The organism is Zobellia uliginosa, from assembly GCF_900156625.1.
GTDB classification, from domain to species: Bacteria; Bacteroidota; Bacteroidia; order Flavobacteriales; family Flavobacteriaceae; genus Zobellia; species Zobellia uliginosa.
In genome coordinates this window covers 57,672-115,342 of sequence record NZ_FTOB01000009.1, presented here as the reverse complement: position 1 = coordinate 115,342, position 57,671 = coordinate 57,672, and the positions used below count along the sequence as shown (strand labels likewise).

Sequence of the window (57,671 nt, the reverse complement as noted above, 5' to 3'; positions counted from 1 at the left end):
TTACGTAAGGCTTTTAAGAAATTTTTTAACAGGGGCTCCGAAGGGGCTGCGAACCGTACATAGGTCGGTCTTTGAATTTGTCCTTGTGATGGCATTCGTGTGTTATCCGTGGGGATATAGCTCAAATGAAGTTATGCGCTTTGTGATTCCGTTTAATTCCGAATCAAATGAGGCCAAATTTGACCGTTCGTATTTGTTAGAAAAAATAGCCCTTTCATTATCAATAATTGAACAAGGGAATTCTATAGGCGGTCGCCTATGGGGGCTATTCTTTAATTAAAGGTTTTCCGGAACTCCAAGGGAGACATTTCCGTTTTGTTCTTAAACAGTTTGTTGAAGGAGCTTGGGTATTCAAAGCCCAAATTATACGCAATCTCGTTAATGGGCAAAGGGGTCGTTGAAAGCTGTTCTTTTGCTTTTTCGATCAGTTGGTTATGGATATGCTGCTGGGTGCTCATTCCGGTCAAAGACTTCAACATACTGCTCAGGTAACTTGGGGAAAGGTGGAGTTCTTGCGAAATATACTCCACCGTCGGTAGACCGAGTTCCATTAAGTTTTCTTGATCGAAATACGCTTGCAAGAGCTGTTCTACCTGTCCTAAAAGTTGATGGTTCGGGGTGTTACGCGTGATAAATTGGCGTTCGTAAAACCGTTCGGCATAGTTGAGCAAGAGCTCCAATTGCGATACGATAATTTTCTGGCTGAATTTATCGATCGGGGAGCGATATTCTTTTTCTATACGCTTAAAGATATCGACCATCATCTCTTCTTCCTCTTCGGACAAGAACAAAGATTCGTTAATGTCGTATCCAAAGAACGCATAAGATTTCATGGTTTGGGCCAAGGAGGTATTCCACAAAAAATCAGGATGCACCAAGAGTAGCCAACCCGTAGGTTTTGATTCTCCCTTTAAATTGATATTCGGATTCCTTTCCATGCCCATCACTTGGTCCGGGGCCAAAAAGGTCATTATGCCCTCGTTAAAATCGTACTCCTTTTGTCCGTAAAACAGTTTGTAGGGCACATTTCGCTTTAAACCGATGGTGTAGTATTTCTGCACCAATTTCAGTCCCTTTAGGTCTTCGGGAAATCTTACCTGGCCAAAATCGATCAGACTTATCAAAGGATGTCTGGGAGCGGGAAGATGCGCAAAACGGTGAAAGTCCTGAATTTTCGGAATGTTTTTGAGATGGCCCATATTCGTATTTTACGCGATCATCGAGATTAAATGCTCCGAGGCTTGCCCCGAGCTAGTTTACGGCAAGTTATATTTTTTTTGATACTGTCTCGTGGAATATCCTTCCGATAAGCAAAGACAAGCCCTAAAATACTAAAGGTATTCCACTTAAAACGCTTTGCACGGAAGCTTTCTTCGACTAGGCCATGCCGCCGTTGACCCCTATATTCTGGGCATTGATCCATTTGGCTTCGTCACTCGCTAAAAAAGCTACGACCTGGGCGATATCCTTGGTTTCGGCAATGCGTTGAAAGGGGGAAAGTGCGGCCAAGCGGTCTACGGTCTCCTTTGTTTTTCCTTGCATAAACAACTCGGTATTTGTCGGTCCCGGAGAAACCGAATTTACATTGATCCCACGACTACCTATTTCTTTGGAAAAAATACGTGTAAGTTGCTCTACGGCCGATTTTGTAGCGACGTATGTACCGTAGGTTGGCAGCATCAACCGGTTTACCGAGGTAGAGACATTGATGATGCTTCCGTTTTCCGAAAGTTTTGTAGCGGCCTCGCGGAGTGTATTGAAAACGCCCTTTACATTGGTGTCAAACTGAAGTTCGAAAGCTTCGTCAGTGGTGTCTTTTATCAATTGATTGACCATAATTCCGGCATTGTTCACCAAAATATCCACCTTACCGAAATGGACAATGGTTTGGTCAAATAAACGGCTTACGTCTTCCTTAGACCTTACATCGGCCTGAATTCGTATAGCTTCGCCGCCTTCGGCGATAATCGCGTTCACCACATTGTTAGCGGCTTCTTCGTTACCGGCATAATTGACTACTACCTTTGCCTTGTTTTTAGACAAGGTTTTAGCTATTTCCGCACCGATTCCTTTAGATGACCCCGTTATTAAGGCCACCTTGCCTTCTAGATTACCCATGTTTTTCTCGTTTAAGGTTCATACGACAAAGTTGGGGTATTGGGGTGACTTAAACTTGTCCAAATCGGGTTTTTACTTGTCCTTATTTGCTATGGTTTCGGTTGGTATTTCGGGCCGATGCTTGGCTCATATATCAAACCAAGACGAGAGGCTGAGAGCTTCCGGTCTTAGGTCTATACTTTTCTTCCTTGGATTAAAAGTGATGATCGTATTGATTTTTCTTTTAGGTGCAAGAACTTTTTTCGCTCTTTGTCGTTTTTGAAATTATCAAAGTCTTCTTGGCTGTCGAATTCCACCAAATGAATTTCGTAAGGTGTTTCTATATTTTTTTCGATGACCGAATTTTTATCGGGTCGAATTCTTAGCATAAGACGGCCCTTATATTTTAAAATGGAGGGAATCGCCAAAGCTTCGAACTGATTGAAAATAGCTTCCTGCCCCTCAATAAGGTATATCAGTTGGGTGATGTAAATCATAGGTTTTTGGACTTATTCGGTGGTGTGGACTTCCATTAGTTGGTTGAAGGATCGGACAAATTTTTTCAGTTCACCTTCTGTTTTCGTGTCCAAAATATGACCTTCTCTGTCGATTTTCCCTTTTATGCCCTGAATGAGAAGCGTGGTTTCGTCGGTAAATTTACTTTGTACGGTTTCCATAATCAATTTCAATTCCTCGTGTCCTTTTTTTCCACTTGCCGAAGCAGTTATGAGTCCCACCGGTTTATCGGAAAAAACCGTGGTAGATACGCACCATTCGATTACATTTTTCAGTCCGCTCGGAATACTGAAAACATATTCGGGCGTACAGATTATAATTCCCTCTGAATCGGAAATGCGCTTTCGAAGCACCATGATTTTTTCAGGTACATTTTTATCGGTCAGGTCGGTTTTAAAATGGGGCATTTCGCTTAGGTCGTCCAATAGCTCCAAATCAAAATGTGACCGGCCTAATTCGGCTATTGTTTTTAGGATGGAAAGATTGGCCGAGTTTGGGCTTGCACTTCCGCAAATTGCCAATATTTTTTTCTTTTCGGCCATAGCTTAGTTTCTTGTTGATTCAACTTGGGTCATAAAGGTAGCCACTTTCCTGTTATATTGTGAAGTGCCAAAACAGGAATTAGGGGTGTAACCCAAGGAATTCCAAGGAATCGGTGAAAACGTCCCCCTTTGATGATAGGCAAGCGTGCAGGTACGACCATGCTTATGGTACGAAGGTTTAGAGATAGCCCAGATATTCTATCTTGTCTAGGTTTTTATGGGTTCTTTGTTCGTATAATTCGTAAATAAGACCGTCTTTTAATCCGACTTTAGGGACAAGGATTTGGTCGCTTCCCATTTCCTTTAAGACCCGTAAATATATTTCCGAAGCCGGAACAATAACATCGGCCCTGTCGGGATTCATTTTGAGGATGGACATCCGCTGTTCATAAGTGAACTCGCTAACATAGGCCCGCAAGGCTTTGAGCTCGGCAAAGGATATGGCCATGTTGGAGGCCTTATTGGCCAATCCGTACAAGCGGTTAATATTTCCGCCCGTGCCTATTCCAACAATATTCTTTGATTTTTGAAAGCTTGTGGAGTGGATCCATTCTTTCATGTCGGCAAAAACTTCCGCCCGTTCTTTTGCGGTCAATTGCCTGACCGATCCTATTTTGAACGACCGGCTCTGTAACAGCTGCCCGCCTTCAAGTAAGTTGAGTTCCGTACTTCCGCCACCGACATCGATATGCACATATTTTCTGTTTTTCAGTGTCGGTTTAATGGCCTTGTTCAGAATGCTGGCTTCCTTTTTTCCGGTGATGACGTTGATTTTCATGCCTACCTCTTTGTTGATGTGATCGCTCACTTCCGTACCATTACGGGCTTCCCTCATGGCCGACGTAGCTACGGCATAGTAATCTTCTACTTCGTACAGGTCGATAAGATGCTTAAAGGTGCTCATCAACTTAATGAATTTCTCCTTGGTGGGCTGCGATATTTCTCCTTGGGAAAACACATCATGGCCCAATCGCAAGGGAAAGCGCAATAGCTGTAGGTTTTTAAAACTGACTAAATCTTCGTCTTCGTATACTTTGACTACTTGAAGTCGTATGGCATTTGATCCAATGTCTATTGATGCTAGTTTCATTTACGGTACATTTAATTATAAGACGCTGCCCCTAAGGTGTCTTAGGTTTCTTTTTAAAATTGCACAGGGAACCCATCGAAGGGGAGTCTTTGACCGATACGGGTACATGGGCCTAAAGGAGGGTTTTAATAGGCCGTACAAGTTGTAATGTCTTTCGATATGGAGACTTGCTGTAACTGACAATCGTTGTTTTTTATTTGCGGTGCGACTTTATGGTTTGGGATGGATTAGGGTTTCATTTCCATTAGGGTCGAAAACCTTAATCTCTTTTTCTTTTCCCGAGAGTCCAATGCTTCGGGTAGATTGTGATAGATAACCGGAACCCCAATAAAATTCGTGCCGTCTTGTTTTTCCATTGTCAAGCCGTATTTTGGCGAAAACACTGGTGGCCGGTACCTTCAATACTTTGCGGCAAATCCCAAGGACGAAAATTCAATGACCTTAATGTCATTTGAAATGTTCAATTCGTATTTTCCATCAAAATCAGTGATGGCACCTTTGGTTCCGGCGACTACGTTGACTCCAGGCAAGGGGGTGCCCGTTTCTCCGTCCGTTACCGTACCGCCAATGACGGTTTGTGCATTTGATTACTAATTTATAAAAATGAAAACAATAAAAGTGATAAAATAATAATACAGGACTTCTTTTTGTTGTTTTGTCGATAGCCGAGATTCGCTCTAGGCCCTATTGTTGTTGCGATTGTCGGCGTCTTGTTGAGGAAATGACAAAATTGATTTTGGGAATTTTAGAAAGCTATAACGGGATTTTAATCCTTGTCCCGTAGTTTTTTTCTCTGTTTTTTGAACTCCCTACCCTTAAAGCCTTCAAAGGCTTTGACTGGTTTTTCCGGAATAAATGACGGTTCCTAGATCTTATTCTAAACGAACAACGTAACGTACGGAAGACTTGACCTGAAAAGGAAATCAAGGGACTCAAAAGCACAAAGCAAAAAAAGGCCTACATTAGCCGAAACCAATAAGATTGCCATGAGTGAATTACAAGATTTTCAAAAACGGGTCATTTCAAATGCGGCCCATGTCAAAGGCTTGTCAGTAGGCGACAAGGCTCCCGATTTTTCCTTGCCGAACGCCATAGGTAAGAACGTCTCGCTTACCGAAATGTTAAAATCAGGAATTGTAATCATCAAGTTTTACCGTGGGGAATGGTGTCCGATTTGTAACCTAGACCTAAGGGAGGTACAAAAGAATTTGGCGGAAATTAAATCGTATGGAGCTTCATTTTTGGCAATAAGTCCGCAAAGTCCAGATAACGCCCTTACCGCAAAAGAAAAGAACAGTTTGGATTATGAGGTGCTTAGTGATGCGGATCAGAAGATGATCAAGGCCTATAAGCTTCAGTTCGATCCAGGAGATGATTACCACGGAAGACGTGATTTGACCCTTTTGAACGGTGATGGATCTAAAACCCTTCCTGTACCCGCCACTTTTATAATCAATACCGACCAAACCATTGAGGCGGCCCATGTTGAGGCCAACTACACCGAAAGAATGGGAGTAGCAGAAATACTGGGGGCACTAAAAGTTTTGACCGATAGGGCCTGATCTGTAGGTTTTGTTTCCCTGTCTATGGGAATCGTTTTGGCGTTAACTCCTAAAGGCCCGATGAGTTGGGGATTCACTCTCCAATAAAGGCCTTGAATTTTTCAGGGGTTGCATTGTGGTCACCCACTAGAAAATAATAGAACATTCCACAATCTGAACTATCGGCATCGCCACCGCTGTGGGCCTGTATCCGTTTATACATCCATTGTATATTCGAGTCTTCCTTGGTGGATTTTCCGATTTTCTTGGCCAAATTTTGAATAGCGGGTTTTAATGCTAGGGTAATGTCAAAAAAATACCTTGGGGTCGAAGTTCCATCGTTCTACGAGTCCGTCACAACTTATTTTTAGCTCATTTTCCGCATCGGGCCCTGCTGGGGCGTCAATAAAGTTGTTATACGAAAAGTGCACTATTTTATCCTGCAGCCCTAGTTTAGTGACGATGGCTCCAGAGGCTACGGCCGCCCCCCCAATCATCGGGGTCGCCCGTAGGCCATTTATAGGCATTGTCGGCGGCGCTGTTTCCATCAAAACTCACTGCGATCCGGTTGTTCCTTTAGTTCCATTCTTGTGAATGGAGATCTGCCGAAATGAGTAAGACAAGGATTATAAGAAGGGAAGCGTATTTAGGTATAGGGACTATTTTTAGAAATGTATGGAAATCCTTTTTTAGGATTCGATTAATACTAAATTTGAAAAGTCAATAACCGCTCTCAGTTTAAATTATGAAAAAAATCGATATCGCTAGCAAACTTCTAGGAAGCTTTGTTTTGTTTTTGGCCCCTATTTTTATAAACGGTCAAACTACCGAAAAAAATGGAGATCAATGGATCGACAAAAACGAAAGCGAGAATTATACGGCACGGCACGAGTGTTCTTTTGTACAGGCCGGGGATCGTTTTATTTTGTTTGGAGGAAGGGAATCGGCACAAACCTTGGAGTTGTACGATTTTAAGAATAACTCTTGGAAAAAGGCGGCAAACAAGGCCCCAAAGGAATTCAATCATTTTCAGGCGACTTTTTACAAGGGGTTCGTTTGGGTCATAGGAGCGTTTAAAACCAACGAATTTCCCAGGGAGATACCCGAAGAGGCCGTTTGGTTGTACCACCCTCCGACCGATCGATGGATAAAAGGTCCTGAGATACCTAAAGAACGTAGACGAGGAGGCGCTGGCTTGGTCGTTTACAATGATGTGTTTTATTTGATAGGTGGAAATACCATAGGGCATGATGGCGGTTATGTGAATTGGTTCGATGCTTATGACCCAAAAAATAATACGTGGACGGTTTTGGAAAATGCATCCCAACAGAGGGACCACTTCCATGCGGCGGTTATCGATCATACCTTATATGCCGTAGGAGGGCGGCAATCAGGAGGTGAAGGCGGGGTTTTTGCTCCCTTGATCGGTACCGTTGATACCTATGACTTTAAAACCGGCCAATGGTCTACATTGGAAAACGATTTGCCGACACCTAGGGCAGCCCCGGGAATTATGGCTTTTAAAAACGAGCTGTATGTAATGGGGGGCGAAGGGGAAAAGAAAGGACCTGCCTATAAAATTGTAGAAGCGTATAAGCCCGAGACGGGAACATGGTCGAATAAGGCCCCGATGCATTACCCCAGACATGGTACCCAGGCCATCTTGTCGGGCGAAGGTATTTATATCGCCGCGGGATCACCTAAAAGGGGAGGGGGAACCCAGCACAATATGGAGGTATACCATAAGGATGAACCTGTAGGGGAAACCTTGAAAGCTTCGGAGCTTATCGTTCCAAGCAAGGCCAAAATAGCATCGGGAGGCATTCAATCGATTACCGTTAAAAATGCCCACGGTAATACGGCAAGTTTTGTCAGTTCTATTCAACTCATAGGCGGGGCAAAGGAAAATTTTAAGATCCAATCGCAGACCGAATATTTTCTGGTCGATGCCGGCGAAGAATTCAAAATTGAGGTCAAACACCTTGGTAAGGGCGCAAAGGAAACGGCATCGATTGAAATTGTGTACAATGGCGGCATCAAAGAAACTATTGAACTGATCGTCAAATAATGCTTTCCGGAGCAAGGTGTAAAATGTAACTACTTTGCCTGCTTTTAAAAAAGCGCGTACGAGGGAATGCCCCTAACCGTTGTCCAATATATCGTTGAGGTATTCGGTAGGCGATTTTCCGTATTGCTTTTTGAATGATTTGCTAAAACTCGAGGGATTTTTAAAACCGACTTGCCAAGCAATTTCAGAAATGTTGAATTTTCTTTCCAAGAGTAGCTTCATTCCATTTTGCAATCGAATGTAGTAGATGAATTCTACGGGACTCATTTTTGAGATGTTCTTTACCTTTCGAAATAAGTTGCTTCGGCTCATCGACATTTTTTCACTTAGCTCTTCCACGCTAAAGTCCCCATTATCCAAATTCGCTGTAATGTGTTCTACTACTTTCTGTATAAAGGCCTCGTCTATAGGATTTTTTGTAAATGCCGAAGAATCTACCACCTGTTCCTTGGCCAGTTTTTGAATGAGCATTTTCCTGCTTTTTACCAGTGCGTGGATCCGGGTTTTAAGGATGTCGGGGTCAAAGGGTTTTTCCAAATAGGCATCGGCCCCGAGATGAAGTCCCCTCATCTTTTCTTCGGTCATGGTCTTGGCGGTCAGTAAGATAACGGGGATGTGTAGGGTCTTCTGATTTTCTTTAAGGCTTTGGCATAGGCCATATCCGTCCATTTTGGGCATTAGCACATCGCTAACGATTACATCAGGAGGCGTTTTTTCCACCACTTCGAGGGCTTCAAGGCCGTTACTGGCCGTTTTTATGATAAAATCGTCTTTCAGTAGCAGGCTTAGGTATTCTAGAAGCTCGTTATTGTCGTCTACTAACAGGATATGCATTTTTCCGGGTTCCCCATAGGTAGTTTCCTGGGTTTCGTCAAAAGACCGGTCGTCGCCCAGATAGGGTTCCAATGCAAGTATTTTCGGGAATGATGCGGGGTCTGTATTCGTATCCTCTAGGAGGGAAGTGACATTTCCTTTCGGTAGGAGGATGGTGAATTCCGTTGTCTGGTGGTCGCTTTTGGCGTGGATGCTTCCGTTGTGTAGTTCAACGAGTTCCTTGGCTAGCGATAAACCTATGCCCGTTCCTCCATGGGCATCGTTTCCTTTGTAATAGCGGTCAAAAATACGTACGAGGTTTTCCTTGGAAATATTGGGGCCTGAATTGCTTACGGAGATACGAATCCACGAATCGCATATTTCCTTTTGGGGGGCATCCAGTTTTTTCTGGGCCTTGATCTTGATTTGTACCACCGAACCTTCGGAACAAAACTTTAGGGCATTGGCCATTAGGTTGTTGATCGCTTTATAGAGGTGGGAGGGATCGGCCAATATGACATTGTCTTTTAAAAGGCTGTGACAATTGATGATAACTTCCTTTCCTTCAGCGAACAGTTGGAAACTTTCACTGATTTCTTGCACAAAATGAAGAATGTTGATGGGCGTCGGTTTAAGGACGAGTCCCCCTTTTTCAAGTTTCCTAAAGGTAATCAGCTCGTCGATCAAGTGTATGAGCTTGTCACTGTTTCTCTTGATGATCTTGGCTTTTTTTCGAATATCGACCGATATGGTATTGTTGGAGATGATATCCTTTATTGGCCCTGAAATCAAGGTGAGCGGGGTTCTGAACTCATGGGAAATGTTGGTAAAAAACTGTAGTTTTAAATTGTTCAGTTCTTTCATTTGTTCTTTTTCCCGCTTTTCAAGAAGCAGTTCGCTTTCCTTTCTGGCATTTGCCGTTCGGTATCGGATAAAAATGTAAATGAGTCCGTTTATGATGGCCACATAGGTCAAAATGGCCCACCAGGTCTTCCAGGGTGGGGGCAAAACGCTAATGCTGAGTTTTGTGGGTTTTGAGTTCCAAGAGCCACTGTGGTCTTTGGCCTTGACAATAAAGGTGTAGGTGCCCGGATTCAGGTTGGTATAGGTGGCCGTGTGTTCCTCGCTCTTGTTGTAGACCCAATCATTGTCGAACCCCTCTAGTTTATAGGCGTAGTCCCTACTTTTTTCGAAACTGCCATTAATATTGGCATATTCCAAAGTAAACATGTCGTTTTTATAATTTAGGGTGATGTTGTCGGTATTGAAGATTTGTTTGTCAAGTATAACATCGCCATTGATCCGTTCTTTGACCTTGACGGCTTTGTTTAAGATTCGAAAACCGGTAATGAGTACGTCGGGCGGACTTTTGGTAAAGGAAATTAGCTTGGGGTCAAAACGGATAAATCCATTGGCATGACCAAAGAAAAAGGCGGTATCGCCCTTTTTGTAAAAGCATGAGGGACTAAAGATCAAGTTGGGCAGGAAATATTCAAAATGCTTTTCTTTATCGCTGTACCGCATCAAGCCTTTGATGCTGCTGATCCAGAGGTTGTTTTCGTTGTCTATGATCAGGCCGTGTACCGATTTATCGGCGAGGCCTTCGCCCACACCGATCAATTCGCAGGTATATGTGGCACTTCCGTTTTTGGTGAGTTTGTTGAGTCCACTTTCCGTACCGATCCACAAATGGCCCTCGTTATCCTCTTCCATGGCATTGATCATAGAACCGAAAAAGTGCTCAGGTATGGCCAAGGGGGCAAAATCTCCCTCTGGGTCTTTTTTATAGATGAAGGGGCCGTCTATTCCTGCATATATGGCCCCATCAGGCGATTTGTAGAGTGATCGTACAAATCCTTTCAGCAGTGGGAGCTTACTGGCCAAGGTGTTTTTTTGCATATCGTAAGCGAAAAGTCCGCTTATAGTGCCAATGTAGGCTTTGTTATCGGCGGTGTCGAGCAAAAGACTGAACACATTTTTACCGGGTAATAGATGTTGTACGTATCCGGTTTTCAGGTCTTTTATTACAAGGCCGTCGAGAGACCCGATAAACAATTTTTGATCCAAAGACGCTATAGAACGCCCCATATTGGCCTCGGGGCCCATATTCAGTCCCAATTTTTTAATGGTTCCATCTTCATTTGTGATACCCGATGTTCCCTTTGAGGATGTGGTATACCATAGGTCGCCTTCCGGTATGGCCGTGATGCCCCTTACTTCGTCTTTGTTCGTACTTTTGGTAAAACTGAAATTTGAAAAATTCCGGTTTCGGTTGAGCAAGGTGCTTAATCCGAGATTGCTACCGATCCATAAGTTGTTACCTGCATCAAAGTTTAGCTTGAATATTCGATCGTTGCTAAGACTGTAATCGTTTAGGTAATGTTGCTGATAAAAAATAATCGGGCCATCGTTTCCATTAGGGTTTTGTCTTTCTATTTTACCTAATCCCTGCGTGGTTCCCAACCAAATATCACCCGAATTGTCCATGGTGAGGTCGTAAATTTCAAGATTCGGGGAAACCCCATCGCCAAGAAATAGTTTTTGAAAGGCACTTCCCCCGTGAGCGGTTAGTGAATCGGTTTTTGAACGATAGATACCATCACCGCCACTGGCAACCCATAGTTCGTCTTGTACAAAAAGTATGTCCCATATTCTATCGTTATAGGCGTTGGGTTTTACATCAAAGGGGAAATAGGTTTGTGATAGGTTTTTTTCATCAAAGCGTACGATACCTGTTTCACAACTCACCCATATATGTCCCTTTTCGTCAGGAGCGATGACATTTACGGCATTGTTGAGCGGGTAATCTTTAAACTGATGTACTTTGCCGGTTTTGATTTCCAATAGGCTGAGCCCCTTTTTCGTGCCGATCCATAGACGTTGTTTTTGGTCGATATAAAGGGATTTGATTTCCTTATGGGGCAAAAAATCGGAGGTTTTGAAATTTAGAATGGAGTCTTTGTTGCGTTCGATCTTACTTAGGCCTTCGGTAGAGCCTATCCAAATATTCTCTTTCTCATCTTCGGCTATGGCATATACCCAATTTCCCGCAATACCGTTACCCTGTACATTTTTTGAAAATTGCTTAAAGTTATACCCATCGTATCGGCATAGGCCGTTCATCGTGCCTATCCAAATAAATCCTTTTTTGTCTTGGTAGATACTTCTCACCCTGTTATCGGGAAGTCCGTCCTTGGCAAAAAAACGATTAAAGGCCAATCCTTTTTGTATGGCACTTTCTCCTTCTGTTTTTTGGGAAAAGTTAGGTGTCGGCATGAATAAGACCGCTAGCACTACGAGTAGCATTTTGATTGGGTGATAGTAGTGTTTGGTGGTCATGGTTTCGTCTGTTTTTGAAAATGTACCGGTCTGCCTTGATTTCTTTATGTATATTTTTCGGTCGTAAGGCCTTATATAAACCTACCACAATGGGCCAATACGTACTAAAATTACAATCGTTCTTTCTGATCTTATCCTTAATGCTCCGTTTTAAGGTTTAGGGGGAAACACGTCCATTCAACGGTGATGTATTGGGGTGAACGGGGTGTTTTAATAGTACAATAGGGTGATAATCAGAATAGTACTCAAAATTAGTATTGAAATATATAGCAATATATAGGTTACGTACTGGATTTTCTTTTTATTTCGCTTTTTCTTTTTTGGCACCTGTGGCATATGTTCTGTTTTAATGGACGGGGAAAAGAATTTTTTCTCTAGTCCAAAAAACTGAATTCCCATCGATAAGGGCATGCCCCAAGTTTCATTTACATGTCTCCATCACCCATTTTCTTCAAATTCAACTAGAATAGCCGCTTGCAACATATAGAAAAGCTTTTGGCACTTCCGGGCATGTGTATGAGTTAATGTATTCTGACTTTTGGGTATCAGTATTTAGGAATATAATAACTACAACCAAAAAATTATGAAAAAATGTAAAAAGCAAACTCTAGGGCTGAAATTGGTTTATTTCTTGATGATTTTATCAGGGAGTATCTTTTCCGCTCAAGCACAACAAACGGTTTCCGGAACGGTTACTGATAATGAAGGGGAGCTACTTCCTGGAGTAAATGTGGTGGTCAAGGGAACCAATAGAGGGGTGGTCGCCGATTTTGATGGTAACTATAATATTAAGGTTGATAGAGGGGAAGTGCTATTGTTCTCCTTTGTTGGTTTTGAGGCCAAGGAAGAACTTGTCGGAGGAAATACGATTATTAATGTTGTGTTGCAAGAATCTTCCGAGAATTTAGATGAGGTCGTTGTTGTTGCCTATGGTACCAAGAAAAAACGTGATGTAATAGGGTCGATCGCGAAGGTAGACGGTGCCAAGATTGCACAGACGGCAACAGGTTCGATAACAACTGCCTTGGCAGGTAGGGCGTCTGGGGTACAGGTTACGAACGGACAGGTTACCTTGAGAGGTATCAGCTCCATAAATTCAGGAAACTCGCCCCTTTGGATAGTTGATGGTGTTGGCGGAGGTCAAGGCGATATCAATCCAAATGACGTTGAATCTATTGAAGTGTTGAAAGATGCGGCCGCTACGGCAGTGTATGGTTCAAGGGCTTCCAACGGGGTAATCATAGTGACCACTAAAAGGGGAAAAAGGGGTAACCCGCGTTTTAACCTCAACTATCATTCAGGATTATCTCAATTTACAAATACCGATCTAGGGTATGCCGGTACAGATAGGTTATTTGATATTATGGAGATTGGTAGCCAAAACTACGATGGTACCAGCTGGGATTTTCAGCAGAGCGTAATGTCCCAAAATCCATGGGCAACGGGTAATGAAACAATTACCAATGAAGAGGCTCGAAGTACAAATACCAATTGGAACGATCTGTTGACACGGGTCGGAAGTTACCATGATGTCAATTTTTCGGCCTCTAGTGGTACCGAAAATTCAAATCTTTATGCGACGGTCAATTACAGAAGCTATGATGGAAATTATATAAATGAGGGTGGTGAAAACGTATCGGGCCGTTTAAATGTGGAGTTTGTAAAAGGAAGCCTTACCTACGGCCTAAGGATTTTTGGAAAGTATAACAAGAGTAGTAATAGTGGGGCAGGCTTTGTACACGGTCTTACTTGGCTGCCCGTCTATAGCGATACCAACGCATCTGGTTATTGGAATGCCGAGACCGGGGCTCATCCGTTAGCAAATTCAGATCCTAAATTCAGGTCTAATAATAGCCGTAATTTTGGGGTTAATTCCGTGGTTTTTGCCAAGTGGAAGATGCCGTTTGTAAAAGGCTTGACATTGTCGGCAAATTATCAGCCCAATATAAGTATGGGCAAGAGCGATTCGTACAAAGCGGGAGCCATTACACAAAATTTTGCGACCCAAGGCAATACGGGTAATGGAAGCGCTACTCAGAGTTATGGATATGTTTTTAATTCACTCGTAAATTACAACCATACTTTCGGCGAAGATCACAATATTGATTTTGTGGGCGGATTTGAACAGGGAGCATCAAAAAGCACATGGACCGGGGTTCAGGGCACCAACCTTTTAGGGGTGTTCCATGAAGTAAGAAAATCGACCGATCCCATTACCGGTTCCGATTACTTGAGCTCGGAAGGCTACCGTAGAAACTTCTTTTCGCGTTTAGACTATAAATTTAAAGATCGATATTTGCTTGGAGCCAGTGTGAGTAGGGAAGGTTCGGCTAAGTTCGTAAAGGAAAACCGATGGGGGACTTTCTATTCCGGGTCGGCCGGCTGGATTATCTCGGATGAGAATTTCTTGTCATCGGCAGATTGGATTTCGCTTTTAAAGTTAAGGGGAAGTATCGGACAGACCGGTAATTCAAGTATTCCTTATGTAACGGAAACCAATTATTCTACCAATACCTCTATTAGAAATTATGGAGGGGTAGGAAATACTTACATCACTAATTTCGCTAACAAATTGGCATCATGGGAAACTTCTACCATGAGTGATTTTGGTGTAGACTTCGGATTCCTTAAAAATAGGGTCAACGGTTCCATTGCCTACTATAAACAAGATGTGGAGGATATGCTATTGGCAACACCACTACCTTATTCTTCTGGTTTGGCTAGCGGAAATGGTGGTACGGCAAGAGGAGGTTCTTTTGTGGAGAACATTGGAGACATGGTCAATAAGGGAATTGAATTGGATGTTTCATGGGTAGCCGTGAACAATGATAAATTTTCATGGACCGTGGGCGGTAATGTCGCCTTTAACGAAAATGAAGTTGTAGCTCTTAACCCTGAAGCGGATAAAACAGGAAAGGGGATAATTAAATATGCCGCTAATAGATACTATACGCTTACGAGATCAGGGGCGGCAATAGGTCAATATTATCTACCGGAATCTGCGGGAGTGGATCCTCAAACTGGGGTTTCAATGATTTATGAGGTTGATAGGGAAGTTTATGAAGAAACAGGTGCTACCGTCAAAACAGGTAGGTTGATCCCGGCAACGACCAATAATAAGGGGAATAACAGGATGATTCAAGAGAATAAAACGGCCTTACCGACTTATTATGGTGGTTTTTTCAATGATTTTAAATATAAGAACTTTGATCTTTCCGTATTATTTTCTTTCCAAGGGGGGAACTACATCTACAATGATGACCTATACAAAGGTTTAGGGACAGGAAGCGCTCCGGTATTGGCTGATGCCTATACCAAATCTTGGGAGAAACCGGGTGATATTGCTGAATATCCGCAGTTGGTGTATGGGAATCGATATCCATATAATGATGAGGGTGAATATGTAGAAGGAGGTAAATTTCTGTACGATGGGGCTGAGTCCAAATTTCTTCAAAGAGGGGATTATATAAAGTTGAAAGAGCTGGTTCTGGGATATTCTATTCCTGCTTCCGTTATAGACCGCTTGGGAGTTTCAAAATGCCGTCTATATTTCAATGCCACAAACCTACTTACTATTACTGATTATACAGGTTTTGACCCCGAGCTTCAGCGTTATGGCGGTGATGGTGTTCTTAATGGAATGACATCTCGTTCTTCCGGACCACAGAGAAGAACGTTCTCCCTCGGTATCAACCTTAATTTCTAATCAAAAAAAAGACGAACGATGAAAAATAGATATAGTACCTTAATAGTTTTATCGCTATTGGCTTTGGTTTTTGTACAGTGCAATGACGATGAATTTTTTGAGTTGGAGCGCCCTCAACTGTTTCCTTGGAACAGTGTGGATGAGTTTGAGCTTTCCGTTGTGGATTCTTACTACGGATTTTTTCTTAACTCAGGTTGGACAGCCCCTTATGGTTATTCGGCATATCGCGATTTTGTAATAAGTGATATTTCTACCCATACCGACCATCAACCTTTGGAGCATGCCGCGATCAATCAATACGACCGTGATTTTACGGCAGTATCCAATTCAGAGGGCGATGCCGAATTTGCCCAACTATACAGGGTTTTGAACCAAATATTACCAGGTTTGAAATTTATCGAGGAGAAAGAGCAAGAAGGTACCGATGCCTTTTCTGCCATGACTCCCGAAGATCGAGATCAGCTGCAACAGCAAAAGGGGGAGTTGTATTTCATGAGAGCTTGGACCAATTATCATTTGGCCAAGGGCTTTATGCCTACCTACGTACCGGGAGGGGATAATTCGGGAAGATATATTCCATTAAAACAGAATTTTGACGAAACGGCCGATGCATTGCGGAGTTCACAATTGGGCAGCGTTCAAGAATTTTATGATTTGATGCTTTCCGATTTGCAAAAGGCAAAAGAGCTGCTTCCTGAACAACACGCTAAAGCGGGGCGAGCTAATAAGTATGCGGCAGCGACCTTACTGTATCGCATAAAATTTGCCATGGGAGATCATGCCGGGGCCTTAGATGAATGCGATTTTGTCATTACCGATGCGGTAGATACCAAAGGGTATTATGACCTTTCCCAAGATCCTGAAACGGCCTGGACAAGAAATTTTGGCGACGCCAAGGCGAATGAGGTGATTTGGGAGGTGGCTTTTCGTCCTGAATCAAGTGATAACGATATTCCCTTTGCCCGAATGACTAAAATTGGCTATTACAGGGCCAATGGAGGTGGTAGAGGAGATGGCACCCTTGATGAGAACGGTAATGTAAATGGTTGGATACAGAGTTGGGCCGGAACCATGGCACTGTCTTATTACGCCTTGGGGCGAATGGGATGGATGGATATGACGACCAATACTCCTACACCCGAAGCCTTGGCCGATAAAAGGTTCAATCAACTTTATTATTTCCTAAAGGCAGGAGCTGATAGAAATGCTGCAGTGGATACCGTGGGTATGTCGGTACCGGAAAGAGTGGCCTATATGACTTCTTTTGACGGTAATCCCAAGGTAACAAAGAACCATATTTGGATCGATAAGTATTATCGGGCCGAAGATGGAAGGTATGCCCAACTGCCTTTGATGCGATTGGCTGAGCTTTATCTGTCACGAGCCATGCTTCGTCTTTCTGTAAACAACGATGTAATCGGTGCTACCGCCGATGTTAATGTGGTGCGACAAAGGGCAGGACTGACGGATCTGGCTTCGGTTACGCCACAATCGGTAGAGGAGGAACGATTAAGGGAGCTTGCCGGTGAAGGTGGTGATCGCATGTTATATATGAAGGGTTTTAAAAAGGAAATTGACGGTAATAAATTCAACGAAGCCGGAGTTGCTATTCCTGCCATTGCTTTTCCTTATGAGGGAATGTATACCCCCGTTCCTTTGGGAGAAACCGATTATAACGATAATTACAACAATTAATAAACAAGTAGGGCTAAAAGTTCTATATATTGCCCTTGATTTGGCAGGTTTTTAACTGCCATCTTCAACCTTGCGATTTTTTGAGGCACCAGAGGTCCCTTCCGGTATGACGCTGTATCTTAAATATAGCCATCATATGGGAAGGGAGGTCGGTGGGGTTTTTTACATAAGGAGTTTCAGTGCAGAGGGTAGAGCAAGTAAAACAAAGAACAGTACCATTTTTGAACCTACTGTTTAATACAATTACCGACGATTTTCTTTCCAAAACCTACCACTAAACCTATATCGTCGATACTACTGTTTTTTCTTTCAAAGACAGTAATCACGGGGAATGGGCGTAAACAATCACTCCTTTAAAATCCTCTGTAAATACCAAAATGGGGGCAACACCCTTATCTTAATTTTTTATGAATCCCAAAGGGCATTGTACCTGATATGGGGCATTTATATAAAGGGTTGGGCAAGAGGGAACTTCATACAGAACGAAATAGAAAGCATAAAGGGGGGCGCCAAGCTCCTTTCTACTTGCAATATTTTTATGAAGTCCCATTATATAGGCCTTAAAACCCTGTTGTGCAACCTTAGCGCAAGAGATTGCACCTTGGGGACCGATAAAAAAAAGGAGGGTGGCCTTATTTTGTTCTCGGCAGGGTCTCTTTCCCAGGGGACGGAAAAGCCGTATTGAAAAATAAAATTTTGAGTCGAATATAAAACTTGAATCTAGTTATGAATAAAAGAATAACCGTAGCACTTTGCTTTATAGGGCTGTTGGCCTATAACGAAAGTGAGGGGCAGGTCTCCGGTAGGGGACAAGAAAATTTGCTGAAAAAGAAGGAGCTTCCGGGCGAATATTCCGCGGAACAAATTCTTAATGGGGAATATCAATGGCCCGCTTCCCCTGAAATTACGATGGAGGCCCTTGATTCTCCTTTCTTTGTAAAGGATGCCTTCGGAACCGTACCTGAACCTGGGGTGCATCCCAGAATTTTATTTTCCCCGGAGGATTTGGAGGATATTAGAAACCGGTCTAAGAATACGAAGACCGGAAGGCTCGCCTTAAAAAATCTAAGGGCGTACCAAGATATATCGATCCGTAAGGAACATACGGCCAGTTACAATGTCTATCAAGCCTTATTGGCCGGAAATATAAAGAAAGCTAAGGGTTTACTTGATAATTACCCCAAAGCTGGGGAAGGCGATGGGGTGAGTTGGCACCACCGTCCGCAGTTTCTTTATGTCCTTTTATTGGAAACATTTGACTGCCTATTGCGAGACGACACGGAAAAAGGGGCTGAACTGGCCACGGTGATAACCAACCTCGGGAAAATCTATCAAAAGAATTTGGATCAAATGGACCGAGCCTTTAAAAGCGCGTCGGAAATTCTATCCCAAGGAGGGGATGATGGCAATGCTTTAAAATTCAATTCACAACTCAACAGTGATGTGTGGCGTAGCGGTCGAAAAGACGCCATTGGAGGAGAGCCTTATTTTGCCTTTTTATATGATTTCGCCTATAACTGGATGAATAAAAGACAGCAGAAGAGCTGTAGAAACCTTTTGAATACTTACACCAAAGGAAAGACGGCCATGGGCTCACATATGCCCCATCATTTCCGTAATTGGAATTGGATTGCCGTAGGATCAGGACTATTACTGACCTCTTTGGCTACCGAAGGGGAAGAGGGTAACGATGCTCGTGTCTACGAACACCAGAAAGAAGTTCAGACCGATTACCAAAAATACGGATGGTCAGAAATGGGGATGAGCAAAGAGGCTATTGGATACACTCAATTTGGACTACGTTGGCATGGACCTGCGCTTGTGGCCATGGCTAGAAGAGGGCATAATCTATGGAATCAGAAACGTTGGTATAATTCCTTGAAATGGTATGCCAATTCGGTACAACCGGGAGGTGCACGTTTTATTAGCCATGGAGATGGGGGGGAGGCCGGACCTACCCTGCAGACCCTTCTCGCCTGGAAGCGCAGTTATCCCCAAGATCCTTTGGTAAATTATGTTTTACAAGAAACCCTAGCCTATCAAAATGGCGGCGGCGATAAGTTGGACGGAGGAAGAGGCTATGTCATGTATCAAATTATTTTTGCTGATGACCCCTTGCCGACCGATTTTGAAGCAGGAAAGCGATTAGGACTCCCCAATACGTATTTTGATCCCGAACGCAAGTCCTTGATTACCCGTTCGAATTGGGGTGACGATGAGGTACAGCTACAATTGGAATGCCGCGATGATCAAATAGGGCCAAGCCATCAACACGCCGATCGTGGGAATTTTACCTTTTCTGGAGCCGGAAGGGCGTGGGCGATCGATCGTTTTAGGGGTATAGAATCACGACATCACAATTGTGTGATCATCGACGGTAAGGGACAAGGTTATGTGCCGCCCCCGGGAGAATGGTTAGGCCTTGTAGATAACGACGACGCTACGTTTGGGGTTTTGAACGCCAAGTATGCGTACGATTGGTATTGGCAGGGTACCTTGAGCGGGTTTGCCGATAAAGACCAACCAAGACGCCGTTTTAAACGATGGGAATACTTGACCGGGGAAACCGATAAGTGGCTGGCCAAACACCCAAATTTTGACTGGAAGGCGAATATCGACCGCTCACCGGTGGTCGAAGCCTACTACAACGGCTTTGAAAGTGGCGATCCCAGAATGTGGGATGAATATGCCCGTCCGGTTCGTGTAAAGCACAATCCCGTTGAAAAAGCGTTTCGTTCGGCAGGACTCGTGCGAGGGGCACACCCTTATGCCCTAGTGGTAGACGATATTCAAAAAGATAGCAAAGACCACACCTATGAATGGATCATGATGGTCGATAGCGATGTGGAAATGCTTAGTCTTCAAATTGACGAAATCATACTAGGCGGTGATACGAAAAGGACCGAAGGGGCCTGGGGTACCTTGAAATTCGAACCGAAAGAGGGAGACGCCCAATTATTGGTCAAGGTTTTGGATCGTACCGTTCCCGAAGATATATTCAAGAATCCCCAGATACGGTTGGAAACCTTTGAATACAAAGATGCAAGAGATTGGCCCGATGGTAGAAGTTTTGGTATGGCCAAGCGCTTGGTCATTCCTTCCTATGGGGTGAACCCTAATTTCAAGATGCTGCTTTTTCCTTACTATCATGGAGAGGAAAAACCACTGATAAAATGGAACGAATCTAAGACCGAAGTCTCCATAGAATGGCAAGACCAGAAAGATAGGGTCATTTTTAAGGAGAACGAAAAGGGGCGTACCACCTACAAGGTAATCCGTAATGGAAAAGTAATCGCAGAAATCTAAAAAGGCTTGTGCGAAGCGAAACATAATTTACCGATTCATTATCTGGGCTTAGGGCCGGCCCCTGTATCGACCGGTCGTATTGTACGATTGTAAAACCAATAAACCGACCCTGGGAACAAAGACCAAACCAAATGAAAAAAACGTTCGAAACATTCCTTTTAGCAGCTTGTCTATTCGTTATGGCACTTTTACCGACAAAGGCACAGGGCCAAGTAGACCGTTCATATGACCATCTTGATAAAGAGAGGGCCAAAGACCAACTGAAGCATTTCTTTACGCCCAAGCGCTTGGCTTACTTTTCAAAACAGGGAGAGTGGAAAGGAAAGGAAGAGTGGGGCTTTACCCGTTCCTTGGAACCACTGGCTTATTGTCAAGCGGCCTTGGCCTCGGGAAATAAAAAGGCCATTGCCCAAGCCAATCGCTACCTCGAAAATTTTCCCGATTACTATCAAGAATGGCATCGTGTCAACTTTTTACTGTCAAAATACGGCGCGCTGATCAGTGAAAAGGCCAAAGTAAAGCTCGAAGGCCACTTAAAAAGCATTGCCGATGGATTTTTGGAAGACCATTGGAACTTTGTAGGGACCAATGATAACTTCCCCTGTATGGCTACCTGTGGCAATATTTTGTACGGCGAGCGTACCGGTAATACGATACAGGTCGAGAAAGGCCGGGAACGTTTGCAAATGTTCAAGAGGCAACTTACCCGTAGTGGGGTAAACACGGAATACAGTTCGCAGGCTTATTGCTTTTTGCAGATAGAGCCCATAGCTATGATCGCCGAGATGGCCCAAGATAGCACGATTAAAAAATTGGCCCTCGAAATAGAGGAGCGTCTTTGGATCGATGTATTGGCACATTACCACCTCCCTACGGCCAAAATGGTGGGGCCTTGGTCGAGGGCATATCAATGGGATATGAGAGGGGTCGGACTTCCGTTCGCTATGTTCGATTTTGTATTGGGCGACCTTACTCCTTACTTCCGTCTTGACGATTATTTCCTTCCCAGTGAAGAATGGATAAAGGTGAGGGCGGCTTCCTGTTATGGAAATGAGTACCATTGTCCGAAATATCTTGTCGATTGGGTAAAGAACCGACAATATCCATTTCATTTCCTTGCTACCGCAGATGGATGTGCCAGCTATGACGATAGGGGAATGGAGAAGTTGGGGCTCAATGCCGATGCCATGGACCCCTTTGTCGATTACGATTTGGAACCTTACGGGGCATGGAACAGTCGCATAGAAACCTATATGACCGAAAAGTATACCATCGGTTCCGCTTCTATACCTTACCATTCTGGCGAGCAGACCGAAAGCTTTCTGGTTACCTATCCTAAAAAGAACATCGTCGAGAGCCCTAAAAATACGGCAACCATCTTTTCGCGCTTTATTGTCAATGGGCAGGAAAAATTATCGGGAGCGACCGATGGATATGGAGATCGGGGAATTCTATACAGTGAAAGGGGAAGACGCCTGGTTACCCAACATAAAAATACTGCCGTGGTTCTCTATCGTCCAAAACGATATAAACGGGAACAAGTAAGCAGCCTGAGTGTAGGGATTTATATTCCCAATGATCAATGGGGAGATGGGGCCAATACTATCGATGAAATATGGGTCGGTGATGACAAAATCCCGGGAAAAGACTTTACGGCCAAAGGCCATAAGACCATTTATGTGAAAGATGGGGAGGTGTATATGGCGTTTGTGCCACTGGTGCCCGTAAACTATGGTTCGGAATACGACCTTCGGATTCAAGAGAGGGAAGGTTATACGGTTATAGAATTCTTTAATTATCAAGGGGAGCCGATCGACTTTACACGGAATCAGTTCGCTTTAATAGGGAATGGTTTTGTATGTGAAGTGGCTTCTACGGAGGAGTATTCATCTTTTGAACAGTTCAGGAAAAAGATAGGTGGGGCAAAGGTGGAAGATAATTATAGGGCGTATCAACATTATAGGAAGAATCCCCATAGATATGTGAAGTATGACCGGGGAGATCTTTTTATAGAAACGGAATACAGCCCTATAGACGAAGGGGTACGTTATCAGACGGTCAATGGAAAAAACGTGATAAAACCGGTACTGGAGACCGATGGCTTGGAGATAGGGAGAATCCCCTTTTTAGGATATTGATATAAACTTTACTACAGAATTTTAACCGAATGCATATGTGTACTAAAAAATTGACTTTATTAGCTTTCTGCTTGACCCTTTTTATCGGGAAGGGGCTTGCCCAAGATTATATTCCGAAAGACGAACAAGATTTTTATAAGGGAAGCCACGGACCGGATGCGGATTATATTTTGGAGGGCGGATTAATAAAAGATTTGCCTCCCATGCCCAAGGTCGATTTTGATTTTAAGGGTGAAGGTTTTGATTCGGAAAAACTGAGCGAGGTACCCGAGCCCGGGGTACACCCAAGGGTAATCATGAGTCCGTCGGATGTTGACCGAATGAAGAAGATGGTAGCTATGGGAGACCAGGCTCCGAAATTCTTCAAACTGCAGTTGGAAGATCTGCGCAAGAATGTAGAATGGGAAGTGCCCGAAAATTTTGAGTACTATGCCAATCCTTTCGGTGCGGACGGTAATATTGCCAAATGGGCCCTCTTGGCCTTATTGACCGATGATCAAGATCTAGGAAGGCGCGCAGCGGAGGCAACTGTGGCGCATGCCCTGTATTTGGAACCTCGTATCGATATCCTAAACCACGAGAAAACCGCGGAAAGCTTTAAAGATGTATCCTACGACTTTGTTAGGACCGATTTAAAATTTGGCCCCTATACCTATGCCCAAGCCTATTATTCCGGAGGACGAAAAAGAGTAGAGGAGCTAAAGGAAAAATACGGCATGGAATACTTCTTTTCCAACACCCCCGGAGGTTATTTTACCTTGGGATGGGAATACGACTACGGGTATAACTTTATGACCGAGGAAGAGCGTAGCATTGTACGTAGGGTCATTGCTAAGGCCACCTATGGAAAATACGACACGGGAATGGCCATTCCCGGACAGATGTACATCAATAACCATATGTCGTCCCAGGCCAACTGGATTCCCTTGGCACTTGCCATTGAGGGGGAAAAAGGATATGATGAAAGAATCTTGCCCATAGCTACGTGGAGCTTGCAGAATAAATTGAATTACGACCTCTCTTCCAGGGGTACCACCTATGAGAATACTAAAGGTTTTATACCCATGTTGGCCGTATGGGCGGCTGGTAGAAGGGGCGATCGCAACTTATTAAAGCACAGCCATCTTTTGGCAAGGGCCGAATCGGAGGCCTTGAATGCCCGAAAAATATACAACCGTTATGTACATCGGCCTCGTCGACGCCCAAATGTCCCCGGATTGGAAGATATACGAACAGGTTTTGACGAACCCCGATTTTGGCGTACCTCCCCAGGGAGTGGTACAGGCGGACATTTAGAGTTTTGGCACATAATGAAATACTTTTACCCTAAAGATACCCGGGTAGATTTTGTATACAACATAAAGAACTCCATATTCAATGCCGATATGTTTGAAGGCAAGAAGGGTGAGGATTATTCGGGAAAACTTCATAAATCATGGTTTCAGTTACCGGGGATCACCCTCGTAACGGCCTCTGAAATTACATCCTACGAACAGAAGGAAGAATTAGAACAGTTTGAAGATATGCCCCGCTTTTGGTATGATGGAGAACGGGGTATGGTTACTATGGGCAATGGTTGGCACCAAGATGATATGTTGGTACATATGGAGAATAGGGTAGACCAATACTACGCCGGGCATGAGACCCCACAACATGGCGATTTTCAAATATGGTCACATGGTATTCCTTGGAGCCCGAACGTAGGGGCTTACCGAGATGCCTCATATAGGGCCTTGGTGACCGTAGACGGACTTGCAGGGGTCTATCAACCTGTCTCCGGAGATTCGATGACGGCGACCAATACCGCTGAGGCGGCCTCAAGTGTGGTGGAAATGACCACGGCTTACGGTTGGAGAAAGTACGAAAAGCTGATGGAACTGGATCATCCGGCCTTGGCACAGGTCAATCATATTATGGGACGTTTTAAGGAGTCTGCCTATAAATTAGATCGCTTCTCCGAACTCCCTTTCCAACCGAGGATAAAGGAACACTACGACGGATTTGGTCACTTGGATTACGGTCCGTGGCATGGGGAAACCCGTGGTGTGGAACGATATGGAAAATGGGCCAATGATATGGACCACGTGTTTCGTACCATGCATTTTGCACGTGGGGAAAAACCGTATTTATTGGTCATTGACGATTTGAAAAAAGACGGCAAGGCCCATCAATACGATTGGCGAATGCCCCTTATAGGCGATTCGTATGTATATGAGGTCAACCCGGCGGCACAGAACCGCCATTTAGAATTGAACACCAAGGGCGTAATAGGAACCGATATCATTATGGCCATGGCCGATAATAATGTGAATAGGGGTAGGGCCGCAACATGGGAGGCCTCATATCCCGTTATGAAACCCAATCCTAAAAAGGGGGATCCCATGCTCTTGGTAAGGGTTTTATGGAGAAACAGTAATTTTCCGTTTCCCCTGCCCAATGTTCAAAAAGCTTGGGGGTACAATATGTTGAGTATTCCTGCGAATGCCGTTGATCCAGAGTATAAGGTGATGCTCTTTCCTTTTCGATTTGGAGACAAATTGCCTACCACCGTGTGGTCGGATGACCTTACCCAACTTACGGTAAATGTTGGCGGGAATACCGATACCTACACCTTTGGGAGAACCGATAAAGAACGTACGGTCTACGCAATGGAGCGTAATGGCAAGAATGTTATGAACTCTAAAGCTACTCCGAGCAAGCCTGTTTTAATCGAGAAGGGGCAGTGGACCATAGACCACAATAATCCAGGGTATCGGCCTGCCCGTTTGTTCTTAGACGAAGAGACGGTTTCCTTTGCACCTTCCCAATTGGGTAGCGTGGTGTATTATACTACTGATGGAACCGAACCAGGTCCTACTTCAAAAGTCTATGACGGTCCCATTAAAATTGACAAGTCTTGTCTTTTAAAGGCGCGTACCTATCAAGACTCATGGGAATTTGGCGAAAAATGGAGTCCGGTTTCCGAATATGCCTTCCAAAAGGCCAGTCCTTTGATAGCTTCCGGTCAGGTACAAGGCGTTCAAGGCCTTTCTACCAAGGTCTACGAGTTGAAAACAACGATATACGATAAAAAGGGCTTCTTTCAAGGGGACAAAATATCTTTACCTGAAGTAGGAGATCACAAGCCTATCCTTACCTCTACAAGCTCCAATTTTACGGTACCATTTGTAGAACCAAGGCAATCCAGTACCCTAATGACGAAGTCTTTTTACCTTTTTGAAGGGTATTTTGAGGCCAAGGAAGATGGTGTTTACAGGTTTGAGGTAAGCTCTAACGGCCCTATCGATTTTAGCATGGGAACTGCTTCGGTCTTACGTGTAGACAAGCAATACGGACTCTCGTACAAGAGTAGGTATGGGGAGGTGGCCCTCGCCAAGGGCAAGCATAGGTTCAGGCTTTTGGTTTGTGATCCCATGTTTTGGAAAGGCGATATCGAGGAAGCTTATAAAATTAAGGTGGGTGTTAAGCGACCGGGAGAAAAACAATATACACCGGTGCAAGACCAAGAGTTGACTACCACGGCTCCCTTTGTAATACGTGGAAACGAAACCCATGTAGATCAAGTTAGGTTAAAACTGTTGACCGATCATTCCAAACTAAAGTATGCCTATACGCTAGATGGTTCCGACCCTCTTGTAGCAAAGGCAAGGGAATTACGGGAAATCGTGGTCACGGAACCCGGCTTACACTCGTTACGCGTGGCTGCTTTTAAAAACGGGTCTAGGCTTGGGGAAATTATCGGGAAGCGTATCCACGTGCTAAAGGCCCACCCTGCCGTGGAGGTAGCCTCCGTACAGGGAATAAGGATTCAAAAATATGATCGAATCGATTTACTGGGAGGCAATAATGACATTCCCGAAAATGGATTGCCTCCGTCATATTTTGAAGTGAAGGGATCAAAACCTTACGAAGATCGTTTTGTAACTACACTTTCTGCCAATGATACTCCTAGGAAGCTAATGGTCTATACCGGTCTATTTGAGGTCGTAGCCGATGGCGTCTATGAATTTATGATGCCCAATGGCAAGGATAACAGTGTGCAATTGGTCATAGATGGTGAAACCGTTTTGCATAGAAGGGTACATGCCCCTGCCATGCCCGGCAGTATTTACCTCAAAAAGGGAAAACACCGGATACAGATCAAAGTGGCACTTGGTAAGGCGGAAATCAGTGTTAAATATCCCAACGGCAATGCCGTACAAGACTTTCCGGTATCGGCTATTACCGTGCCTTTGACGCCGACCTTTAAAATTGCAGGGAAAGAACTAAGCAATAATGCCATAGAAATTTTTGAGGATACTCAGTTGTCATTGGGCGCTCCCGACAAGGGGCACAAGATTCGGTATAGCCTTAATGGAGGAAAGCTTCAATCGTACAAACGCCCCTTAAAAGTGTCAAAGTCGACGGTCGTAAAGGCTGGATTGTTCAAAAACAAGATATTGATAGGTGAATTTAGGGAAGTCCATCTAGAAAGAAACAAGATTCCGGAAAGAGGTTTGGTCGCCTATTTGGCCTCAGAGGAAATTACAAACGGACTTACCCCTGTAAACGGAGGGGGCAAGGTTTCCGCAGTCGTTGAGGGTGGCGTGATCGTCCCAGGAAAGATAGGCAAGGGTATAGGGTTGTTCAAGGAAATTTCACAGTTGGTGGTCGATAAAATGCATACGCATGAAGATGCGGCGACCGTAAGCATGTGGATAAATTTTAAAGATAAGTCAAACGTCATGTTCGTTACGGGACTACCTTATTTCTACGAAGAATACACCTTAGAGAATAGGGAGAACGCACTTCAGGCCGACTATGCCAGGAGTATCGGACTGATAAAAAAGGAAGTGAACGAAGCCGACATGGCCCCAGGCAAATGGTTTCACGTGGCAGCGACCTACGGAGAAGAAATCCGACTGTATTTTAATGGGCAAATGATCAATTCGGTACAAGTACAGAACAAATCGGCACGAAGGGGAAGCGGCCGGGCCTCAAAAATCAACCTGATGGTCAATAGGTCAGGGGCAACCAATGCTTCCATGGATGAATGTCGCATATACGATAGGGTCTTGACCGCTAAGGAAATCGAAACCATCTACAATGCCGAAAAATAGTTTTATGCGATTTTTATGTTACTTGTTGCTCGTAGTGGCTTGTTCCTGTAGAGGGGGCAAGCCCACGGATACGGTTCGGAAAACATATGGCAGTATTCCTGTACCGCCTCCAGAATCTACCATTTCCTTGACGTACGATGGCGGGAATACGTATTGGGCCCTTATCTCAAGCAAAGACAGCAAGGGAAATACGCTTATGGTACTCCCGGCGGGAAAGAAGGTTTGGGAGAAGGAGACTTTAAGCCGTGCTCCGTCAGGACATTGGCATACGGTACTGGCCGATGAACATGGGATGCTATGGCTGGCGGGCAACAAGAGCTTGTTGTATTGTGACCTTAGGGATTTAAGCCAAGGGTGGACCGAATTTACGGGCTTGGCCGAAGGCGATATTATGGCCCTGGCCATAGGGAGCAATGGTTCTGCCTTAGTAGGGCTGAACTCTGGGAACCTTATTGAGGTCGATTTGGAGAAAACCATAAAGGACGGAGCTAGTTCCTACCTCCCTAGTTCAAAAGTACACCGTATACCAAAAGGACTAAAATCGTTGGGCCTCGATAATCGGGGAGATGTGGTTTGTGTAAGTTCGGAAGGCAGCCTTAGCGTAGATTTGGGAGTATCATGGATGGAAAACTGGGAGATGGTCGCCCGTATGCCCGGGAGTAACCACGACCTAAGAGGCGATGTCTTAGACCATCGGTTTTATATGGCGGGAGGGCTCACGGCCGAGTATGGCTATCCTATGGAAAGCCATGCGTATTCCAAGCTTTTTGCCTTCGATCCCGATACGAATAATTGGGAAATCACTGCCGACCTTGGGGTTCCAAGAATATACTGTGCCACCGGCACCCTAAACGGACAGCTTTGGGTAGCGGGGGGAGACCTACTGCCCATAAAAGGGAAAAGGCACACCACCCGTATGGTCCAAAAAGTAGACCCCAACAGCGGAACTGTAGAAACAGCCCCCTCCTTAAATAACGACCTCTCCGCGCCCTTGGCCTTTAATTCTAGGGGAAGGCTCTATGTTATGGGATATACCAACTGGTTAGGGGATGCCCAAGCGCCCTTATATGTGACCAGTATAGGTGAAGGGGAAACCCAATGGCGTGCCGAACCGACAGGACCGGAAGGAAAAGGAGCTATTTACGGATGTAAGTATAAAGACCAAATTTGTATCGTGGTAGCCAACACGTATCTGGCCCTCTTTGATCCCATTACGGATCAGTGGACCACTATAGAAATGCCCCTAAAAGTACGTTCTCCCCAAGTGGCGAGTATAAATGATGAAATTTGGGTGATGGGCGGACGTGATACCGATAATCAGGCCGGTGTACAGATATACAACCTTAAGAGCCAACAGTGGAAAACGGGGCCTGACCTTCCTCGTGAATTGGCTTGGGGTGTCGGCTTTAATCTAAATGGGCAGCTCTACGTAACAGGTGGGGCTGCAGGAAAGAGTTATAACAACAGGACTTTTCGCTTGAAAAACAAGTAGGTGATCTGTTGCCATATCCATAGTTCTATGAAAGGCAACGGTTCTAAGGGAATAATGGTAAGGACCAACGGCCTCAAGACCAATAAATAAAAGAAAATAAATACTATGAGCATTTTTAAAAAACGTTTTATACTACCGGCCCTGTCCGTTTTAATGGCCATGGGCGGTAGTTGTAAAAAAGAGTTACGGGATACAGGCAAAATTTATGAAAAACCCCTTATCGTCAGGGATCCTGCCGTTAGGTCATTGACTCCCGAAGAAAGTATGGAAACCATGCATTTGCCAGGGGGCTATCGTATAGAGCTCGTAGCTAGCGAGCCAATGATCCATGAACCAGTGGCCATTGCTTGGGGACCCGACCAAGAACTCTATGTGGCAGAGATGCTGACCTATATGCAAGATATAGATGGTACCAATGAAAATGAACCATGGAGTAGGATTTCGGTATTGGAAGATCTTGATGGCGATGGGAAAATGGACAAGAGTACCGTATTCATTGATAGTTTGATTTTACCAAGGATTCTTTTGCCTTTGGATGATAGGGTCATCGTGGGACAAACCTATGACCGTAGTTTATACAGTTACCGCGATACGGATGGGGATAAGAAGGCCGACGAGAAAATACTGATCTTGAAAGATACGGTTCGGGACAACGCCAATCTAGAACATCAATCCGCCAATATGATGTGGAGTATAGACAATTGGTTGTACGTTTCACGAAATTCGTTTAGATATCGGTTTACCCGAGGTAAGATGGAGATAGATACCCTGAGGGACGCGCCTGTTGGGCAATGGGGACTTACCGAAGACGAAAATGGACAATTGTTCTATTCGAGTGCAGGGGGGGAAGTACCTGCCTTAGGATTTCAACAACACCCTACCTATGGTAATTTGGAGTTGCCCGGCAAATGGGAGGAAGGATTCGAGAAGGTATGGCCGATTATCGGCACCCCTGACGTACAGGGAGGAAATAAACGTCTTCGGGAAGATGGTACCTTGAACCACTTTACGGCAAGTTGTGGCCAATCTATATTTTTGGGCGACCAGCTTCCGGCCTATGGCGATCTCTTTATTCCGGAACCGGTGGGTAGATTGGTGCGCCGTGCCAAAGTAGAACACATAAACGGAAAGACCGTCTTGCGGAATCCTTACGGGGAAACCGAATTTTTGGCGTCCACCGATGCCAATTTTAGACCTGTAGAATCAAAGACCGGACCTGATGGCTGCCTGTATATCGTCGATATGTATAGGGGAATCATACAAGAGGGAAATTGGGTCCGTAAAGGAAGTTTTTTACGTCCCGTGGTCGAAAGAAAGGGCTTTGACAAACATATTGGCAAAGGAAGGATTTATAGAATCGTACATGAAAGTGGGAAACCTACTCGGCCGGAGAAATTGCTGGAGCGAACCAGTGGGGAATTGCTTTCGTATCTCGGTCATCCTAACGCATGGTACAGAAAAACGGCCCAGAGGTTGTTGGTCCTCCGTAGGGACACTGCCGTGGTTGACGAACTCAAGGATAGGGTGCAAGGTGAGGAAGCTTTTTATAAGTCGTGGTTCAACGATACGGATTTGGCCCTGGGCCGACTTCATGCCTTGTGGACCTTGGAAGGTATGGATGCCATAGACGAAACCCTCGTACTATCGGCTTTAGTGGATGAAGATGCAAGGGTAAGACGTGCGGCCCTCCGGATCAGTGAACGCTTTCTAGGGGAATCGAACAAAGAAGTCTTTGCCGCGGTAAGTCAACTAAAGACTGATTCCGATAAGGAGGTCCTGGTACAGCTCTTGTTAAGCCTTAGGTCAAGTCCGATAGGGGAAGCAAAGGCAGTGATGCAACAGGTCGTTTCTGAAAATACTGAAAACGAGGCTCTAACGGTTATTGGCGAAGAAGGCATCAAAGAGGTTCCTTTGGAAATAGAAACCTTGAAGAAGAAATACATTTTAGAACGTCCTGAACTTAGGAATAGTGTGGTTAAGGGATATAGTCATTTTAAAACAATTTGCGCGGCTTGCCACGGGCCAAATGGGGAGGGGATTAAGAATACGGCTCCCCCATTGGTCGGATCTTCTAGGGTAAAGGGTAGTATTGATGTACCCTTAAAAATTGTCTTGAACGGCCTTACCGGTCCGGTAGATGGTATTAAATATGCAGGTGTGATGGCAGGAATGAAAGGGAACGATGATCAATGGATTGCCGATGTCTTGACCTATGTAAGGACCGAGCTCAACGATACCAAGAGAATTACTGAAAGAGATGTGAAAAGGGTACGCGAAGAGGTAAAAGACCGCGAAGCCTATTGGACCCTTGAGGAGTTAACGGGAGGAAAGTAATATTTTTGGAAGTCGGGGGAAACTCGATTCTTAAGGTTCCGAAAGGAAATAACAAAAGGCCATTTTCTAAAAAAAAATGGCCTTTCTTCACTCAACAAACTAACTATTCAATTCATAAAACCCAATTTCTAAGGGGGTGTGGTATAGCTTCTTATTAATACCACATATAGTCTTGATAATCTTTCATTTTATGGATTTCTACCCCGGCCAGCAATACGGCGCCCAAACCATGAGGGTCGTTCAAGGGACGGGGGCGATTGTAGTAATACGATAGGTCTTGACGTATGTTGAAGCCTTCGCTAATATTGGTAATCTGTCCGTCGGCCATTATGTTTTCTGAAATCCCCTTCCATCCATTTATAGCAATGGACGAGTATATTTCGGGAATCCATTTTTCATTGACCGCTTTGGCTACCGCGTAGGTAAACATGGCGGTAGCCGATGTTTCCAAAAAGGAATCGGGTTTGTCAATAAGCTGACGCCACATGCCGTTTGCCGTTTGGTACCTAGATATGCCTATGATTTGCTCGAAAAGGGATTTCCGAACTTCTTCCCAACCAGGGTAATCTTTAGGGATATATTCCAGTAAATCGCATTTGGCAACGATCGACCAGCCATTGGCCCTTCCCCAATGTGCGACCCCTTTTTCGCCTATTTGGGTACAGTACGAATGCCAGTATAGCCCTTTGGAATCGTCAAATAGCAATTCGTGGAACCCGAGGGCATTTGTAATGGCATCGTCCCAAAACGAAGTGTCACCGCTCATTTTGCCCATACGTACCAAAAAGGGAACGCTCATATATACGTCATCGGCCCATACGGTGGTATAGCCTTTGTAATTTCTGCAGAACACACCGTTTTCTAACCGGTCTTGTCCCGATGAAACCCAAGCTTTTACTTTTTGGAGCCTATCGAGCCAATGGTCGTTCTTTCGTATCTGATATGCCTCAATGAGACTGCCGTCCATGGCCCCGCAATCATCGAGCCTGTCGAGCCTAAAAAATTGATGGAAATTGGGGGCATATTGCTCGGGGTCGAAATCGGCGAATTGTTTTTCAAAAAAATCAAGGTTTTCAAAGATGAAATCAAAATTACGCAGCACATAATCTTCGTATTTTTGGTCTTGAAGAAGGTGGGCCATTTTGAACAGTGCAATATGGGTTACCCCGTTCCAGTATTTCCAGTCTTCGTAACCGCTCTTAAGCCAAACCTCCTTGGTGGGAGCCACCGTTTTTAGATCGCCTAGGGTTTCTCCCGAAGCCTTGTCAACGAACTGATAGGTGGTGTCTTCTAGTATCCTGTCTGCAACGAGCCGTATTAGGCGCTCTACTTCTTTTTTATCGTGTAAAAAACTCATTTTTTGGTTTTAGGGTTATTGTAGCTCACTGATCGGATAAGGAACTATGGGGTCGTCATCGCCTGCCATTCCCCATATAAAACTGTAGGGGGAGGTTCCTGCCGCACAGTGGATGCTCCAAGGCGGGGAAATGACCGCTTGCTCATTTGCTACCCATAGTATTCGGGTCTCTTGGGGTTGGCCCATGATGTGCGCCGCAGCCTTTCCTTCGGGAATATCAAAATAGAAATAGGCTTCCATCCGGAGTTCATGTACGTGGGCCGGCATAGTGTTCCATGCATTGCCAAGTTCAGGAGAGGTAATCCCCATCATTAATTGACAGGTTTCAACGGTATGGGGAACAATGTGTTGGTATAATCTTCGTTTGTTCGATTCTTCTGTAGTCCCCAGTTCAAGAACAGGGGCGTCGGCAAATGATATTAGTTTTGAGGGAAGCGCTTTATGGGCGATACAGGCATTCAAATAAAACTTGGCCGGCTTGCTGGCTTCTTCACTTTCAAAAGATACATCCTTAACGTCACTGCCCAAGTATAGGGCGTCTTTATGTTCAAGTTCATAGATCTGACCGTCGGCGATAACCTTGCCCTTCTGGCCAAGGTTGATGATTCCCATCTCCTTCTTTTGCAAAAAGTATTCGGTGGCGAAAAAGGGAATGGACTCCAATTGTAACTTTTCGTGAACTGGCATGGCCCCGCCCATGATGAATCGGTCATAGTGGGAGTAGGTGAGGTTTACTTCGTCTTCGGTAAAGATGTCGTTTACCAAAAAATCCTTTCTCAATCGTTGGGTGTCATACGTTTTGGCATCGTCGGGATGTGTGGCGTATCGTATTTTAAAATTACTCTTCATATATAGTTTATTTTATGGGTATCGATGGAAATAAGGCAAATTGCCCAATACTATCCATATCGCGATATGGAGATGTTCAACAAGATTGGCCGAGGGTTGAAAACGGTGGTGTTTGATCCAATTTTCAACCGGTGGCCCGTTATTTTTTAAAGGTTAATGTGATATGTCCTTGTTGAGGTACCGTTACGGGTTTGGCTTTCAGTAGGTAATTGGTTTCCAAGAACAATTGTCTTTCCTTAAGGTCTTCTTCCCAAATCTTGACCTTCGCCTCCATTTGGGTTGGGTTTTTTACCTTCACTTTTATGTATTTGGGCGTATCCTTAAGTATCTCAACGGTGAGATTGTCAAAAGAAATTACCTCAGATTTGGCCGCACAGACATAAATACCTGGAATTTCGGTATAAGTGAGCATCAGTGCCGTCTCGGCCCAAGTCGAGCCCACGAATATTTCCCCTATACCCTCGTTCCAGTCGGTGGTACTTAAGCGTTCGCTCATCCATCCATCAGGCGCATCCATTATCTTTCTTGAAGGAACGGAGAGGCATTGCGGAATGGCATGGGTAATATCGGATAGGAGTTCGGCATAGAAAGGCTCGCCCGTAGAACGGAACAGTTTTAAGAGGGCCAAGCCGCTATGGGTGCAAATACCGGGCGACCCATGGGTGTTTTGTGTATTGGCCCACACTCCTCCGATAGAATGGTTGCCCAACTTGCCAAAGGTAGATTCTTCGGGAAAATCGTAATTATAGGCAATGACCCAAGATGAGAATTGCTTGGCGGCTTCCTCGGCAGCGACTTCCCATTGTGGGTCGCCAGAGGCTTCATAGAGGCTGTAGTAAGACTCTATTAAAGCATAGGCGGACTCGCTATCGAAATTCTGTAAGGCATCGCCCGGACCACCGCATGAAATGCCTTTTTCCGTAAAATTGCTATAGAAATACTGGCCCATTTCCTTAGCGCTGTCCAAATAGTTCGGGGCCTTGAAATAGTCGGCGGCAAGCACCAGTCCGGCAGGCAATATTCCGGCAGAGGAAGAGCCGCCTACCTGGATGGTACCGGTTTTGGCGTCTACAAATTGGCCTATTTGCCCATAGGTTTGCCATATGTCGACAAAGGCATCGCAGGCGGTTCGAATTCCCTTCTCCCATTCTGGGTCGACAGGAATTCCCTTGGTTTTCATAAGCTTGAATTGTTCGAGCACAAAAAATATGGCATCGGCACTTTTTCGGGTCAACAGCCAATCTTTGGTATGGTATTTACGCTTGTCTCCACCAAACCAATCTTTGCCTCCTTCACAAAACCCATAAAAAAGTCCCGAGGGAGAAGTACTGTTGGGAAAGAACCAATCGAAATTTTTGATTACCCGTTCACGCGTGTCCCTCTTATCCGAAAAGAGTAGGGGATAGGTCGAAATCATTCCTCCCGTCCAACCGGTTTGAAAATCCTGCAGGAAGTTTTCACGTAGGCCTACTGAAAAGTATCCATGGTCGTCAATGGGTACCCAATTGTCCCTTTTGAACTTTTTTTCTATGGTCTCAAAGGCATAGGAAAGAGGTATGACATTGTTGTAGGCCTTATCAGTATTGAGTTCTTTCCTGACCATGGCAAATTTATCGAACAGGTCTTGAACGTTCTGGGCCTCAAATGAATAGGATTTAAAGTGGAAGGTAAGGATATCACCGGCCTTGAAATCGGCCCCACGGTCATTGGAAGGGGCCAGGTTGTCATTGGCGAAATATTGGTGCTTTTCCCTGACCAGGGGAGAGCTTATCGAAAATTCGGCATGCTCGCGGTTTCTTGATTCTACTATGCCAAGGCCGAAATCCCCTAAGGCATTGCCTTGTTCGCTCAATAAAATGTAGCCTTTATTCTGTATGGAATCAAAATAGGAAATGGAAGGCGAGGTGGTGGCCCCGCTTCTGAGCTGCACTTCCGAAACGCCTTCATATTTGTTGAGACGAGGAACGTCAGTAATGATAATGGGTACCTCTTGGGCAATGTCCCTGGGATCCATGAGTTTGGGCGAATATCGGATTCTTCGGTAATCGTATTTATTCCCGTTGTAAAGGGCTCCGGGCATCAGTACATAATTAGAGTCGTGCCAATCGTCGATCTGAAAGACAAGACCGATACTACTTTGTGATACTTGACCGGAAATACAACTTAAACTGACCTTAAGGTCTATGGTTCCCGATTCTTTGTCGATTCCTACCGTATCTATTTTACGTATCCAGCTCGATTCTTGAAAATTGAGCGGGCCGTTTTCGGCTAGGGAAAAGTCTTTTTGGGCGACCCTTTGATTGTATTTCTGATGGTCGTATTGTTTGAACCGTATTTGTGGAACAAGGGTTTCCGTCTGGGAATAACCGTTAAGACTGATGAGGAGCAAAATAAGAATACTAAGAATTCTGATCATGGGTATACGCATTGGTTTATAAATATGAATAGGGAAGAACCGTCGAAAATGGGGCGTTCCCTATTTTGGGGCGGCTGCTTCTTACAGTAGATCACTTCACTAAAAGGCTGGCATAAAATTATCGGTTTGCCCGGCATATGCTTAGGGCGAAATGTCTCATATCATGTTTCCGAGGTTGCAGTGTGCCGTTTTGTTGACGGTATAATAGTAGTTGTAAGGCGGATTATTTTCAATGAGGAAGCTTGCGGGTACACCTGGGTATGTAATTTTTGAATGCTAGGGTGGTTTTTCTGGAAAAACCATGGGTAGCGGAGCTTTCCGAGGGTCCCAATTTTCGTTGAGACCGTGATTCAATATGCCCTTTTTAAAAGGAAATATGTTTTCTCCGAAGGGTATTGGCTTATCTCCAATAGCTTCTGCAACATCTCCAATCCATCACGATTTAGGGATGGCCTTAATTGCATGGAAATTAATGGCGATTCGCCAAAATAAAAGACATATGTTCGGATTAAGTACTATCGACCTCGTAGTAATTGTGGTCTATTTTGTGGTAATCATAGGGATTGGTATCAGGTCTATGTTAAGAATTAAGAATCAGGAAGATTTCTTTCTAGGAGGAAGAAAGTTTGGAAAGATCGTGCAGATTTTTGCCACCTTTGGCCAGGCCACAAGTTCCGATACCGGACCGTCTGTAGGAACGGCTACATTTAATAATGGAGCGGCAGGCGTTTGGGCCAATTTGTTGATGCTTTTTAGTACGCCCCTGTTCTGGTTTATAGGGCCTTGGTATAGAAGGATGAGGTGTACTACCTTGGCCGATTTTTACACCGAAAGGTTTACGAGCAAAGGATTGGGTAGAATGTATGCCATTATTTCGAGTATTGGCTTGGGTATATTGCTTTCCCTAGGGTTTATAACCATTATCAAGACCGTATCGGTAATGACCCCGAAAACATATGAGGAATTTACCCTCGGGGAAAAAGAAGAGTACGGACAGGCCGAACGCATGCGTGTACTCGAAGCGAAGGATTTTACCACCTTAGACGCCCCGGAACTGAAAGAACTGACTTATTTACGGCAGTTGCAACCCGAAAAATCGTTTTCCCACATCAATAAGTATTGGTTGGTATTCATCATCGTGGTCATTGTGGCCGGCTATTCTATGATGGGAGGGCTCGAAGCGGCATTCTTAAGTGACCTTATTCAAGGGGTGTTTATCATATTTCTCTCTATAATGCTCGTTCCCTTTGCTATTATGGCCATCAATGATAAATACGGAGATACCGGTGTGATGGGGGCTTTGACCCGTATGCACGACAACCTCCCCGAGAGCTTTTTTGAAATTTTTGGTTCTCCGTATTCATTGGATTTTACATGGTATTATATAGCGGCCTTATCGATTATGGCCATCATAAACACCTGTGCGCAGGCCAACACCTTTGTTACCCCTAGTGCCGCCAAAGATGAGTATTCGGCAAGGGTAGGATTGACCTTTGGGTCTTACCTCAAAAGGATTACCACAGTACTATGGGGTTTTACGGCCCTACTTATAGTGTTCTTATATGCCGATGAGATTACCGATCCCGATAAAATATGGGGCTATGCTTCCTTTAAATTGTTGGGCTCCGTTAATATGGGACTCGTAGGGTTAATGATCGCTAGTTTAATGGCGGCACTGATGTCTACCGCCGCTACGCTCATGATCACAACTTCAGGTTTGCTGACCAATAATGTATATCGACCTTACTTTCCGAATAAAAGTGAACGACACTATGTAGCCATAGGCCGGATATTGGGCAGTTTGGTTATTGTTGCCGCGGCGGGCATTACCCTTTTAAACGACAACTTGTTTCAAATCATGAAATTGTGGTGGGAATTTGGGGTAATATTTTCCGCAGGGTTTTGGATGGGGGTTTTATGGCGTAAGACCAGTCGTCTTTCTGTCAAGGTCTCCATTATTTCTACATTTTTGGTGTTTTTTGGAATACCGATACTTATTAATTTGATAAATCCCGACATTAAGGAAGATCCTTACTTTTTAAAGACTACCTCCGAAAAATTCGAGATACGTACCTATTTCGCAAAGGAATCGGACGTAGAAAGCAGAAAGCGGGAAATAGCGGCTTGGGAAACCGATCACATTGGCGATAGGCCTGAAGAACTAATAGTAGGGCAGGAGTTTGTCAAAAAGTTTAAACTACCTAGTAAGTCTATCTTTTGGAGTACGGGCATAAAAATTGATAAAAAGGGTAAGCCTGTGGGTACGGGTATGATCAATCCCGAGCTCTTACTTCTTGATAAAATGGGCTTCGCCCTAGAAAATAATTCTTACTCCTTGAACGAAACCTTGAGAATTCTGATTCGAATGAGTTTTCCCTTTATCTTAATCATTTTGATCAGCTCTATTTTCCCTCGAAAAGAAGATGAGGAGTATAACATAAAAAGGTTCTATGCGAAAATGAAAACCCCCGTGGGGGAAACCAAGGAGGAGGATGAAATGAAATTGGAGTGGTCTTATGCCCATATGAAGGACTGCAATGCAACCAAATTGTTCGGGCCCGATTCCAATTGGGAATTTACCCGATGGGACCGTACCGATGGGATAGGCTTTATTGCGGCCTGCGGTTTTGTTCTGGTGGTTTTGGCCTTGTTGTACTTCTTGGTGAACTTGGGAGGTTAAGCTAATTCGTATTATAGGAGAAGGCCTAAACGGGGCGGTAAAGGAATACAGGCCCTGATTTCATAGGTAACTAGAATAATATAAAGAAAAAAACATAAGCATATGTCAAAAGAATTGTTTGACCTGACCGGCAAAATAGCTTTGGTCACAGGAAGTACGCACGGATTGGGAATGGCTATGGCCAAAGGCCTTGGACTGTCGGGGGCGACTATTGTAGTGAATGGGAATTCTTCCCAACAGAAGATCGATGATGCGGTAGCATATTATAAAAATGCCGGTATACGGGCCTTCGGATTTAAATTTGATGTCACCGATGAGGTAGCGGTGAAAGATGCCATAGAACGCATTGGGCAAGAGGTCGGTAATATTGATATTTTGGTCAATAATGCGGGCATTATAAAAAGAACACCTTTGGAAGCAATGGAAGTGGTCGACTTCAAACAGGTCATCGATGTGGATCTTGTGAGTCCTTTTATTGTATCAAAGTATGTGGTAAAGGAAATGATTGCCCGAAAGCAGGGAAAGATCATCAATATCTGTTCAATGATGAGCGAATTGGGAAGAAACACCGTGGGTGCCTATGCGGCGGCCAAGGGGGGACTTCAAATGCTGACAAAGAATATGGCTACGGAATGGGCCAAGCACAATATACAGGTAAACGGGATAGGACCGGGTTATTTCGCAACTGCTCAGACAGCCCCTATTCGTGTAGACGGACATCCTTTCAATGATTTTATATTGAACCGAACCCCTGCGGCAAAATGGGGAAACCCCGAAGATCTTTCAGGAGCGGCTATATTTCTGGCCTCCCAGGCCAGTGATTTTGTAAATGGACACATCTTATATGTAGATGGGGGTATTTTGGCTACGATAGGAAAACCGATAGGTGAAATTTGAAATGACCAAAGGTTAATAGAGACCTAAGTCGTTAAAAAAGCAAAAACCGTTTTGAGAGAAATAGCTTCCTTGAAACGGTTTTTTTGTTGGGAACAATAAATGTCTCTATCCGGCCAGGCTTGATTATCGCTTTGAGGTATTTGAGGAAAAATCCTTCGGTCCTCCATAATTTTTTCCTCATTAAGAATTCCATCGATTGAAGAAGAAATCTGCCGTCCATGGCAAATTTTTCACTATTAATTAGTCGAAAAGTGGGTTTCCGAAGTGCACTTTTATCCTAAAAAAATGTACTTTATCGGTTTTGGCCCATAACATTTCAGAGCCCTAATTTTTTTCTTCCTGCGTAAGCCTCTTGTGTACAATGCCTTTCCATCTATAAACAATGCGTTGTTAATAAAAGACTGAAAAAACAAATTTCATAACCATGAATCGAGGGAGATATGTTACGACCTTTGTACTTCTTATTTAGAGCATTCTAACATACAAATCATGGAAATCACACATCTTATTAAGCGGGATTTTACCAAAAAACCCTTTCAATTACATAAAATAACGGATGCTGTTCTAAAAGCTATGAGGGCAGTAGACCATGGCGGCCCAGATGATGCGGAGCGAATAGCCAACAATGTTCATGTCTCACTTCTAGAGCGAAAGGCGCTAGATGAGAATTATGTACCTACGGTAGAAGAGGTACAGGATTTTGTGGAAAATAGACTCATGGAAGGCGGGTTTTTCGATGTGGCCAAGGGATATATACTATATCGTAACGAGCAGGCCCAAAAGAGGAAACTCAACATTTTTGAAAAGCGTATTAATCTAAAACCGTACGAATATCCACAGTTGTACGAGTACGTACCCGCTATTCGTCATTCGTATTGGATTCATACCGAATTTAATTTCACCAGTGATATTCAAGATTTCAAGACTAGGCTGACGGAGTCCGAAAGAAGCGCAATTAAGAATACCATGTTGGCCATCTCACAGATCGAAGTGGCGGTAAAGAGTTTTTGGGGCGATATCTATCATAAGATGCCCAAACCTGAAATAGGCTCGGTAGGGTCGACCTTTGCGGAAAGCGAAGTACGTCATGCGGATGCTTATTCACATTTGCTCGAGATTTTGGGACTCAACCCCGAGTTCAAGAATTTAAAGAAAAAGCCGGTCATAATGAAGCGGGTACAGTATTTGGAAACGGCACTTAAGAATGCGAAAAGTGAGGACAATAAAGAATATGCAGAATCGATCTTATTGTTCTCCTTGTTTATCGAGCACGTTTCCCTTTTCTCCCAATTTTTGATAATCATGGCCTTCAACAAACATAAAAACATGTTGAAAGGTATTTCAAATGTGGTAGAGGCAACATCAAAAGAAGAACAGATTCACGGCGACTTCGGTATTGATATCATTAAAATTATCAAGGACGAAAACCCAGATTGGTTCAATGAGGATTATAACAACATGATTCAGCAAATGTGCCGCGAGGCGTTTACGGCTGAAAGCCAAATCGTGGATTGGATCTTTGAAAAGGGCGAACTCGATTTCTTGCCCAAAGATGTGGTCAATGAATTTATCAAGAACCGTTTCAATAATTCATTGACCAGTATCGGAATCGACAGCATATTCGACGTAGACGAAAAACTATTGGCGGAAACCGAATGGTTCGACGATGAGATCATAGGTACCAAACACGGCGATTTCTTCGTGAAGCGCTCGATCAACTATAGCAAAAGAACACAAAGTATAACCAGTGAAGACCTTTTTTAAATGAATGAATTAAACACTACCCAGCAAGACAAAACAACAACTTCTGAGGGCGATCAGCTTATACTCGCTAGAAAGCAAGCCCTTAGAGATCATAAAAAGGAGTCGGACACAGGTTTTGAATGGCTTACCGAACACAGTCGTAACTTTTTGAATTCAGGTTATTTGACCGAAGGAGTAACTCCCGAACAACGTATTCGTGAGATTGCCGATAGAGCGGAGAAATTATTGCAAATGCCTGGGTTTTCCGATAAATTTTACGCGTATATGTCTGAAGGGTTTTTCTCTTTGGCATCTCCCGTATGGTCAAATTTCGGAAAGGAAAGAGGCTTGCCTATTAGCTGTTTCGGATCACATGTTGACGATGATATGGGGAATATTCTTTTTACCCAATCGGAAGTTGGAATGATGTCGAAGCTCGGTGGGGGTACCTCCGGTTATTTTGGTAAGATCAGACATCGTGGTGCCGAGGTTAAGAATAATGGACAGGCTTCTGGTGCCGTACACATTATGCAGCTTTTTGAATCAATGGTCGATGTCGTAAGTCAAGGGTCTATACGTCGTGGTCGCTTTTCTCCATACTTGCCAATCGAACACCCGGATATTATGGAGTTTTTGGAAATTGGTACCGAAGGAAACCCTATTCAAGAACTTACCCACGGGGTAACCGTAACCAATGCCTGGATGCAGGAAATGATCGATGGCGATGTAGAAAAACGTTCTATTTGGGCCAAAGTCTTGCAAAGAAGGGGAGAGATGGGATATCCGTACATATTCTTTAGCGATAACGCCAATAACGGTGCGTCGGATGTTTACCGAGATAAGGACTTACCTATCTATGCCAGTAACCTTTGTACCGAAATCATGTTGCCTTCAAACGACAACTGGTCGTTCGTATGTGTCTTGTCTTCATTGAACGTACTTCATTATGAGAAGTGGAAAGATACCGATGCCGTAGAGACCATGGTGTTTTTCTTGGATGCCGTTATTACGGAATTTATTGAAAAATTGGAAAGGTATCGCGACTCCGATAGCCGTGAAGACCGACAGACCTTTCTCTTTATGGAACGTGCCTACAATTTTGCCAAAGACAACCGTGCCCTTGGTTTAGGTGTCTTAGGATGGCATTCGCTGTTGCAGTCCAAGAGATTGGCCTTCAATAGTCAAGAAGCATATAACTTGAACAGTGAAATATTCAAGAAAATAAAAGAAAAATCGTACCAAGCTTCGGAGGCTTTGGCCGATAAATTTGGTGAACCGGCCATTCTTAAGGGCTATGGTAGAAGAAATGCCACTCTTAATGCCATTGCCCCGACCACTTCTTCGGCTTTTATCTTGGGTCAAGTCTCGCAAGGTATCGAGCCTATCTGGTCGAATATTTACGTCAAGGATATCGCTAAGGTCAAAACGACGATTAAAAACCCTTTCCTATTGGAATTGTTGGAGGAAAAGGGAATGAATACCACCGAAATATGGCGTAGTATTCGTGAGCGGGACGGGTCTGTACAGCACTTGGACTTTTTATCGGAAGAGGAAAAGGATGTGTTTAAAACGTATTCGGAAATAGATCAATTGGATATCATATACCAAGCGGCCAACCGTCAAAACCATATTGACCAAGGACAATCGGTGAATATAATCGTCCATCCCGATATGCCCGTAAAGGAAATCAATAAGATCCACGTTACGGCATGGAAACTTGGGTTAAAATCACTCTACTATCAACATAGTATGAATGCGGCCCAAAAATTCAAGCAGAAAAAAGAATGTGCGAGCTGCGAAGCATAGAACAATAAAATGGGCAGTGCGTTAGTATAGGCCTTTTCGAACCGCCATTGGCAGTTCGTCAATAAAGGCGGGCCAAGATTATCCTTAAGGCGAAGTAGTTCGGTTTTTTTTAAGGGAGTAAGGGCAACATAGCAAACGCAAATGTTTTAAAAAGATAAAGGTCGGCCATCAAAGCCGACCTTTATTGTGTTACATCCCTTAGGTAGCTTGATTATAGCGGCCCGAAAATACCGATTCATCTAAGGAACATTAATGCTTGTTCCGTTTTACAATTGTGAATGGATGAAGTCTACATACTCTTCCATAAGGGTGTCATAGAGCATGTCTAAGCGGTGATGAAAATCCTTGGTCATCGGAAAGAGAAAATCTTTAAATCCGATCTGCAATTGCATTTGCCCGTTGATCTGCCCGTATAAAAAGTCGTAATCATAGCACGCCTCATCCTTCGATTCCAATGGTTGGGCGGCAAAATATAACATTCCCATTTTGTTTTTGCGATAGGAATATCGCACATCAAATGCAATGGAAGGATAGTGTTTTGTGTATTCAATAAGTGGAGAACCGTCTATAGGCATGTATTTTGGTTTTGGCTTGGTTTTATCTTGAGAACTTGGCAGAAAGTACCATAAATCGAGAAAAAGAAATAGAATATTCGTCTAACGTGCCATATCTAAGATGTAAGTCGGTTCTTGGTGAAATGGATCTACATGTAGGGAAAGTAGACAGTTCTTGGAAGAAAAATGAGGACGGAAAATCAGGTGGATCGGGCCAATAAAAAAACTAATGGATCTTTACGGAAGAATTCCTTCCAGAACCTTCATGGTTAATTATAATTTTATGAATTTAGCCATATACTAAAAAGGGGAAGTCCGCGCCATGACTAAAGCTGGTAGTAACCCCAATATTAACGCATTTTTAAACCGTTTTCCCTGTCTTACTTTAATTTATTTTCCTCTCTGTCAAAATCAATACGCATCAAAAACCTGCTATATACAAGCCTGTTGGCCTTGTCGACTATAGCTTCTTGCTTGGCACAGGGTTTTGATTATAAGATCAGTGTACTCAACAATGAACTCAGCATCACGGACAATGTGGCCTCTTCTTTTTACAAGGATAAAAAAGGATTTTTGTGGATCGGCAAAATGGATGGCCTGTATCAATATAACGGCTATGATTATGAGGTCTTCCCGAATACTTTTAATGGTAAAACAGGACTGAGCAACCCTTGGGTAACAACCCTTAACGGAATACATGACTATTTGGTGGTAGGCACCAAAAATGGGCTAAATCTCTTTAATAAGACCAATCGCAGCTTTGCCTACATTTTTCCGTCGGAAAGCAATCCGAAACGAAGTAGTTATATAACGAGTGTAGATATTGGTTTCAATAAAAAGGGAATGTATGTGGGCACGACAAACGGACTCTTTTGGGTTCTTCTTGACCCCAGTGGTTCTTACGCGATTCAAGAAATCGATTTTAAGGGATATAGCACTACGGCCGACGACCATCCCGAAGTACACCAAATCATTGCCATATCGGAAGGGGCAATACTGCGTACTTCAAAAGGGCTTTTCCTTTTAAGGATAAACTCCCATGTGGCCGAACCTATGTATGTAGGCCTTGACAAGGGGAAAGGCTCCCTTGAAAACTTAGAGACCTTGCATCTTACCAATTCTGGGGAGTTGCTGATCTTTTCAGGGGGGGAGACCTATTTTTCCGATTTGAAGGTTAGCGCGGAAGACGATCGACTATCGATTAAGGCCCAGGCCATTTACGATAAGTACGAAAATTGGCCACGCCCGGTTCAGGTCAACAATTTTTTGGAAGACATAAAGGGAAATATTTGGATAGGTACCGAGGGAGAAGGCTTGTTCGTGTACAATAAACAAAATGCAAATTGGAGAAATTACCGGCATAAGATCAATCGGGCCAATGTATTGAAAAACGATTATATCAGAACACTCTATGAAGATCCTTCAGGAATGATCGTAGTCGGTACCGATGCCGGCGTTAATACCGTGATTACCTTGGACGGTAGGTTTCGCACGATCAATAAAATCGATAAGGAAGGACAGGCAGGGGCCGATATTGTCAATGTTCACGGAATTCTTGAAGATGCCGACCATAATTTATGGCTAGGAACCCGGGGAAAGGGGCTTTTTGTACTGAATTCGGAAGACCAAATACAGGTTGACTCCGATACGAATGGTGCATTGGGACATGTGAGGTCAATAATTCAGGATAGGAAGGGAGCCATATGGATCGGTACACAAGGTGGAATCTTTATCGTAGATAAGTTCGTAGGGGGCGAGCAAGATCTAAAAGCACATTTTTACCATAACAAGGCGAGTCTTCTGCCCGGTAAGCGTGTTTACTCCATTTTAGAGGATAAAGATGGGAACAAATGGATCAGTACGGCAAGCGGATTATACGTATATGATGTAGCAGGAAAGCTCAGACAGATTACCAATACCTCCATCGGAACTTCCCTAGACAATAAAATTATCTATTCCTTATTGCTAGACAGTAATGGAAGCATCTGGTTCGGGACACTGAACGGAAGGGTGGCCTATTTGGAGTATAAAGACTATAGTATTCAAATTTCAAAATACGGCAATTTGGGCAAGCCGTTGAATTTTAAGATTATCAGGATAGACAAGGCCTATAAGAAATACTTTGAGAACTATGAATCCTATAATCTATGCGAGGTTGCCGACAATAAAATTATGGTGGGGACCAATTTTGGAATTTGTGAAATCGATTTTTCAAAAAAGGAAATAAAACCCTTCTTCCCATTGAACAGTTCGTCAGATGTGTTGAACCTAGGTAGGGGTTATGTATATGGTTTATTGTACGATAAAGCCAAGAATACCCTTTGGGCGAGTTCCAATAACGGAATATTTACCTATAATTTCGATACTTCCAAACTGGAACGTTATGGTGTAAAAGATGGTCTGCAATCTTTAGAATTCAATGGCAACTCGGTATATGCGGGCAAGTCGGGGAACTTCTATTTCGGTGGGGCAAATGGCTTGAATAGTTACGATTCTTCGATCGATATCAGTAAAAACGACTATAGGCCGAACCTTGTTTTGACCCGTTTGATCGTCAATGGTAAACCGATCAAGGTAAATGATGGAAGTGAAATACTGTCCGAAGAAATATCCTATGCCAAGGGCATTCGACTGGGAGCGAAACAAAATACGGTAGGACTCGAATTTGCGGCCTTGCATTTGCCGTATTCCAGTAATAACACCTATAAGTGTAAATTGATCGGGGTCGATAACGACTGGCGTTTTTTAGGTAACGAAAGGTCCATTAACTATGCGAATCTTCCCCAGGGCGATTATAGGTTTCATCTTTTGGGTACCAATAATGATGGGGTTTGGAATACCGAGGAACTTGTTTTTGAAATACAGGTACTACCGGCCTGGTATGCCACATGGTGGATGAAACTCTTTTGGTACTTGCTTGCCGCCGGGATCGTTATGGCTTTCGTATTTGTCCTAGTGAAGAACAGAGACAGTAGGAACGAAGTGAAAATACAGGAAATTGAACGGAAAAAACTTTCGGAAATATACGAATCAAAGCTAATATTCTTTACCAATATTTCCCATGAACTTCGAACGCCCCTATCGCTGATATCCGACCCTATTCAAAGTTTGATCCAACAAAAAAGGGCTAGCCAAGACAGTGAATTGCTAGGTATTGTGAGAACCAATGTGGAACGGTTGCGAAGGTTGGTCGACCAAATCATGGATTTTAGAAAATACGAATACGGGAAATTGGAATTGGATATAAGTGAAGGGGATATCGTCGAGAGTGTTCGGGTCATTAGCCATTCGTTTCTACATGTTTCTAAGATAAAGAATGTTAAGTATAAGGTGAAACTGCCAAAAGAGCCCTTGTTGATGTTCTACGATCACGATAAGGTAGAGAAGATTTTGTACAACTTATTGTCAAATGCGTTCAAGGCCGTACAACATGGGGGGCAGGTAAAGGTGTCCATAGGGGCTTTAAGTACTAAGAAGAAAAGGTTTGGAGGGAAAAAGTATAAGCTCATCTGTGGTGAAAAGGATTACCCCGATCCCGATAACCATATTTTTTTGAAGGTAGACGACAATGGGGTAGGGATTTCGGAAGAACACGTACGTGATGTTTTTGATCGCTTTTATCAAGATGACACAACAAATTCGGGAACGGGAATAGGCCTGTATATGGTCAAACAGCTGTCGGAAATGCACTTTGGCTCTGTCTTGTTGAAATCAAAAAAGAATAAGGGGGCGTCTTTTGTGGTACTCCTGCCCAAGAACAAAGATTTGTACAAAGTATCGAACAAGGTATTGCCCTCGATCGTTCCCCCTACGTCCGGCGCCGATATATTTCAGGCGCCCGTTCAGGAAGAGGCGTTGGCCGTTGGCGAGCTTAAAGACTATAGTGTGGCCATTGTTGAAGATAACGACGAACTCCGTATGTACTTAAAACGGATCCTACAGCATAATTTTAACGTATATACGGCCATCAATGGCGTGGAGGGAGTCGATTTGATCAGGGAAATAACCCCGGATGTGGTGGTTAGTGATATCTTGATGCCCGAGATGAACGGACTTGATCTGTGCAAAAAGATAAAAGGTGATTTCGAAACGAGCCATATCCCAATAATTATGCTTACCGCCCGGGCCTTCGATCAGCAAATAGTAGAAGGTATAAACTCAGGGGCTGATGCCTATTTGACCAAACCGTTTAACAAGGATATCTTGATCGCCAAGATCAACAACCTGATCAAAAGCCGAGAAAAGCTTCGTTTGATGTTTCAAAATGCCAAAATCTTAGAGCCGTCGGAAGTGACCGTGACGTCAATAGATGAAAAGCTTTTGTGGAAATTGAAGCAAACGATCGAAGAGAATATACAAGATCAAAACCTGACCTTGGAAAAACTGGCTACGGAGGTCGGTGTCAGTCGGGCCCAATTGTTTAGGAAGGTGAAGGCTTTGACCGGACTTACCCCTAATAATTTTATTAAATCAATTCGCCTAAAGTATGCGGTTCTGCTTCTTGAGGAAGGAAAATTCCAGATCTCGGAAATAGCCTTTCTTTCCGGTTTCAAAGAGGCCAGTTATTTTTCCAGATGCTTCAAAGAGGCCTACGGATGTAGCCCCAAAGAGTACAAAAAAGGCAAATAATACCTTCCCTCTAAAATCCCTTTTCCATTCTTGTAAAATCATGGTATACCGTGTTCGACCTTTCGAATGCCCTTGTTTTATGGGGGTCTGATACTATTTTACAAGTATTTGATACGTAGGTATAAGTTTTAAGGCCGGTCATTCCGATAATTTTACCGGAAGCAAATCGATTCTTTTGGGAAGGTGTTTGCGAAGCCCGTTCAAACGGGTTTTTGAACCTAGCTAACTTAAAATTTTAAATCTATGATGAAACAAATTAGGGGCATGTTCCCTAAAGCCAAGGTTGTCGGCTTTTTAATCTGCTGTGTTGCTTTTGCGTATAACGCGAATGCAAACTACAAATCGCCATTCCCTACGGATGCGAAAGACAAAGAAATAACGGGTAACGTTGTAGATGACCAGGGTATACCTTTACCTGGAGCGTCAATCGTGATCAAAGGTACCATGAAGGGTACCTCTGCCGATTTTGACGGAAATTTTACACTTCAAGTACCTGAGGGAGATGCGGTATTGGTAATATCATACTTAGGGTATAAGACCCAAGAGGTCAGTGTAGGTACATCATCGCATATTATGGTGCAAATGGAGCCTGAGGCCAATTCTCTTGAAGGGGTAATGGTCGTTGGGTACGGAAAGCAAAAGGTTAAAGATCTTACCGGAAGTGTCGGTTTTGTCAATGAAAGTGTTTTAAAGGAAAGTTCGGTTCCTACGGTTTCACAAGCGCTTCAGGGTAAAGTTGCCGGGGTGCAGATTACCGCCGATTCCGGTGAGCCGGGAGGAGGCATTGCCGTTAGGATTAGGGGTACGGGTACATTTGGTAACAACGACCCCTTATACGTTATTGACGGATTCCCAACTAAATCGGGAATCAGTTCGGTAAACCCATCGGATATCGCTTCGATTTCCATACTTAAGGATGCCGCGGCATCGGCCATTTACGGCGCACGGGCGGCCAATGGGGTAATCATAATTACGACCAAGAAAGGGAAGGCCGGTGTATCTAAGATCAATATTGAGAGCTATTACGGTTTTCAACAAGCGGCCAACCAGATCGATGTATTGAATTCACACGATTATGTGATGATCACTAAAGAGGCGTACAGAAACTCAGGCCTACCTGACGATGAGTTTTGGGGAGACCCCAGTGAGTACGGACCGGGTACGGCCAATCCAACCGATACCAATTGGCAAGATGAGGTATTCAGAAATGCGCCTATCCAAAACCACCAGTTTACCTTTTCGGGAGGATCTGAAAAATCAGACTACCTATTTTCATTAGGGTATTACGGCCTAGAGGGTATTGTTGTGGGAAGTGGATTTGAAAGAATCTCGGCCCGTATCAATGGTAGTACCAAGTTTTCCGATAAGTTCAAGGTGGGCACCAATCTGTCCTTGACTACCAATACACAAGACGTAGTGCCCGATGACCATTCTTGGACGAGTGTTCTTTTTGGCGCATTACGGGAAAGACCTATGGTGCCCGTAAAGGATGCCAATGGCGATTGGGGAGGAAACATCGGTCCTGCGGAATATGTTGGTGATGGTGGTAACCCATTGCGTTTGGCCTTGTTGAACTACGATAGCAGAAAAAGCTATAGGGTGCTCGGAAATTCGTATTTAGAGTATAAGCCTTTTAAAGATTTTACTTTTAAAAGTTCCTTTGGATATGATTTTCTATACTCTAAAGGAAAGGATTTCGACCCTACATATACCGAGGGTAGTTCACAAGCCATCCAAAACCAACTCTCCGAAACCTCTTCGATCTATACCACTTGGGTATGGGAGAATACGCTGAACTATACATTCGATTTGGGAGAAGACCACCATTTTGATGTTTTGGCGGGTATTACTAAGGAAGAAAATAGGTATGAAACCTTAAATGCCAGTAGAAAAGACTTTCCCAATAACCAAAAATACATCTGGTACCTAGATGCAGGAACTGGAACAAGGGACAACAGTGGCGGAACTTCGGAATATGCCCTAATGTCTTATTTGGGTAGACTTAATTATAATTTTAAAAACCGATATCTTTTTCAAGCCAATGTAAGGCGAGATGGCTCTTCCCGATTTGGTGAGTCTAACCGCTTCGGTACTTTTCCTTCCGTATCTGCCGGATGGATCATGAGTGAAGAAGGTTTCTACGATAATACAAAGACGTTCAACTACGTAAAGCTACGTGCCAGTTACGGTAAATTGGGGAACCAAGATATTTATAGCAACTACCCGTGGGCCAATAACCTAGATTTGGTGTACTACCCTTTTGGTACCTCACAGGCAACCGTGCCGGGTTATGCGCCTAATGCCGCATCCAATCCCGATGTTACCTGGGAGACTACGATTCAGAGCAACTTCGGACTTGACCTAAAATTGTTCGATAGTAGTGTTTCATTGACGGCCGATTATTTTATCAAGGATACCGAAGACATGTTGTTGACCTTGCCGGCACCGGCTACCTCGGGTTACTCAACAACGGCCTATACCAATGTTGGTAAGATCAGGAACAGCGGTATTGAATTGGCCCTAGATTATCAATCGCCTTCCGATAAAGCATTTACGTACAATATCGGTGGTAACTTTACAAAGATCAGGAACGAAGTAAAAGACCTGGGAAGTGTCGATTATATTTGGAGCGATCAAGCGTATTTGGGGGAACGCTGGACCCGTACCGAAGTGGGCAAGCCTATTAGTCAATTTTTCGGATATGTAGCGGACGGACTTTTTCAAAACGATTCCGATGTTGCCGCGCATGGCATGCAACCCGATGCCAAACCAGGTGATATTCGCTTTGTAGATGTAAACGAAGATGGTGTTCTTGACGATAAAGACCGTACCTATATCGGTGATCCCAATCCCGATTTTACTTTCTCGGCATATGCACAGACCAATTACAAAAATGTAGACTTTAGCGTACGTCTTTACGGTTCTTACGGGAATGATATTTACAACGGTATGATTCGTCAGATAGAGACGGCCTCGGAACCTTATAACAAGTGGAGCAATATCTTGAACCGATGGACGGGTGAAGGAACTTCCAATTCTGTACCAAGGGTGACCCGTGACGATGTAAACCAAAATACAAGAAGTTCTTCTCGTATGATCGAAGATGGTTCTTTTATAAGAATCAAAAACGTACAGTTGGGCTATTCTTTGCCGAAAAGTGTTTTGGAAAAATTGAAAGTAGACCGCCTGCGCTTTTATGTCAGTGCCGAGAACCTACATACGTTCACCTCATACCGTGGCTATGACCCAGAGATGTACCAGACCAAGGGGTCTAGAACAGACCTTGGTGTCGATAGGGCCAAATACCCTGTTGCGAGTTCTTTGGTACTGGGCGTAAACTTATCCTTATAATTCAAATAAACGAAACCATGAAGAAATACATATATATCACTTTACTGGCTTTAGGCACATACGCTTGTGACGATTCTTTTTTAGATAAGGAACCCTTGGGTTCGCTGAGCGTAGGTACTTTTTATACCAATGAAGAAGAGGCCACACAGGCCGTTAATGCCATTTACGACGGAATTCAGAGCTATACCCTCTATGGAGCCATGTCTATTGTAGAAGATGTACAATCGGACGATGCGGAAAAAGGAGGGGGGGGACCTTCGGATCAACCGGGTATGGATCAAGTGCAAAAGTTTATTGCATCGGCCGATAACCACATTTTCGTAGACAAATGGAAGGCTTATTTTGTACCTGTATTCAGGGCCAACCTGGCGATTCAAAAAATTCAGGAAATGACCGAAGAGAGCATTGATGCCGATGTTAAAAAAACATTGGTAGCCGAAGCCAAGTTTCTTAGGGCCTTGTGTTATTTTGATTTAGTGATTCGCTACGGCGATTTACCCATTGTCACCGAACCGAACAGTCCTGAAGATTATGAAATTTCAAGAAGTCCGGAAACCGAGGTTTGGGCATTCATCGAAGGCGATCTTACAGCGGCCATGGAAGGGCTGAAAACACCTGATGGTCTGTCTGATAACGATTTGGGTAGGGCTACCGTAGGAGCGGCGAAGGCCTTGTTGGCCAAGTCTTATATCTTCCAGAAAAAGTGGAAGGAAGCAGACCCCTTGCTTACAAGTGTGATCAACGATTATGGCTATGATCTTTCCGATGATTTTTCCGCCATTTTCGGCATCGGAAACGAAACCAACAAAGAAGTGATTTTTCAAGTAAACTTCCAGACAGGTGGAGCCAGTGACCGTGAAGGATATAACCGTAACGGATGGATGTCTCCTAGGTCTTCCGACATTGATTGGGGTGGAATCGGTTTTATGTTGCCGACCCAAGATTTGGTAGACGAATTTGAACCGGGCGATATCCGATTGGAAGCTTCCGTTCTAAAAGATGGCGATTTGTTTAGTGGGGATGTCTATAAAGGAGAATGGTCACCTACGGGTTACAACTGTAGAAAAGGCTTGGTTGCCTTTGACGATTACACGGCGGGAACCCCATATTTTGTCGATAACAATTACGTAGTCATACGTCTAGGGGATATACTTCTCTTAAAAGCGGAAACCTTGAACGAACTCGATCGTACGGGTGAGGCCGTCAATTTTATCAATCCTATTCGAAAACGGGCCAATGTACCGTTGATTGATGCGGGTATTGCTAAAGAGCAAATGCGCGAGGCTATTTACCACGAAAGAAGGGTAGAATTGTGTTTTGAGCAAAAACGATATTTTGACCTGGTTCGTTGGGGCACGGCTGCAGAAGTAATGACCGACAAAGGCTACGCTTTTATAGCGGGCAAGAACGAATTGTGGCCGATACCTCAAAGTGAGATCGATATCAACCCGAATTTGGCACCCAATAACCCGAACTGGTAGTTTGGCAATAGATAGAATTGAGTTAGTTGTGAGTTGAACGAGAACGCTTTTGCTGGTCCGTGGGGCTACCGTTAAGGAAATGCACCGTGGACTGGGGCGTTCTTTTCAATTGAATCGATAACAAAGGGAAGAGACCTGTTACATAAAAATATGCCCAGTTATGAAAGGGGCGAATAAATCATTAGATAGATGAAAAAAGCATTTCTACTTTGTATGACCATAGGGATGATGGCGGGTTGTAAGCAAAACAAATCACCCAATAATGAAGCTATGGTAAATACGGAACTAGTAGATGATTTTTCGAATGACGAAAAACTAAAGGAGCTATATGCGCAATTGAGCAAGAGTTTTGTTGGGCAGTCTAAGAAAGTCATCCAACCGGGCGAGGGCTATTTGGAATATCCATATCTCATCCCTTCCGGATTCTATAAACAAATGTGGGATTGGGACGGTTTTTTTATGGGCAACTATTTTGTCAGTAAGGGAAAACCTGAGTATTTAAAATATTGGGCGCTCAACCTTATCAAGGGAATCGATAAGGAAGGCTATGTTTCCGGTTGTGCGACTACCAAGGGGCCCCGACCTATTTTTGGGAAATTTGCAATGAAGCCGTTCTTGTCCCAAGGAGTGTACTTGTCGTCAAAAGGGTTAAACGATTTTTCTTGGGCCCAACCTTATTACGGGCAGTTGAAAAAAGTATTGGAGTACCGCGAACGTACCCAGCAAGATGAAAAAACAGGACTGTTTTATTGGGATATCGCCATGCAAAGTGGAGCGGATAATAATCCGGCCATGAATTATTTTCAAGAAGACAAGCGTTCTTTTTTGGCCCCCGATGCCAGTACCCTGCAATATAAAGAATACCTTGCCCAAGCAGGCATTGCAAAAGTGCTCGGCAAAGAAAATGACGCCAAGGTGTACGCAGAAAAAGCAGAGGCCCTGAAGAAAGCTATCAATACCCATTTATGGTCGAAGGAAGATCAAATGTATTATACGGTCGATCGTGAAACCGGACATTTTTACAAAAGGGTGAGTTACTCTTCCTTTGTACCCCTTATGGCGGGCATAGCCCCCCAAGAAGAGGGAAGGGCCATGATTCAAAATCACTTGTTGGATCCAAAGCAAATGAAGGCAGAGTACGGCTTTAGGTCACTTTCGGCAGAAGATCCCGATTACAATAACAAAAATATAATTGTACCTTTTTCCAATTGGCAAGGGCCTGTTTGGCCGATTGCCAACTATATCTATTCAATCGGACTGAAGAAATACGGTTTTGAAAATGAAGTGGCCTGGTTGGGGGAAGCCTTGGGTACCTTGTTGCTGAAGGATATTGAAAAACACGATACAATGCACGAAAACTATAGTGCGGAAACCGGTGAGCCATTGGCACCCAGTGATGACCATGTAGATGAAAACGGAAATATAGTCGGCTTTGTAAGCTGGAACCTCTGTACCGAAAATATACTTGATGGCGTAGTCAATGACAATTGGATGTTACTTGATATCGATTAAAGGGAAATTGAATAAAACACAGATCGCAATGGGAATAAAAAAGCTAATGATTATGGTGGGCCTTTTGGTATCGCAAGGGCAAATGGCGCAGGAGCGGCAACACTGGACAATTGAAAAAACCGATGAAATACGGCTAGACGTTACCCAGAGCTATAACCATCCGTACGAAGACAATATAGAAATGTCGGGAAAAAGGGTTTCGGGTATTATCGGCTATTCCATTAACGAAAAAAGGGAGGTATCCATTTCCCGGGAAATTTTCTTCCCACAGTTACGCACCCTGCTAAAGACCAACGATGCCGACTGGAAGGCCTACCGCGCCTACCTGAAAGGGGTCTACACCGATAATATCCTACCCTCTATCGCTATGGGGAATAGGATCTATGTGCCCGGACCCGTAAAAGAGGTAAGGATCAATGGCATGTTGAAAATCGTACACGAGGCGGTAAATGGCGTTAGCCTTATCCGTACTTTCTTTCCCTCCATGGGACAACGATTGTTTGTGGAACAATGGACAATGACCAACACCGGTAGCACTCCGGTCGTGTTACATGGCGGGCAGAAGGAAGTCAAGGAAACCCTTGATGGGGCAAAAGGGGTATATACGATTCATGTCGCGTCGAACATCGAGAAGGAAACCACCTTGGCACCGGCTAAGTCGTATACCTTTTCCATTGGTATTTCGGCCACCATGAACAATGAACCCAAAGTCGAGATTTCCGGAAATGAATACTATAATGAACGTTTGGCTTTTTTAGACCAAATGAAAAATTCATTGGAACTACAAACGCCCGACCCAACATTGAACACCTTATTCGGGTTTTCTAAGATAAGGGCCTCCGAAAGTATTTTTGAATCTAAACTCGGGTTGATCCATTCTCCGGGGGGAGGGCGCTACTATGTAGGTTTTTGGGCGAATGACCAAGCTGAATATGTAGGCCCCTTTTTTCCATACTTGGGCTATGATACGGGTAATGACGCTTCATTGAACGTGTATCGCCTATTTGCAAAAGAAATCAACGACGCGTATAACAACTTACCGTATTCCTTTGAAATGGAGGGAGACGCTCCCAAAAGCACCTTAGATCGTGGCGATGCGGCCATGATAGCTTATGGCGCCGCGCAATTTGCCTTGAGTACGGGCGATAAAGAAATAGGCAAAGAACTTTGGCCATTGATAAAATGGTGTTTAGAATACAATAGAAGACAGTTGAACAGTGCAGGGGTAGTGGCATCCGAATCGGATGAAATGGAAGGAAGGATAGCCACGGGAACGGCCAATTTGTCAACTTCGAGCCTGTATTACGGAGCCTTGGGCTTAGCGGTAAGTCTCGGAAATTCCCTGAACGAGAGTAGTAGTACAACGCGTGCATACACAAAACAGGCCAAGGCACTCAAGAAGAATATCGAAAGCTATTTTGGGGCTACCATCGAAGGATTGGAAACCTATCGATATTATGATGGACATACGAAACTGAGACATTGGATATGTTTACCCTTGGTTACGGGCATATATGACCGAAAGGAAGGAACGATCCAGGCCCTGTTTGATAAACTATGGTCGGAAAACGGGGTACATGTCGAAAAGAACGACGAGAACAAGGCTATATCTGAAATATTTTGGGACAGGGGCACCCTATATGCCCTTAGGGGAACTTTTTTGGCAGGGGCCAATGCCCAATCGTTGGAGAAATTAGAGGAGTTTTCAAACAAGCGGTTGTTGGGGAATCGGGTGCCTTATGTGGTAGAGGCCTATCCTGAAGGGAACATGGCCCAATTATCTGCAGAAAGCGGTCTCTATTGTCGGGTGTTTACCGAGGGTATTTTCGGGATTGTCCCTACCGGGCTAAAGAGCTTTAAATGTACGCCCCGATTACCTGCGGAATGGGATCATATGGCCTTAAAGAAAGTAAAGGCCTTTGGTGAAGATTTTGATATTTCCGTAAAAAGGCAAGGAAGGCTCTTGAAGGTCTCAGTGCTTAAAACTAACGGAACGGTAATACTGAACAAAACGATTAAGGACGGAAAATCGGTTCAGGTGTTCTTTTAAGGCGGTTATGTAGGCCCGGTCAAGGAAAATCGTAGATGAGGTTTGTAACTAAATAAAAACACCATGTTGAAAGTGAAGGCTTTGGCCACTTTGATCGTTTTGTCAATGCTCGGTACATCTTTACAGGGCCAGAAAGATGCGGACAAGCGTTCTGGGCTCGATTTGGCCATTGGGTTTAGATTGGGACTCCTTATGGATCCCCAATTGGAGGCAAGCCTTGAAATGACCCGGCAAAAAATTCTTCAATACGGGGTAAGGGAAGTCCGTATTTACGGAGGAGGAAATGCCATAGCCTATAAATATCTCAACATAGAAGGGTTTTCAAAAATCGAACAAGGGGGAAGCCTAGAAGAAAAAGCCAAATATGAAAGGCAGCTGCAATGGTTCAAAGATCATGGTATCAGAATTACCTTGAGTGGGGGAGAGCCCAGTTTGCCCGCAACGGATTATTACAGCGACGATAAGAACAGTTTTTTTAACCTCTATCCAGAAGCGAGGTATCTTGAAAACGGTCTATTGTGGAAATTTTATGAGGAAAGGACCTATGCTCTTTTTAAAACATTTCCGCAG

Annotated in this window: 33 protein-coding genes (1 of these 33 only partly in view); 19 read left to right on the top strand and 14 right to left on the bottom strand. The window is 44.0% G+C overall.

Annotated elements, in window-relative coordinates; genetic code table 11:
- Positions 1-272 precede the first annotated feature (272 nt).
- The 7 genes from BW980_RS20325 to BW980_RS20295 all read right to left on the bottom strand — a co-directional run bounded on the left by BW980_RS20325 (position 273) and on the right by BW980_RS20295 (position 4,775).
- Positions 273-1,199, bottom strand: a complete 927-nt coding sequence (locus tag BW980_RS20325) for a helix-turn-helix domain-containing protein (RefSeq protein WP_076456993.1) — start codon at positions 1,197-1,199, stop codon at positions 273-275.
- 178 nt (positions 1,200-1,377) lie between these two features.
- Entirely contained in the window at positions 1,378-2,118 is a 741-nt protein-coding gene (locus BW980_RS20320) for an SDR family oxidoreductase (protein WP_076456992.1), read from the bottom strand.
- Between the two features lie 173 nt (positions 2,119-2,291).
- On the bottom strand, positions 2,292-2,594 hold the full coding sequence (locus BW980_RS20315; protein WP_076456991.1) for a DUF1330 domain-containing protein: 303 nt from the start codon (positions 2,592-2,594) through the stop codon (positions 2,292-2,294).
- Between the two features lie 12 nt (positions 2,595-2,606).
- Positions 2,607-3,155, bottom strand: coding sequence for an NADPH-dependent FMN reductase (locus tag BW980_RS20310; RefSeq protein ID WP_076456990.1), 549 nt, complete (start codon positions 3,153-3,155; stop codon positions 2,607-2,609).
- Positions 3,156-3,333: 178 nt separating this feature from the next.
- Positions 3,334-4,245, bottom strand: a complete 912-nt coding sequence (locus tag BW980_RS20305) for a Ppx/GppA phosphatase family protein (RefSeq protein WP_076456989.1) — start codon at positions 4,243-4,245, stop codon at positions 3,334-3,336.
- 227 nt (positions 4,246-4,472) lie between these two features.
- Positions 4,473-4,601, bottom strand: coding sequence for a hypothetical protein (locus BW980_RS22965; protein WP_262508157.1), 129 nt, complete (start codon positions 4,599-4,601; stop codon positions 4,473-4,475).
- 42 nt (positions 4,602-4,643) lie between these two features.
- A complete protein-coding gene (locus BW980_RS20295; RefSeq protein ID WP_245800118.1) occupies positions 4,644-4,775 on the bottom strand; it encodes a carboxypeptidase-like regulatory domain-containing protein in 132 nt (43 codons plus the stop codon).
- Positions 4,776-5,231: 456 nt separating this feature from the next.
- Here BW980_RS20295 and BW980_RS20290 point away from each other — a divergent pair, with 456 nt between their 5' ends.
- Positions 5,232-5,807 (top strand): peroxiredoxin-like family protein, encoded by a 576-nt coding sequence (locus BW980_RS20290; RefSeq protein ID WP_083690567.1) that lies wholly within the window; start codon positions 5,232-5,234, stop codon positions 5,805-5,807.
- A 73-nt stretch (positions 5,808-5,880) separates the two neighbouring features.
- Here the strand turns inward: BW980_RS20290 and BW980_RS22395 are convergent, their stop codons facing one another.
- Both BW980_RS22395 and BW980_RS22390 read right to left on the bottom strand, forming a co-directional pair.
- On the bottom strand, positions 5,881-6,060 hold the full coding sequence (locus BW980_RS22395; RefSeq protein ID WP_076456986.1) for a hypothetical protein: 180 nt from the start codon (positions 6,058-6,060) through the stop codon (positions 5,881-5,883).
- A 34-nt stretch (positions 6,061-6,094) separates the two neighbouring features.
- Positions 6,095-6,334, bottom strand: coding sequence for a hypothetical protein (locus BW980_RS22390; protein ID WP_139327753.1), 240 nt, complete (start codon positions 6,332-6,334; stop codon positions 6,095-6,097).
- Positions 6,335-6,531: 197 nt separating this feature from the next.
- Here BW980_RS22390 and BW980_RS20275 point away from each other — a divergent pair, with 197 nt between their 5' ends.
- A complete protein-coding gene (locus BW980_RS20275) occupies positions 6,532-7,854 on the top strand; it encodes a Kelch repeat-containing protein (protein WP_076456984.1) in 1,323 nt (440 codons plus the stop codon).
- A gap of 72 nt (positions 7,855-7,926) precedes the next feature.
- On the opposite strand, the gene BW980_RS20270 is transcribed toward BW980_RS20275, so the two are convergent.
- Positions 7,927-12,006 (bottom strand): hybrid sensor histidine kinase/response regulator transcription factor, encoded by a 4,080-nt coding sequence (locus BW980_RS20270; protein ID WP_076456983.1) that lies wholly within the window; start codon positions 12,004-12,006, stop codon positions 7,927-7,929.
- A 583-nt stretch (positions 12,007-12,589) separates the two neighbouring features.
- Here BW980_RS20270 and BW980_RS20260 point away from each other — a divergent pair.
- The 7 genes from BW980_RS20260 (at position 12,590) to BW980_RS20225 (ending at position 31,776) form a co-directional block, all read left to right on the top strand.
- The gene (locus tag BW980_RS20260) at positions 12,590-15,712 is read left to right on the top strand and encodes a SusC/RagA family TonB-linked outer membrane protein (RefSeq protein ID WP_076456981.1); all 3,123 of its coding nucleotides are present in this window, start codon (positions 12,590-12,592) and stop codon (positions 15,710-15,712) included.
- A gap of 18 nt (positions 15,713-15,730) precedes the next feature.
- Positions 15,731-17,407 carry a RagB/SusD family nutrient uptake outer membrane protein gene (locus BW980_RS20255; protein ID WP_076456980.1) on the top strand — a complete coding sequence of 559 codons (1,677 nt, stop codon included), beginning with the start codon at positions 15,731-15,733 and terminating at the stop codon, positions 17,405-17,407.
- A 726-nt stretch (positions 17,408-18,133) separates the two neighbouring features.
- On the top strand, positions 18,134-20,713 hold the full coding sequence (locus tag BW980_RS20245; RefSeq protein ID WP_076456978.1) for a heparinase II/III family protein: 2,580 nt from the start codon (positions 18,134-18,136) through the stop codon (positions 20,711-20,713).
- A 131-nt stretch (positions 20,714-20,844) separates the two neighbouring features.
- Complete coding sequence (locus tag BW980_RS20240; protein WP_139327752.1) at positions 20,845-22,851, top strand: hypothetical protein; 2,007 nt, start codon at positions 20,845-20,847, stop codon at positions 22,849-22,851.
- A gap of 35 nt (positions 22,852-22,886) precedes the next feature.
- A complete protein-coding gene (locus BW980_RS20235) occupies positions 22,887-27,950 on the top strand; it encodes a chitobiase/beta-hexosaminidase C-terminal domain-containing protein (RefSeq protein ID WP_076456976.1) in 5,064 nt (1,687 codons plus the stop codon).
- Between the two features lie 4 nt (positions 27,951-27,954).
- Positions 27,955-29,442 carry a Kelch repeat-containing protein gene (locus BW980_RS20230; protein ID WP_175609931.1) on the top strand — a complete coding sequence of 496 codons (1,488 nt, stop codon included), beginning with the start codon at positions 27,955-27,957 and terminating at the stop codon, positions 29,440-29,442.
- Between the two features lie 105 nt (positions 29,443-29,547).
- Positions 29,548-31,776 carry a DUF7133 domain-containing protein gene (locus BW980_RS20225; RefSeq protein WP_076456974.1) on the top strand — a complete coding sequence of 743 codons (2,229 nt, stop codon included), beginning with the start codon at positions 29,548-29,550 and terminating at the stop codon, positions 31,774-31,776.
- Positions 31,777-31,930: 154 nt separating this feature from the next.
- Here BW980_RS20225 and BW980_RS20220 read toward each other — a convergent pair whose 3' ends face one another.
- The 3 genes from BW980_RS20220 to BW980_RS20210 all read right to left on the bottom strand — a co-directional run bounded on the left by BW980_RS20220 (position 31,931) and on the right by BW980_RS20210 (position 36,398).
- Positions 31,931-33,133 (bottom strand): glycoside hydrolase family 88/105 protein, encoded by a 1,203-nt coding sequence (locus tag BW980_RS20220; protein WP_076456973.1) that lies wholly within the window; start codon positions 33,131-33,133, stop codon positions 31,931-31,933.
- Between the two features lie 15 nt (positions 33,134-33,148).
- The gene (gene kduI / locus BW980_RS20215; protein WP_076456972.1) at positions 33,149-33,982 is read right to left on the bottom strand and encodes a 5-dehydro-4-deoxy-D-glucuronate isomerase; all 834 of its coding nucleotides are present in this window, start codon (positions 33,980-33,982) and stop codon (positions 33,149-33,151) included.
- A gap of 139 nt (positions 33,983-34,121) precedes the next feature.
- The gene (locus BW980_RS20210) at positions 34,122-36,398 is read right to left on the bottom strand and encodes a hypothetical protein (RefSeq protein ID WP_139327751.1); all 2,277 of its coding nucleotides are present in this window, start codon (positions 36,396-36,398) and stop codon (positions 34,122-34,124) included.
- A 499-nt stretch (positions 36,399-36,897) separates the two neighbouring features.
- Between BW980_RS20210 and BW980_RS20205 the strand changes: the two genes are divergently transcribed.
- From BW980_RS20205 to BW980_RS20185, 4 genes are all read left to right on the top strand, one after another.
- Positions 36,898-39,078, top strand: a complete 2,181-nt coding sequence (locus BW980_RS20205) for a sodium:solute symporter family protein (RefSeq protein WP_175609930.1) — start codon at positions 36,898-36,900, stop codon at positions 39,076-39,078.
- Positions 39,079-39,180: 102 nt separating this feature from the next.
- On the top strand, positions 39,181-39,975 hold the full coding sequence (locus tag BW980_RS20200) for a gluconate 5-dehydrogenase (protein WP_076456969.1): 795 nt from the start codon (positions 39,181-39,183) through the stop codon (positions 39,973-39,975).
- A 489-nt stretch (positions 39,976-40,464) separates the two neighbouring features.
- Positions 40,465-41,739, top strand: a complete 1,275-nt coding sequence (locus BW980_RS20190) for a ribonucleotide-diphosphate reductase subunit beta (RefSeq protein WP_076456967.1) — start codon at positions 40,465-40,467, stop codon at positions 41,737-41,739.
- Positions 41,740-43,524 (top strand): ribonucleoside-diphosphate reductase subunit alpha, encoded by a 1,785-nt coding sequence (locus BW980_RS20185; RefSeq protein WP_076456966.1) that lies wholly within the window; start codon positions 41,740-41,742, stop codon positions 43,522-43,524.
- A 266-nt stretch (positions 43,525-43,790) separates the two neighbouring features.
- Here the strand turns inward: BW980_RS20185 and BW980_RS20180 are convergent, their stop codons facing one another.
- Positions 43,791-44,099, bottom strand: coding sequence for a hypothetical protein (locus tag BW980_RS20180; protein WP_139327750.1), 309 nt, complete (start codon positions 44,097-44,099; stop codon positions 43,791-43,793).
- A gap of 432 nt (positions 44,100-44,531) precedes the next feature.
- Here BW980_RS20180 and BW980_RS20170 point away from each other — a divergent pair, with 432 nt between their 5' ends.
- The 6 genes from BW980_RS20170 to BW980_RS20145 form a co-directional block, all read left to right on the top strand.
- Entirely contained in the window at positions 44,532-48,707 is a 4,176-nt protein-coding gene (locus BW980_RS20170; RefSeq protein WP_139327749.1) for a hybrid sensor histidine kinase/response regulator transcription factor, read from the top strand.
- A gap of 243 nt (positions 48,708-48,950) precedes the next feature.
- Positions 48,951-52,058, top strand: a complete 3,108-nt coding sequence (locus BW980_RS20165; RefSeq protein WP_083690564.1) for a SusC/RagA family TonB-linked outer membrane protein — start codon at positions 48,951-48,953, stop codon at positions 52,056-52,058.
- A 17-nt stretch (positions 52,059-52,075) separates the two neighbouring features.
- On the top strand, positions 52,076-53,539 hold the full coding sequence (locus tag BW980_RS20160; RefSeq protein WP_076456961.1) for a RagB/SusD family nutrient uptake outer membrane protein: 1,464 nt from the start codon (positions 52,076-52,078) through the stop codon (positions 53,537-53,539).
- Between the two features lie 189 nt (positions 53,540-53,728).
- Entirely contained in the window at positions 53,729-55,051 is a 1,323-nt protein-coding gene (locus BW980_RS20155) for an MGH1-like glycoside hydrolase domain-containing protein (RefSeq protein WP_083690563.1), read from the top strand.
- Positions 55,052-55,079: 28 nt separating this feature from the next.
- A complete protein-coding gene (locus BW980_RS20150; protein WP_083690562.1) occupies positions 55,080-57,101 on the top strand; it encodes a hypothetical protein in 2,022 nt (673 codons plus the stop codon).
- Positions 57,102-57,164: 63 nt separating this feature from the next.
- A protein-coding gene (locus tag BW980_RS20145; protein ID WP_076456959.1) for a hypothetical protein crosses the window boundary here: on the top strand, positions 57,165-57,671 show its 5' portion. It continues 1,227 nt past the right edge of the window; 507 of the gene's 1,734 nt are visible here — the first part of the coding sequence; its start codon is at positions 57,165-57,167; the stop codon falls past the right edge of the window.

What these genes read in the sequence shown, in the direction of transcription:
- BW980_RS20260 (WP_076456981.1), top strand. Translation starts at nt 12,590, where the DNA reads ATGAAAAAATGTAAAAAGCAAACTCTAGGGCTGAAATTGGTTTATTTC.
- BW980_RS20325 (WP_076456993.1), bottom strand. Translation starts at nt 1,199, where the DNA reads ATGGGCCATCTCAAAAACATTCCGAAAATTCAGGACTTTCACCGTTTT.
- BW980_RS20230 (WP_175609931.1), top strand. Translation starts at nt 27,955, where the DNA reads ATGCGATTTTTATGTTACTTGTTGCTCGTAGTGGCTTGTTCCTGTAGA.
- BW980_RS20185 (WP_076456966.1), top strand. Translation starts at nt 41,740, where the DNA reads ATGAATGAATTAAACACTACCCAGCAAGACAAAACAACAACTTCTGAG.
- BW980_RS20270 (WP_076456983.1), bottom strand. Translation starts at nt 12,006, where the DNA reads ATGACCACCAAACACTACTATCACCCAATCAAAATGCTACTCGTAGTG.
- BW980_RS20290 (WP_083690567.1), top strand. Translation starts at nt 5,232, where the DNA reads ATGAGTGAATTACAAGATTTTCAAAAACGGGTCATTTCAAATGCGGCC.
- BW980_RS20235 (WP_076456976.1), top strand. Translation starts at nt 22,887, where the DNA reads ATGTGTACTAAAAAATTGACTTTATTAGCTTTCTGCTTGACCCTTTTT.
- BW980_RS20275 (WP_076456984.1), top strand. Translation starts at nt 6,532, where the DNA reads ATGAAAAAAATCGATATCGCTAGCAAACTTCTAGGAAGCTTTGTTTTG.
- BW980_RS20320 (WP_076456992.1), bottom strand. Translation starts at nt 2,118, where the DNA reads ATGGGTAATCTAGAAGGCAAGGTGGCCTTAATAACGGGGTCATCTAAA.
- BW980_RS20305 (WP_076456989.1), bottom strand. Translation starts at nt 4,245, where the DNA reads ATGAAACTAGCATCAATAGACATTGGATCAAATGCCATACGACTTCAA.
- BW980_RS20220 (WP_076456973.1), bottom strand. Translation starts at nt 33,133, where the DNA reads ATGAGTTTTTTACACGATAAAAAAGAAGTAGAGCGCCTAATACGGCTC.
- BW980_RS20225 (WP_076456974.1), top strand. Translation starts at nt 29,548, where the DNA reads ATGAGCATTTTTAAAAAACGTTTTATACTACCGGCCCTGTCCGTTTTA.
- BW980_RS20200 (WP_076456969.1), top strand. Translation starts at nt 39,181, where the DNA reads ATGTCAAAAGAATTGTTTGACCTGACCGGCAAAATAGCTTTGGTCACA.
- BW980_RS20205 (WP_175609930.1), top strand. Translation starts at nt 36,898, where the DNA reads ATGTTCGGATTAAGTACTATCGACCTCGTAGTAATTGTGGTCTATTTT.
- BW980_RS20160 (WP_076456961.1), top strand. Translation starts at nt 52,076, where the DNA reads ATGAAGAAATACATATATATCACTTTACTGGCTTTAGGCACATACGCT.
- BW980_RS20155 (WP_083690563.1), top strand. Translation starts at nt 53,729, where the DNA reads ATGAAAAAAGCATTTCTACTTTGTATGACCATAGGGATGATGGCGGGT.
- BW980_RS20190 (WP_076456967.1), top strand. Translation starts at nt 40,465, where the DNA reads ATGGAAATCACACATCTTATTAAGCGGGATTTTACCAAAAAACCCTTT.
- BW980_RS20240 (WP_139327752.1), top strand. Translation starts at nt 20,845, where the DNA reads ATGAAAAAAACGTTCGAAACATTCCTTTTAGCAGCTTGTCTATTCGTT.
- BW980_RS22390 (WP_139327753.1), bottom strand. Translation starts at nt 6,334, where the DNA reads ATGGAAACAGCGCCGCCGACAATGCCTATAAATGGCCTACGGGCGACC.
- BW980_RS20180 (WP_139327750.1), bottom strand. Translation starts at nt 44,099, where the DNA reads ATGCCTATAGACGGTTCTCCACTTATTGAATACACAAAACACTATCCT.
- BW980_RS20255 (WP_076456980.1), top strand. Translation starts at nt 15,731, where the DNA reads ATGAAAAATAGATATAGTACCTTAATAGTTTTATCGCTATTGGCTTTG.
- BW980_RS20310 (WP_076456990.1), bottom strand. Translation starts at nt 3,155, where the DNA reads ATGGCCGAAAAGAAAAAAATATTGGCAATTTGCGGAAGTGCAAGCCCA.
- BW980_RS20165 (WP_083690564.1), top strand. Translation starts at nt 48,951, where the DNA reads ATGATGAAACAAATTAGGGGCATGTTCCCTAAAGCCAAGGTTGTCGGC.
- BW980_RS20315 (WP_076456991.1), bottom strand. Translation starts at nt 2,594, where the DNA reads ATGATTTACATCACCCAACTGATATACCTTATTGAGGGGCAGGAAGCT.
- BW980_RS22965 (WP_262508157.1), bottom strand. Translation starts at nt 4,601, where the DNA reads ATGGAAAAACAAGACGGCACGAATTTTATTGGGGTTCCGGTTATCTAT.
- BW980_RS20245 (WP_076456978.1), top strand. Translation starts at nt 18,134, where the DNA reads ATGAATAAAAGAATAACCGTAGCACTTTGCTTTATAGGGCTGTTGGCC.
- BW980_RS20150 (WP_083690562.1), top strand. Translation starts at nt 55,080, where the DNA reads ATGGGAATAAAAAAGCTAATGATTATGGTGGGCCTTTTGGTATCGCAA.
- BW980_RS20210 (WP_139327751.1), bottom strand. Translation starts at nt 36,398, where the DNA reads ATGATCAGAATTCTTAGTATTCTTATTTTGCTCCTCATCAGTCTTAAC.
- kduI (WP_076456972.1), bottom strand. Translation starts at nt 33,982, where the DNA reads ATGAAGAGTAATTTTAAAATACGATACGCCACACATCCCGACGATGCC.